General features: G+C 57.5%; 55 protein-coding genes, 2 pseudogenes and 1 riboswitch (2 of these 58 only partly in view). Of the genes and pseudogenes, 27 read left to right on the forward strand and 30 right to left on the reverse strand.

The genetic code is table 11. The features are described from left to right. The 11 genes from AC2FID_RS01050 to secG form a co-directional block, all read right to left on the reverse strand. Positions 1 to 377, reverse strand: the 5' end (the start) of a protein-coding gene (locus AC2FID_RS01050; RefSeq protein ID WP_282118774.1) for an ABC transporter permease. 430 nt of this gene lie to the left of the window's left edge; only the first 377 of its 807 coding nucleotides appear in the window; the start codon lies at positions 375 to 377; its stop codon lies beyond the left edge, outside the window. After that, complete coding sequence (locus tag AC2FID_RS01055) at positions 374 to 1,261, reverse strand: ABC transporter permease (RefSeq protein WP_108858966.1); 888 nt, start codon at positions 1,259 to 1,261, stop codon at positions 374 to 376. Before AC2FID_RS01055 ends, AC2FID_RS01050 begins: the two co-directional genes overlap by 4 nt. A gap of 70 nt (positions 1,262 to 1,331) precedes the next feature. After that, the gene (locus AC2FID_RS01060; RefSeq protein ID WP_058276110.1) at positions 1,332 to 2,045 is read right to left on the reverse strand and encodes a transporter substrate-binding domain-containing protein; all 714 of its coding nucleotides are present in this window, start codon (positions 2,043 to 2,045) and stop codon (positions 1,332 to 1,334) included. Positions 2,046 to 2,076: 31 nt separating this feature from the next. Further along, complete coding sequence (locus AC2FID_RS01065) at positions 2,077 to 2,853, reverse strand: ABC transporter ATP-binding protein (RefSeq protein ID WP_496753578.1); 777 nt, start codon at positions 2,851 to 2,853, stop codon at positions 2,077 to 2,079. A 125-nt stretch (positions 2,854 to 2,978) separates the two neighbouring features. After that, entirely contained in the window at positions 2,979 to 3,731 is a 753-nt protein-coding gene (locus AC2FID_RS01070) for a phosphate/phosphite/phosphonate ABC transporter substrate-binding protein (protein WP_496835009.1), read from the reverse strand. Further along, positions 3,728 to 4,165: a tellurite resistance TerB family protein gene (locus AC2FID_RS01075; protein ID WP_496835010.1), complete on the reverse strand. Its 438-nt coding sequence runs from the start codon at positions 4,163 to 4,165 to the stop codon at positions 3,728 to 3,730. The genes AC2FID_RS01070 and AC2FID_RS01075 overlap by 4 nt, the downstream gene beginning before the upstream one ends. A 20-nt stretch (positions 4,166 to 4,185) precedes the next feature. Further along, a complete protein-coding gene (locus AC2FID_RS01080) occupies positions 4,186 to 4,635 on the reverse strand; it encodes a tellurite resistance TerB family protein (RefSeq protein ID WP_058276107.1) in 450 nt (149 codons plus the stop codon). A 110-nt stretch (positions 4,636 to 4,745) separates the two neighbouring features. Beyond that, the gene (locus AC2FID_RS01085; protein ID WP_282168588.1) at positions 4,746 to 5,522 is read right to left on the reverse strand and encodes an isocitrate lyase/PEP mutase family protein; all 777 of its coding nucleotides are present in this window, start codon (positions 5,520 to 5,522) and stop codon (positions 4,746 to 4,748) included. Positions 5,523 to 5,682: 160 nt separating this feature from the next. Beyond that, complete coding sequence (locus AC2FID_RS01090) at positions 5,683 to 6,165, reverse strand: bacterioferritin (protein WP_496835012.1); 483 nt, start codon at positions 6,163 to 6,165, stop codon at positions 5,683 to 5,685. Between the two features lie 122 nt (positions 6,166 to 6,287). Beyond that, positions 6,288 to 7,931, reverse strand: coding sequence for a CTP synthase (gene pyrG, locus AC2FID_RS01095; RefSeq protein WP_058276105.1), 1,644 nt, complete (start codon positions 7,929 to 7,931; stop codon positions 6,288 to 6,290). Positions 7,932 to 8,089: 158 nt separating this feature from the next. After that, positions 8,090 to 8,455: a preprotein translocase subunit SecG gene (gene secG, locus AC2FID_RS01100; RefSeq protein ID WP_058276104.1), complete on the reverse strand. Its 366-nt coding sequence runs from the start codon at positions 8,453 to 8,455 to the stop codon at positions 8,090 to 8,092. A 150-nt stretch (positions 8,456 to 8,605) separates the two neighbouring features. On the opposite strand from secG, the gene nthA reads away from it, so the two are divergent. From nthA to AC2FID_RS01125, 5 genes are all read left to right on the forward strand, one after another. After that, the gene (nthA, locus tag AC2FID_RS01105) at positions 8,606 to 9,220 is read left to right on the forward strand and encodes a nitrile hydratase subunit alpha (RefSeq protein WP_058276103.1); all 615 of its coding nucleotides are present in this window, start codon (positions 8,606 to 8,608) and stop codon (positions 9,218 to 9,220) included. Further along, entirely contained in the window at positions 9,217 to 9,894 is a 678-nt protein-coding gene (gene nthB, locus AC2FID_RS01110; protein ID WP_496834943.1) for a nitrile hydratase subunit beta, read from the forward strand. The genes nthA and nthB overlap by 4 nt, the downstream gene beginning before the upstream one ends. Next, positions 9,891 to 10,226 carry a nitrile hydratase accessory protein gene (locus tag AC2FID_RS01115; RefSeq protein ID WP_496834945.1) on the forward strand — a complete coding sequence of 112 codons (336 nt, stop codon included), beginning with the start codon at positions 9,891 to 9,893 and terminating at the stop codon, positions 10,224 to 10,226. The genes nthB and AC2FID_RS01115 overlap by 4 nt, the downstream gene beginning before the upstream one ends. A gap of 99 nt (positions 10,227 to 10,325) precedes the next feature. After that, on the forward strand, positions 10,326 to 11,618 hold the full coding sequence (locus AC2FID_RS01120; protein WP_058276100.1) for an adenylosuccinate synthase: 1,293 nt from the start codon (positions 10,326 to 10,328) through the stop codon (positions 11,616 to 11,618). Then, entirely contained in the window at positions 11,618 to 11,860 is a 243-nt protein-coding gene (locus AC2FID_RS01125) for a DUF2842 domain-containing protein (protein ID WP_282118769.1), read from the forward strand. Before AC2FID_RS01120 ends, AC2FID_RS01125 begins: the two co-directional genes overlap by 1 nt. Before the next feature lie 74 nt (positions 11,861 to 11,934). On the opposite strand, the gene AC2FID_RS01130 is transcribed toward AC2FID_RS01125, so the two are convergent. Then, on the reverse strand, positions 11,935 to 13,566 hold the full coding sequence (locus AC2FID_RS01130) for a hypothetical protein (protein ID WP_496835014.1): 1,632 nt from the start codon (positions 13,564 to 13,566) through the stop codon (positions 11,935 to 11,937). A 121-nt stretch (positions 13,567 to 13,687) separates the two neighbouring features. Between AC2FID_RS01130 and AC2FID_RS01135 the strand changes: the two genes are divergently transcribed. Continuing rightward, complete coding sequence (locus AC2FID_RS01135; RefSeq protein WP_109311722.1) at positions 13,688 to 14,395, forward strand: thiamine diphosphokinase; 708 nt, start codon at positions 13,688 to 13,690, stop codon at positions 14,393 to 14,395. Here the strand turns inward: AC2FID_RS01135 and AC2FID_RS01140 are convergent. From AC2FID_RS01140 to AC2FID_RS01155, 4 genes are read right to left on the reverse strand one after another with little or no spacing between them, the layout of a single operon-like run. After that, positions 14,340 to 15,254 carry a DMT family transporter gene (locus AC2FID_RS01140; RefSeq protein WP_109311723.1) on the reverse strand — a complete coding sequence of 305 codons (915 nt, stop codon included), beginning with the start codon at positions 15,252 to 15,254 and terminating at the stop codon, positions 14,340 to 14,342. The two genes, AC2FID_RS01135 and AC2FID_RS01140, sit on opposite strands and share 56 nt — an antisense overlap. A gap of 39 nt (positions 15,255 to 15,293) precedes the next feature. Next, positions 15,294 to 15,704 carry a GFA family protein gene (locus AC2FID_RS01145; protein WP_496835017.1) on the reverse strand — a complete coding sequence of 137 codons (411 nt, stop codon included), beginning with the start codon at positions 15,702 to 15,704 and terminating at the stop codon, positions 15,294 to 15,296. Positions 15,705 to 15,728: 24 nt separating this feature from the next. Continuing rightward, positions 15,729 to 17,102: an L-serine ammonia-lyase gene (locus AC2FID_RS01150; RefSeq protein WP_496835019.1), complete on the reverse strand. Its 1,374-nt coding sequence runs from the start codon at positions 17,100 to 17,102 to the stop codon at positions 15,729 to 15,731. 1 nt (position 17,103) lies between these two features. Further along, positions 17,104 to 17,805, reverse strand: a complete 702-nt coding sequence (locus AC2FID_RS01155; RefSeq protein WP_496834953.1) for a glutathione S-transferase family protein — start codon at positions 17,803 to 17,805, stop codon at positions 17,104 to 17,106. 167 nt (positions 17,806 to 17,972) lie between these two features. On the opposite strand from AC2FID_RS01155, the gene rpiA reads away from it, so the two are divergent. The 6 genes from rpiA (at position 17,973) to AC2FID_RS01185 (ending at position 24,370) form a co-directional block, all read left to right on the forward strand. Beyond that, complete coding sequence (rpiA, locus tag AC2FID_RS01160; protein ID WP_496753592.1) at positions 17,973 to 18,758, forward strand: ribose-5-phosphate isomerase RpiA; 786 nt, start codon at positions 17,973 to 17,975, stop codon at positions 18,756 to 18,758. A 323-nt stretch (positions 18,759 to 19,081) separates the two neighbouring features. Next, a complete protein-coding gene (gor, locus tag AC2FID_RS01165; RefSeq protein ID WP_496835022.1) occupies positions 19,082 to 20,440 on the forward strand; it encodes a glutathione-disulfide reductase in 1,359 nt (452 codons plus the stop codon). Positions 20,441 to 20,512: 72 nt separating this feature from the next. After that, the gene (hflK, locus tag AC2FID_RS01170; protein ID WP_108858948.1) at positions 20,513 to 21,658 is read left to right on the forward strand and encodes an FtsH protease activity modulator HflK; all 1,146 of its coding nucleotides are present in this window, start codon (positions 20,513 to 20,515) and stop codon (positions 21,656 to 21,658) included. Continuing rightward, complete coding sequence (gene hflC / locus AC2FID_RS01175; RefSeq protein WP_108858947.1) at positions 21,658 to 22,554, forward strand: protease modulator HflC; 897 nt, start codon at positions 21,658 to 21,660, stop codon at positions 22,552 to 22,554. The genes hflK and hflC overlap by 1 nt, the downstream gene beginning before the upstream one ends. Further along, on the forward strand, positions 22,554 to 22,748 hold the full coding sequence (locus tag AC2FID_RS01180) for a DUF2065 domain-containing protein (protein WP_496704414.1): 195 nt from the start codon (positions 22,554 to 22,556) through the stop codon (positions 22,746 to 22,748). Before hflC ends, AC2FID_RS01180 begins: the two co-directional genes overlap by 1 nt. Before the next feature lie 185 nt (positions 22,749 to 22,933). Further along, positions 22,934 to 24,370 carry a Do family serine endopeptidase gene (locus AC2FID_RS01185; protein WP_496754752.1) on the forward strand — a complete coding sequence of 479 codons (1,437 nt, stop codon included), beginning with the start codon at positions 22,934 to 22,936 and terminating at the stop codon, positions 24,368 to 24,370. Positions 24,371 to 24,590: 220 nt separating this feature from the next. On the opposite strand, the gene AC2FID_RS01190 is transcribed toward AC2FID_RS01185, so the two are convergent. The 5 genes from AC2FID_RS01190 to AC2FID_RS01210 form a co-directional block, all read right to left on the reverse strand. Then, positions 24,591 to 25,259, reverse strand: a complete 669-nt coding sequence (locus tag AC2FID_RS01190) for a Crp/Fnr family transcriptional regulator (RefSeq protein WP_058274845.1) — start codon at positions 25,257 to 25,259, stop codon at positions 24,591 to 24,593. Between the two features lie 160 nt (positions 25,260 to 25,419). After that, entirely contained in the window at positions 25,420 to 26,025 is a 606-nt protein-coding gene (locus tag AC2FID_RS01195; protein WP_058274883.1) for an inner membrane-spanning protein YciB, read from the reverse strand. A gap of 16 nt (positions 26,026 to 26,041) precedes the next feature. Further along, positions 26,042 to 26,944 carry a DMT family transporter gene (locus AC2FID_RS01200; protein ID WP_496835026.1) on the reverse strand — a complete coding sequence of 301 codons (903 nt, stop codon included), beginning with the start codon at positions 26,942 to 26,944 and terminating at the stop codon, positions 26,042 to 26,044. An 86-nt stretch (positions 26,945 to 27,030) separates the two neighbouring features. Next, the gene (gene ftsY / locus AC2FID_RS01205) at positions 27,031 to 28,194 is read right to left on the reverse strand and encodes a signal recognition particle-docking protein FtsY (RefSeq protein ID WP_496835028.1); all 1,164 of its coding nucleotides are present in this window, start codon (positions 28,192 to 28,194) and stop codon (positions 27,031 to 27,033) included. 58 nt (positions 28,195 to 28,252) lie between these two features. Then, positions 28,253 to 28,891 carry a lysoplasmalogenase family protein gene (locus tag AC2FID_RS01210; protein WP_496835030.1) on the reverse strand — a complete coding sequence of 213 codons (639 nt, stop codon included), beginning with the start codon at positions 28,889 to 28,891 and terminating at the stop codon, positions 28,253 to 28,255. A 104-nt stretch (positions 28,892 to 28,995) separates the two neighbouring features. Here AC2FID_RS01210 and AC2FID_RS01215 point away from each other — a divergent pair, with 104 nt between their 5' ends. Then, positions 28,996 to 29,421, forward strand: coding sequence for a hypothetical protein (locus AC2FID_RS01215; protein ID WP_282118867.1), 426 nt, complete (start codon positions 28,996 to 28,998; stop codon positions 29,419 to 29,421). A gap of 12 nt (positions 29,422 to 29,433) precedes the next feature. Here AC2FID_RS01215 and xseA read toward each other — a convergent pair whose 3' ends face one another. Then, positions 29,434 to 30,927, reverse strand: coding sequence for an exodeoxyribonuclease VII large subunit (xseA, locus tag AC2FID_RS01220; RefSeq protein ID WP_496835032.1), 1,494 nt, complete (start codon positions 30,925 to 30,927; stop codon positions 29,434 to 29,436). 74 nt (positions 30,928 to 31,001) lie between these two features. On the opposite strand from xseA, the gene purD reads away from it, so the two are divergent. After that, positions 31,002 to 32,264, forward strand: coding sequence for a phosphoribosylamine--glycine ligase (gene purD, locus AC2FID_RS01225; protein ID WP_496835034.1), 1,263 nt, complete (start codon positions 31,002 to 31,004; stop codon positions 32,262 to 32,264). An 81-nt stretch (positions 32,265 to 32,345) separates the two neighbouring features. Here the strand turns inward: purD and AC2FID_RS01230 are convergent, their stop codons facing one another. Then, entirely contained in the window at positions 32,346 to 33,068 is a 723-nt protein-coding gene (locus AC2FID_RS01230; RefSeq protein WP_472723506.1) for an FG-GAP repeat domain-containing protein, read from the reverse strand. Continuing rightward, positions 33,068 to 33,391, reverse strand: coding sequence for a 2Fe-2S iron-sulfur cluster-binding protein (locus AC2FID_RS01235; protein WP_058273927.1), 324 nt, complete (start codon positions 33,389 to 33,391; stop codon positions 33,068 to 33,070). The genes AC2FID_RS01230 and AC2FID_RS01235 overlap by 1 nt, the downstream gene beginning before the upstream one ends. A gap of 127 nt (positions 33,392 to 33,518) precedes the next feature. On the opposite strand from AC2FID_RS01235, the gene AC2FID_RS01240 reads away from it, so the two are divergent. Next, positions 33,519 to 33,890, forward strand: a complete 372-nt coding sequence (locus AC2FID_RS01240; protein WP_496835037.1) for an OB-fold nucleic acid binding domain-containing protein — start codon at positions 33,519 to 33,521, stop codon at positions 33,888 to 33,890. Positions 33,891 to 33,953: 63 nt separating this feature from the next. Here the strand turns inward: AC2FID_RS01240 and AC2FID_RS01245 are convergent, their stop codons facing one another. Further along, positions 33,954 to 34,349, reverse strand: a complete 396-nt coding sequence (locus tag AC2FID_RS01245) for a RidA family protein (RefSeq protein WP_282168572.1) — start codon at positions 34,347 to 34,349, stop codon at positions 33,954 to 33,956. An 87-nt stretch (positions 34,350 to 34,436) separates the two neighbouring features. Between AC2FID_RS01245 and AC2FID_RS01250 the strand changes: the two genes are divergently transcribed. Both AC2FID_RS01250 and AC2FID_RS01255 read left to right on the forward strand, forming a co-directional pair. After that, positions 34,437 to 35,192: a helix-turn-helix transcriptional regulator gene (locus AC2FID_RS01250; protein WP_496835039.1), complete on the forward strand. Its 756-nt coding sequence runs from the start codon at positions 34,437 to 34,439 to the stop codon at positions 35,190 to 35,192. Between the two features lie 51 nt (positions 35,193 to 35,243). Continuing rightward, a complete protein-coding gene (locus AC2FID_RS01255; protein WP_496835041.1) occupies positions 35,244 to 35,438 on the forward strand; it encodes a hypothetical protein in 195 nt (64 codons plus the stop codon). A gap of 927 nt (positions 35,439 to 36,365) precedes the next feature. On the opposite strand, the pseudogene AC2FID_RS01260 reads toward AC2FID_RS01255, so the two are convergent. Both AC2FID_RS01260 and AC2FID_RS01265 read right to left on the reverse strand, forming a co-directional pair. Then, positions 36,366 to 37,079: pseudogene (locus AC2FID_RS01260) on the reverse strand (TRAP transporter large permease subunit); the annotation flags it as partial. A 446-nt stretch (positions 37,080 to 37,525) separates the two neighbouring features. Further along, complete coding sequence (locus AC2FID_RS01265; RefSeq protein ID WP_496753605.1) at positions 37,526 to 39,100, reverse strand: arylsulfatase; 1,575 nt, start codon at positions 39,098 to 39,100, stop codon at positions 37,526 to 37,528. Positions 39,101 to 39,257: 157 nt separating this feature from the next. Here AC2FID_RS01265 and AC2FID_RS01270 point away from each other — a divergent pair, with 157 nt between their 5' ends. From AC2FID_RS01270 to AC2FID_RS01285, 4 genes and pseudogenes are all read left to right on the forward strand, one after another. Further along, a complete protein-coding gene (locus AC2FID_RS01270) occupies positions 39,258 to 40,157 on the forward strand; it encodes a LysR family transcriptional regulator (protein ID WP_496695024.1) in 900 nt (299 codons plus the stop codon). 481 nt (positions 40,158 to 40,638) lie between these two features. Beyond that, positions 40,639 to 41,421, forward strand: coding sequence for a lysophospholipid acyltransferase family protein (locus AC2FID_RS01275; RefSeq protein ID WP_496835043.1), 783 nt, complete (start codon positions 40,639 to 40,641; stop codon positions 41,419 to 41,421). 201 nt (positions 41,422 to 41,622) lie between these two features. Then, positions 41,623 to 42,318, forward strand: a pseudogene (locus AC2FID_RS01280) (tyrosine-type recombinase/integrase). Between the two features lie 84 nt (positions 42,319 to 42,402). Continuing rightward, complete coding sequence (locus AC2FID_RS01285; RefSeq protein WP_496835045.1) at positions 42,403 to 44,430, forward strand: oxidoreductase; 2,028 nt, start codon at positions 42,403 to 42,405, stop codon at positions 44,428 to 44,430. 308 nt (positions 44,431 to 44,738) lie between these two features. On the opposite strand, the gene trhA is transcribed toward AC2FID_RS01285, so the two are convergent. Continuing rightward, positions 44,739 to 45,386 (reverse strand): PAQR family membrane homeostasis protein TrhA, encoded by a 648-nt coding sequence (trhA, locus tag AC2FID_RS01290; RefSeq protein WP_496834978.1) that lies wholly within the window; start codon positions 45,384 to 45,386, stop codon positions 44,739 to 44,741. 235 nt (positions 45,387 to 45,621) lie between these two features. Beyond that, the gene (locus tag AC2FID_RS01295; protein ID WP_496695032.1) at positions 45,622 to 46,311 is read right to left on the reverse strand and encodes a glutathione S-transferase N-terminal domain-containing protein; all 690 of its coding nucleotides are present in this window, start codon (positions 46,309 to 46,311) and stop codon (positions 45,622 to 45,624) included. 121 nt (positions 46,312 to 46,432) lie between these two features. Then, a riboswitch (SAM riboswitch) is annotated at positions 46,433 to 46,510 on the forward strand. A 65-nt stretch (positions 46,511 to 46,575) separates the two neighbouring features. Between AC2FID_RS01295 and metZ the strand changes: the two genes are divergently transcribed. The 5 genes from metZ to AC2FID_RS01320 all read left to right on the forward strand — a co-directional run bounded on the left by metZ (position 46,576) and on the right by AC2FID_RS01320 (position 53,119). Continuing rightward, a complete protein-coding gene (gene metZ, locus AC2FID_RS01300) occupies positions 46,576 to 47,766 on the forward strand; it encodes an O-succinylhomoserine sulfhydrylase (RefSeq protein WP_496835047.1) in 1,191 nt (396 codons plus the stop codon). Between the two features lie 169 nt (positions 47,767 to 47,935). After that, a complete protein-coding gene (folE2, locus tag AC2FID_RS01305; protein WP_496695036.1) occupies positions 47,936 to 49,039 on the forward strand; it encodes a GTP cyclohydrolase FolE2 in 1,104 nt (367 codons plus the stop codon). 280 nt (positions 49,040 to 49,319) lie between these two features. Then, on the forward strand, positions 49,320 to 50,045 hold the full coding sequence (locus tag AC2FID_RS01310; RefSeq protein WP_496835049.1) for a hypothetical protein: 726 nt from the start codon (positions 49,320 to 49,322) through the stop codon (positions 50,043 to 50,045). A 51-nt stretch (positions 50,046 to 50,096) separates the two neighbouring features. Continuing rightward, entirely contained in the window at positions 50,097 to 51,545 is a 1,449-nt protein-coding gene (locus tag AC2FID_RS01315) for a TrkH family potassium uptake protein (protein ID WP_282168562.1), read from the forward strand. Then, a complete protein-coding gene (locus AC2FID_RS01320; RefSeq protein ID WP_496760619.1) occupies positions 51,545 to 53,119 on the forward strand; it encodes a thiamine pyrophosphate-binding protein in 1,575 nt (524 codons plus the stop codon). The genes AC2FID_RS01315 and AC2FID_RS01320 overlap by 1 nt, the downstream gene beginning before the upstream one ends. A 55-nt stretch (positions 53,120 to 53,174) precedes the next feature. Here the strand turns inward: AC2FID_RS01320 and AC2FID_RS01325 are convergent, their stop codons facing one another. Next, a complete protein-coding gene (locus AC2FID_RS01325; RefSeq protein WP_496835051.1) occupies positions 53,175 to 54,908 on the reverse strand; it encodes a serine protease in 1,734 nt (577 codons plus the stop codon). Between the two features lie 205 nt (positions 54,909 to 55,113). Here AC2FID_RS01325 and AC2FID_RS01330 point away from each other — a divergent pair, with 205 nt between their 5' ends. Then, on the forward strand, positions 55,114 to 55,864 hold the 5' portion of the coding sequence (locus tag AC2FID_RS01330) for a glycine--tRNA ligase subunit alpha (RefSeq protein WP_058274256.1). 179 nt of this gene lie beyond the right edge of the window; 751 of the gene's 930 nt are visible here — the first part of the coding sequence; it begins with the start codon at positions 55,114 to 55,116; the stop codon falls past the right edge of the window.

The following is a 55,864-nucleotide window of genomic DNA, read 5'->3' on the forward strand; positions in this document are numbered from 1 at the left end:
TTCAGGAACAGAACGATCAACGCCCCCAGCCATGCCGATGTCAGGGCGTCGAACATCGGGTAAGATTTCTTCAGCGACAGGAAGAAGAAGTAGGCAAAGAAGAACTGGATGAACAGCGGCGAGCCGCGGAAGATAAAGATGAACCACTCGGACGGCTTGCGCAGCCATTTGTTGGTGGATGCTTTGCCCATTGCCACGGCGGTTGCCAGAAAGAACCCGGTGACCAGTGCCATGATGCCGAAATAGATATTCCAGATCATGCCTGAACCAATCAGGGTGAATTGCTCGCACAGGGTAAAGTCGTTGCGCGGCAGTAGCCGCTCACCAAGGCCCAGGGAACGCAGGCCATAATCCTGAATTGTCTGGATGCAGCTCATGCGGTGGTCTCCTTGCGCAGAAGCTCTCCACCTGATGTGGCCTGTCCATGGGACAGGCGGCGCATCAGCTTTTCAAGCCCGATTTCCGAGACGCGGGTCATGCCGAGGTAGAAGATCAGCAGAGCCAGGAAGTACCACATGCGCCAGTCGCCATGGGGGTATTGGGTGAATTTCGTGGTTTTCGTGCCGCCCAATTCGCGGGCCCAATAGACGATGTCTTCGATGCCCAGCAGGAACAGCAGTGGCGTGGCTTTGATCAGCACCATCCACAGGTTCGACAGACCGGGCAGGGCGTAAACCCACATTTGCGGCACGAGGATGCGCCAGAATGTCTGGCTGGGGGACAGGCCATATGCGGCTGCTGTTTCCAGCTGGGCATGGGGAACCGCCCGCATGCCGCCGAACAACACGTTGGCCGCAAAAGCGCCGAAAACGATCGAGAATGTGATGACTGCGAGGAAGAAACCATAGGTCTCATGCACAAATTCCGGCGCGGTGCTGAGCGGAAGTTTTGCCGACTGGCAAACGATGAAGTCGTTGCCCTGGCGGATCGGGTCCGGCCAATCGGGGCAAAGGATCTTATGGCGCGTCCATTCAAAAGCCTGATCCAGGGCGATCACGAAGAACATGAAGAAGGCGATGTCCGGCACACCCCGTACAATCGCGATATAGCCCTTGCCCAGCCAGCTGACGGGAGGGATATGCGAGCGGGCGGCCATGGCACCAACGAACCCGAAACTCAACGCTACGGGCGCTGTGACGGCCAGCAACAGCAGAACCTTCAGGAACGACAGGTAGAACGACCAGTGCACGCCGTTGGTCAGATAGCAGGAAAACCAGCGGAACGTGCCCAGCGTATCGGGATCAGTGCAAAACGAGAAAATGGCGGGCCTCTTGAGGTGCTAAGGCTCAGGGGCGGCGCGCCCCGTATTGGGGCGCGCAACCTGATTCAGATCAGAAGGTCGAGGACACTTCCCATTTGGTGATCAGCTCGTTCAGGCTGCCGTCGTCCTTCATGGACTGGATGGCCGTGTTGAGCTTTTCTTTCAGATCACCGTCCGACTCGCGCACACCGATGCCGACGCCACCGCCCAGCGGCACATCTTCGGCGACAAAGCGCAGGTCCGCGTCTTCATCTGCAATCGGTGCAAGGAAAGACTTATCGGCCAGAACGGCGTCAGCTTCACCATTGCGCACGGCTGCGATGGTTTCTTCGGGGCTGGCGAACTCGACCAGAGTTGCGCCGGATTCGGCAATATAACCGGCCTGAATGGTGCCGGTCTGTGCCGCAACAACGCCGTTGGCAACATCAACATCATCAGAGGTTGCAACATAAGCCGACGGATCTGGCGGCGTGTAGTTCTGAGTAAAATCAATCACTTCGTCGCGCTCGTCAGTGATCGACATGCCCGCGATGATGACGTCATAGTTGCCCGACACCAGGTTGGGAATGATCGAATCCCAGTCGTTCTTGACCCATTCGCATTCCAGGTTTGCGCGCTTGCACAGCTCGTCGCCCAGCTCACGCTCGAAACCGTCGATCTCGCCGGCGTCATTGATGAAGTTCCACGGAGGGTAGGCGCCCTCGGTGCCCATGCGGACCGTATCGGCCATGGCCATACCGGCGCTCAGCGCCAGTGCTGCTGTGGTCAGAATCAGGTTTTTCATTGTTACTCCCCTTTTTGGTTCTGTCCTGAATTTATGCCGCCATGGTGGCGGAGAGAAAACCCTGAAGTCGCGTGGATTCAGGGGTCGTAAAGATGTCTTCCGGCAGGCCTTCTTCTTCGATGAGGCCTTGATGCAGGAACACCACATGGCTTGAGATATCGGCAGCCATTTTCATATCGTGTGTCACGATTATCATGGTGCGGCCTTCTGCGGCCAGATCCTTGATCACTTTGATCACTTCCTGTTCCAGTTCGGGGTCCAGCGCCGAAGTTGGTTCGTCGAACAGCAGGGCCTGAGGCTCCATGCACAGGCCGCGCGCAATCGCGGCGCGTTGCTGCTGACCGCCTGACAGTTGCGCGGGATATGCGTCGCATTTGTCGCCGATGCCGACCTTTTCCAGATACCTACGGGCGCTGTCTTCAGTCTCGGCCTTGTCGCGGCCCATGACTGTCACGGGGGCCTCCATCACGTTTTGCAGGATGGTCATATGGGCCCACAGATTGAACTGCTGAAACACCATCGACAGGTTTGTGCGAATGCGTAGGACCTGTTTGGGATCGGCCGGACGGCGGTTATGTGCGTTGCCAGTCCAGCGGACAGGTTCGCCCTTGAACAGAATTTCGCCCTCTTGGCTGTCTTCCAACAGGTTGCAGCAGCGCAGAAGCGTCGATTTGCCAGAACCGGACGAACCGATAAGTGAGACGACATCACCGCGTCTGGCGGTGATATCCACCCCTTTCAATACCTCAAGATTGCCAAAGCTCTTGTGTAGGTTTTTGATCTCGATGACCGGAGTGGAATCTGTCACGGGTGGTCCAGCTGCTATTGGTGTTGGTGCGGTACTAGGGCTGAAATTTCAGAGCAATGCAATGCGCAAATGACACGGAACGGGCCACAAACTGTCAAAATGACCAGACGTTCTGACCAAAGTGGTCACGGATCGATCAATTTGGCAGCCTCAGGGGACGGGTCGGGAACGGCAAGGTAATGCTCGGCTGGAATGTCGATCAGACCACGCAAGTGCAGCATCTTTTGGTCGGTGGGGGAAAGATCGTTGATGGCTGCACGAACCGCCTTTGCAATCTGGGGCGCATCCTGACCATTGGCCGTGATGTAGGGCAGGGCGGGCGAAGGTTCGGTTGCTGCGACCTCGCGAAGCTCAGCCCCCAAATTCGAGTGTTCCTTGAGTAATTCCCACGTAAGCGCATCCAGCGCGGCATAATCCGCGCGGCCTTCCGCAACAGCGGCTGCCGAAAGGGCATGACCGCCAGTTTCCAACACTGAACTTGGAAGGCGGCTGTGACGTGACAGATGAACCATGGGCGCAGCCCAACCGGACTGAGAAAGCGCTTCATTGTAAGCAAAGGTGCCGTCGGCAAGCTGGTCCAGATCGCGGGTATCGTCTTTTCGGGCCACGATAACAGACCGGTAGTACCCTGGCGGACAGCCTGCCAAACCGTAGTCCGGAGTACCAACAAGCTGAACTTTGCCGTGCAATCTGGTGCGGTAAGGCATGCCGCACGTTTGAGAAAAAACTAGGTCGGGGCTATGCCAGACATCCCAAACGTCGGCGCCACGTGTCAGATGTGAGGGACCAAAACCAAGATGCGCCCGAATCAATGGCCAGAAACGATCATTGGCTGGTCGCAGCGCGGGCATGTCGTACATGCCCAGCATTGCAATCACGATTTGGCCGCCTTTTGCCGGGCCAGGGCGGAATCGACGTCGCTGACACCCAGCAGGCTGACGACCAAACGCAACAGCGAATCTTCTTCGCCGGTCCGATGCCCATCGGCCAGTGCGACCGACCACATCGCCTGAACAACGGCCAATCGGTCATCGTAAGCGACGGCCTCTTTGATCGCGCGGGTAAAGCGGACGGTATCGGGGGCTTCGGCTTCTAGATCCTCGGCGCTGGCGCGAAGGGCTGCGGCCTCAAAAGGGGACAGGTCATAGCGTTCCGCCGATATCCGGTCGATTCGTGCCATTTCCGTGTCGGCATAGTCGTTGTCGGATCTGGCGATGCGCACCAGAAGGGCCGTTAGGGCCAAACGGGCGTCGTTATCGGCAAGTGGGTCGGGCTGCGGCTGCGTGAGCCGGGACAGAAAATCGCTGAACATGAATTGGTTATAGAAGCGGACTACTTCTGTTCCAAGCGCGTTTGTACCCGTTCATGCGCTTCTTGGCTGTCTTTAAAGCTCAGGCCCATGGCGATGCGGGCTTCTTCGACGATCTTCATTTCGCCTTCGTCCGAATTGCCATCGGCCAGAACGACCTCCCACAAAGCGTCCAGCGCGGCCAGACGTTCCTGCAGGTCGGTTGTTTCGCGGATCAACTTGCCGAATGTATCGGTGTCTGGTGCGGCGGCGTGCAATTTTTCGCAGGTGGCGCGGACTTTGGCGGCCTCGATCGCGTTGTGCTGATAGAGCCGCGCAAGAATACGGTCGATCAGGCTGATTTCTTCCAGCTTGTAATCCCGATCAGCCTGCGCCACGCGCACCATCAAAGCACCCAAGGCCAGTTCGGCGTCAGGATCGGGCAAATGGTCGTGCTGTGGCGGGCGAAACGCCTGAAGGAATTTTTTCAACATGTCGCGAGGTTATTCCATATTTTGTGGCCCGCCAAGCGCTGACTACCCGTCATAGCCGTGAATGGTCACAACTTTGCCGGTATCCGCTTGTATCGGTATCTACCCGCTGGCTAGGCGCCTGACTGCAGCGCCTGTTTCGCTTGTTCCTGCAGCCAGCCCAGCATCTTCCGGTACGGCACAGGCCCATAACTGATCCGGGCGACGCCCAGTGACGCAAGCGTCGCGGTATCCGGCGTCCCGGGCAGGGCAATGATATTCACAGGTAGATCAGTCGATTCGCAAAGCCGGGCGATCATGTCCTCATCCTTGAGGCCGGGTGCAAAGAATCCGTTGGCACCCGCGTCGGCATAGGCTTTGGCGCGGGCCATCGCATCGTCGAGCATCGCCTCGTCATGCGTTTCCGGCGCAGCCTTCAGGAAGATGTCCGTTCTGGCGTTGATAAAAACAGGGATGCCAGCGACGTCGCACCCTTCGCGCATCGCACCAACGCGAGCCGCCTGGGTTTCGATGTCGTACAGGTCTTTGGTGCCGACAATCTGGTCTTCGAAATTGAAGCCGACGACACCTGTTTCAAGTGCACTTTGGACATTGGCGATGATTCCCACAGCGTCCTCGGCATAGGCCCCCTCGAAATCCAAAGAAACAGGAAGGTCTACGGCGCTGACGATTCGGCCGGCGTTGTCCAAAGCGACATCCAGCGGGATGTTCTGGCCGTCGCCAAACCCCTGCGCCATTGCAACGGGTGCGCTGCCGGTCGCCAATGCCATGGCGCCTGCATCCCGCACGGCACCGGCGCTGCCAGCGTCCCAGATGTTAAAAAGGATGACCGGATCGCCCTTTTTGTGCAGGGCCGCAAAGGTTTCTGCGTTTTGGATTTGATCGGTCATTTGGGCCTCTCCTGTCATCATTTGCCCAACAGTAACCACGTGGAACTGTGCGCGAGTAGTATTTTTTGGCCCCACGCCGTCACTTTGCGGTGACGAAAGAAAATGGGCCAACATTTGTTGGCCCGAATTCTGCGACATGGTGAGATTAGTTGAAGAGGATTTAGTCTTGGCCAGCAGTGCCAGATACGTATCTGGCACTGAACGCCGACTCGCCTAGCCGCTTGAGAAGTGACAACTCGGTCTCCAGCCATGCCTTGTGGCCTTCTTCCTCCAGCAAAATTCGTTCAAACAATGTTCGGGTTCCAACGTCGCCAGCCTCGGCCGCCTGTGCTGCGGCTTGGGTGTAGAAATCGATGGCTTCCATTTCATCCTTCAGGTCTGCGGTAAACATCTCTTCCAAGCCGTCCGCCGCCTTTGGGTTTTTCTGAAGCTCAAGCTCTGGCTTTGCGCCCAGGAAAAGAATGCGTTCGATATAGGCATCAGAGTGCCCAAGTTCTTCCTGCATTTCGCCGCGCATTTTTTCGGCCAGGATGTCCAAGCCCCAGTCATTCAGCACATGCGCATGCAACTGGTACTGATGCGCTGCTGTCATTTCCATGTGAAGCGCTTGTTGGAGGTTTGTGATCGTTGTCGAATTGCTCATCGGAATACTCCTGAATCTGTGAACTGCATCAAATTACGCGGCACGCGGGCCTGCTTGTTCAAATAGTTAGGAGGTTACACCCCACAAAACAATGCGGGGTGACAGTCCGACACAGATAGCTCTTAAACGAGGCGAGAGGTGTCTTTCGCTGCGCGCACAAAATCGCGGAACAATGGATGCGGTTCAAATGGTTTGGATTTCAGTTCCGGATGGTACTGGACGCCGATGAACCAAGGGTGGTCCGACCATTCGACGATTTCAGGCAGACGGCCATCGGGCGACATGCCCGAGAAGTTCAGACCAGCCTTTTCCAGCTTGTCGCGATACTTGATATCCACCTCATAGCGGTGGCGGTGGCGTTCTTCGATATTGGTGCCGCCGTACACCTCTGCCACTTTCGAGCCATCGGCTAGTACCGCGTCATAGGCGCCCAAACGCATGGTACCGCCTTTATCGTCACCGACCTTGCGTTCGACCTTGTGGTTGCCCTGCACCCATTCTTTCAGGTGGTAAACAACAGGCTCAAAACGTTTTTTTCCCGCTTCGTGGTCGAACTCTTCCGAACCCGCTTCGGTGATTCCAGCGGCATTACGGGCTGCTTCGATCACAGCCATCTGCATACCAAGGCAGATTCCCAGATAGGGCACTTTGTGTTCGCGTGCGTATTGTGCGGCTTTGATCTTGCCTTCAGTGCCGCGTTCGCCAAATCCACCGGGAACGAGGATCGCGTGGAAGCCTTCCAGATGCGGGGCTGCGTCTTCGGTATCAAATACCTCGGCATCGACCCATTCGACCTTGACGCGGACCCGGTTGGCCATACCGCCATGGGTCAGGGCCTCGGCAATCGACTTATAGGCATCTTCGAGCTGCGTGTATTTGCCGACGATGGCGACTTTGACTTCGCCTTCGGCATTGTGGATGCGGTCGCTGACATCTTCCCATTTTGTGAGATCAGGCTTGGGGGCAGGGCTGATCTGGAACGCATCCAGAACCGCCTGATCCAGACCTTCGCGGTGATAGGCCAGCGGGGCGTCATAAATGGTCGACAGATCCTGTGCCGCGATCACGCTGTCGGGGCGCACGTTACAGAACAACGCCAACTTTTCGCGTTCTTTGACAGGGATGGGGCCCTCGGAGCGACAGACCAGAATGTCAGGGGCCAGACCGATCGAGCGCAGCTCTTTCACCGAGTGCTGGGTCGGCTTGGTTTTCAATTCGCCCGAGGCTTTGATGTAGGGCAGCAGGGTCAGGTGCATGAACAGGCATTGGCCGCGCGGCTTGTCCTGGCTGAACTGACGGATAGCTTCAAAGAAGGGCAGGCCTTCGATATCGCCAACGGTGCCGCCAATCTCGCACAGCATAAAATCGACCTCATCCTCACCGATCGAGATAAAGTCTTTGATCTCGTTGGTGACGTGCGGAATCACCTGAATGGTCTTGCCCAGATAGTCACCGCGGCGCTCTTTCTCGAGCACGTTGGAATAAATCCGACCTGAACTAACCGAGTCGGTCTTGCGGGCCGCCACACCGGTGAATCGTTCGTAGTGACCAAGATCCAGGTCGGTTTCGGCCCCGTCATCGGTCACGAACACTTCGCCATGCTCGAACGGCGACATCGTGCCGGGGTCAACGTTCAGATAGGGGTCCAGCTTGCGCAGACGCACCGAATACCCTCGGGCCTGCAACAGCGCGCCCAAAGCCGCCGAAGCCAGTCCTTTGCCCAAAGACGAAACCACACCACCAGTGATGAAAATAAAACGCGCCATGTTTTCGGCTGCTCCCGTGAGACGTCAAAATCAGCTGCCCGACGGTTCCGAAAAACCGCTGCACCACGGGACTTCACATATAAAGGATTCGCGCCAATAGCGCAAGAGAACCGCAAGATGCTGTTGCAGTTCTCTTTCAGGTTTCTAGGTTTTGTGGATCAGTTGGCTTGTGGGATCAGCGGCGCGTTGTCGCCATCTGCCGGAGGCAGCAGATCGTCAGCCGACGGAACCGCAGGTGTGCTTTCCTCGGTTGGTGCCGGGGCCGGAACGCCCAAACGGTCGATCACCGAACTGCCCGAGGATTTCTGTGCGGCCAGAATGGTCAGCGTGATTGAAGTCACGATGAAACAAGCAGCCAGGATCCACGTCACCTTACCCAAAGCAGTCGCAGCGGCGCGTCCGGTCATGGCGCCGCCACCCCCGCCGCCCATGCCAAGGCCACCGCCTTCGGACCGCTGCATCAGAACGACGGCGATCAGGCCCAGAGCCAAGAGGAGGTGGATAATGAGAACGACGTTTTCCATGGTGTTCCTGTACAGCGTGGCGTGTATCGCGTGGTACTTATGCAAGTTTTCCAGCGGGGGCAAGGGAGGAGTTGGGATCAAGAACGGTGATGTTTCAGATCACGGCAAAGGGACTGGACAGCATGGCCGCACCTCGCGCAGGCTGCGGCCATGCCACATGATGATCACGACCACCCGCACACCCTTTTGCCACCTGATCCTGCGCTGCGGGTAAAGGCGCTGGAAACGATTCTGACTCGCAAGGGCCTGATCGATCCGGCGGCGCTGGATGAAATTATTGATACCTATCAGAACAAGATCGGCCCGCAGAACGGCGCGCGGGTCGTCGCCAAAGCCTGGACTGACCCGGACTTCAAAGCCGCGTTGCTGAAAGATGCCACATCGGTTGTCGCCGATCTGGGTTACTACGGGCGTCAGGGCGAACACATGGTTGTCGTCGCAAACACACCTGAACAGCACAACATGGTCGTGTGCACCCTGTGCAGTTGTTACCCGTGGCCGCTGCTTGGTATTCCGCCGGGTTGGTACAAATCCGATGCCTATCGGGCGCGGGCTGTGCGTGAGCCGCGCAAGGTTTTGGCTGAGTTCGGGGTGACCCTGCCCGAGACGTCCTCGGTTCGCGTTTGGGATTCGACGGCCGAGGTGCGGTACCTTGTGCTTCCGATGCGGCCAGAAGACACGGATGGCTTAACCGAAGACGAGTTGGCGGCACTTGTCACACGCGACAGCATGATCGGAACCGGCCTGCCAAAGGTGCCGTCATGACCAGAGTTCACGATATGGGGGGGCGGTTCGGCGATGGACCTGTGCACCCCGAACCCGATGATGCCCCGGTTTTTGCTGAAGACTGGCATGCGCGGGCATTGGCAGTCACGCTGGCTGCTGGATCGCTGGGCCAATGGAATATTGATATCTCACGTCACGCCCGCGAGAGGCTCTCACCCAAGGATTACACGAGATTTTCTTATTATGAGAAATGGATTTCAGCCCTGACGGACCTGCTGGTCGAAAGCGGCGTGCTGACCGAAGAAGACCTACGTGGCGAGGCAGACAAAGAAGAACACCCGCTGGCGGGCCGCAAGATGAAGGCCGAAGCGGTTGCTGGTGTGCTGGCCAGCGGCGGTCCTGCGGATCGGCCCTCGAGCGTGCCGGCGGAATATGCGGTAGGGCAGGAGGTCGTAACAACACGTCCAACTGCCAACCGCTTGGTCGACGGCGGTCATACTCGGTTGCCCCACTATGCCGCCGGAGCGAAGGGGCGCATTCTAATGATGCACGGGACGCACGTGCTGCCGGATTCCAGCGCTCACAGATTGGGAGACGCGCCTGAGCCACTATATGCTGTTGTATTCCCGGCATCCGAACTTTGGACCAACCCGGAACATCCCAATGACGAGGTGGTTTTGGATCTTTGGCAAAGCTATCTGGGCCCGGCATGAGCAATTGCGTTGCCCATTCCGCCCCTGAGCCTGTTTTTGCTGAACCCTGGCATGCGCAGGTGTTTGCCGTGACGGTCGCACTGAATGAGACGGGCCGGTTTGATTGGCCCGATTGGGCTGCGCGGTTCTCGGACACCCTGAAGCGCCATGGGCTGGATCGGGAACTGAACGGCGGGAACGACTACTTTTTCGCGTGGCTGGAAACGCTTGAGGCATTGTTGACCGAGCAAGGCACAGCCATGCCCGACGACGTAAACCGGCTGCGCGACGCCTGGGAAGACGCGTATCTGACAACCCCACACGGCGATCCGGTGCAGCTAACGGACAAGTAGTCCCCGGAACTGCTCAACTGCGTCGAATTACCGGTTTCCCTGTCGCGTTACCCTCGTTATACGAGCCGAGTTTGATATCTCAGCGCAAAAGGACCGGATATGGCCAATGTGGTTGTTGTCGGCGCCCAGTGGGGTGACGAAGGAAAAGGCAAGATCGTCGACTGGCTCAGCGAGCGTGCAGACGTAATTGCACGCTTTCAGGGCGGACATAACGCCGGTCACACGCTGGTCATCGATGGTGAAGTCTACAAGCTGCATGCGCTTCCGTCCGGTGTTGTTCGCGGCGGAAAACTGAGTGTCATCGGAAACGGTGTTGTGCTGGATCCTTGGCACCTGATCAAAGAGATCGGAACCATTCAGGCTCAGGGCGTCGAAATCACCCCTGAAAATCTAATGATTGCTGAAAATACACCGCTGATCCTGCCGTTCCATGGTGAACTGGATCGGGCGCGTGAAAGTCAAAACTCGGTTGCGAAAATCGGGACAACCGGCCGCGGCATTGGTCCTTGCTACGAAGACAAGGTTGGCCGACGTGTGATCCGAGTGGCTGATCTTGCAGACGATGCAACGCTGGCATTGCGGGTTGATCGCGCCCTGGTTCACCACAACGCGCTGCGAAACGGCCTTGGGCTGGAGCCGATTGATCGTAATGCTCTGATCGCTCAGCTTAAAGAGATCGCGCCGCAAATTCTGCCGTTTGCCGCACCCGTCTGGAAAGTGTTGAACGAAAAGCGCAAGGCCGGCAAGCGTATCCTGTTCGAAGGCGCGCAAGGTGCGTTGCTGGATATCGATTTCGGAACTTACCCGTTTGTGACGTCGTCCAATGTTATTGCCGGTCAAGCTTCCACAGGCGTAGGAATCGGTCCGGGTTCTATCGATTTCGTTCTGGGCATCGTCAAAGCCTACACAACCCGTGTAGGCGAGGGGCCGTTCCCAACCGAGCTGGACGACGACGATGGTCAGCGGCTTGGTGAGCGTGGGCACGAGTTCGGGACGACCACAGGCCGCAAACGTCGTTGTGGTTGGTTCGATGCCTGCCTGGTGCGCCAGACCTGCGCGACCAGCGGTGTGAACGGTATCTCACTGACCAAGCTGGACGTTCTGGACGGATTCGAAACCCTGAAGATCTGCGTTGGCTATGAGCTGGACGGAGAACGTCTGGATTATCTTCCGACCGCCGCCGACCAACAGGCGCGCTGCAAGCCGATTTATGAAGAGATGCCGGGTTGGAGCGAATCCACCGAAGGGGCGCGCAGCTGGGCGGATCTGCCGGCCAATGCCATCAAATATGTGCGCCGGGTCGAAGAGCTGATCGATTGTCCCGTCGCCCTTTTGTCCACCAGCCCGGAGCGGGATGACACCATTCTGGTGACAGACCCGTTTGCAGACTGATGGCAGAGGAACAGAAACTAGGCCTCAGCTATAAGGCGCGCCGCCGCTGGTCTCTGGCGCTTTTGCTGATTGGATTGCCGCTTTACATCGTGGCTGTGGTGACGGTTGTGAACTGGCTTGATCGCCCGCCGATCTGGCTTGAACTGCTGGTCTATGTCGGTCTGGGCATCGTGTGGGCCTTGCCCTTCAAGTTCGTGTTCAAAGGCGTTGGGCAAGCAGACCCGGATCAGTCGGAAGATTGAGAGAGCACTTCTTTTACCTTACAAAAAAGGGGCCGATGATTGCATCGGCCCCTTTTTCTTTTGATTATTTAAGTTCAGCCTGCGGCGCGCTCATCGTCAGGACGGAACCCGATCTGCGTTGAGGCGGCAAAACGACCACCACCGGCTTTTTCGATCTTGCCGTCCCGAAGCAATTGACCGAACGAGCGCAGGCTTTCTTCACGGTTGAAGTCATCCTGCTTGAGCGAGCGGATCTTATTCATCAGCTGTGGGCGCGAGAATTGTTCCTGACCTTCGATGAACGATAGGTAAGCGGCGGCAGCCTCCAACAGGTCGGGCAGCGATTGTGCGCCTTGTTCCTGTGCAAACAGGGCAAAACCACCTTCTTCGTTGGAATCGCCAGCTTCGTCTTCTGATTTGGACGTAACGCGGCGCGGGGTCACCGGACCAGAGTCCTGTTCCCTTGCGTCGACACGCTGTTCCGCAACCAGTTTCAGTGGCGACGAGGTGTCCGACTGAGGGCGCATGCTGGTGACTTGAATCTCGGGGCGGCGCGGGCTGACGACCGAGGTCAGATCGCCGCGATATCCGCTTTCCTCGGACTCTTCTTGCTGGGGCCGGTCCTCGCGCTCAGCTTCGGTTGCGGCGACGGCCGTGCGCAGATGCGAATAGGTTTCGCGCTGCGTGCTGGTCGCCGGGTCATCCATCTGGCTGTCGGCCTTGTCCATCAGGCGGGACAAATCCTGATCCAGGGCATTTTCGTTCGATGATTGACCGTCCATTGCGGCCTCGACCTTCGAAATCTCGCTTAGAACATTGGCCTCATCCTCGGCGGTCAGATAACCCTCTTGGGTCTCTGCGACCTCTTCGATCTGATCCTCTTCGGTCTCTTCACTCAGGATATTGCCGGGCTCATCGGTTTCGGCCGTTTCTTCAAGATCGGTGAACAGTGCCGATGGCGTGGGCGCCTCTTCCTCGTCTTCGTAGTCGGCGTCCTGCTGCATAGAGAACGGCTGTACGGATTCTACCGGTTCTTCCGTTGTTTCGGCTTCTGCCATTGGCTCTGCCACGGCAGGGGTGTCCTCGATTTCTTCTGCCTCAAAAGCTGGTGCCATAGGTTCAGCGGCTGCTTCGGGCTTGTCCGATTCCGAAAGGTCCGACGCCTCGAGCGAACCCGCCTCAAACGCGGCGGCGACCGCATCCTTCGGGGCAGCTGGCTGATTACCCAGGCTTGTGTCTTCGTCTTCCGTATAAATCACCGAGTTTTCTTCGGAATGCGAAACGACGGCACGGATGCGCTGCAGTTTTGCGGCAATGCTGTCGGCAGCTGGGGCAGGCGAGCTTTCAACCGGCTCGGCATCAGCAAAGAACGACTCGGCCCCTTGTGCAGGGGGGGTGGCACTGGGGCTCATTACTTGGGGGTCTGCTTGCGCCGCGGTTGGAACCACAGCTGGGGCTGGCTTTGCAGCCTGCTGGGTCGCGCGCAGCAACAGGCCGGAATCGCTCTGGCTGGCTTCTACATGTTTTGCGGCGTCACGCTGTGCGATCCGGGTCAGCATTTCTGCGTCAGGCTGTGGGGGTTCAGAACCAAAATACCGATCGTCGGCAGAAAGATCACGGAAGTATTCTGCGATTGCCCTCATCGTTTCGAATGAATCGTCGAATCCTTCCAAAGTGCAGGAGAAGGTTCCATAAGAAACGGTCAATACCTTGTTGTTCTGTACCATCAGACGCACGTCCTCTACAAACTACGAGAGCCAACCACCTTATGCAGGCACACCTATTGGCTCGGAACTCTCTGCATGAACCTATCATTTTGTGGTCTCAATGTGTCCAAATCCGGGAAAAATGATCAATCTAAGTAAAAAACGCCCAATTGTACGGTCATTTGAGCCAATTGCACTGGTCGGAGGTGGGGAAATCGGCCCTGACGACCTGGAGGTGATGCTGATTCGCGCCAATACGGTCGTGGCGGCCGATGGTGGAGCCGCCCCATTGGTAGAATCGGGTCGCCTCCCTGATGCCGTGATTGGTGATTTCGATTCGCTGGACAGCCGACACAAAGACCAAATTCCAGTGGACCGGTTGTATCCCATACGGGAACAAAACAGCACGGATTTTGACAAGGCCCTGCGCAGCATCGACGCGCCTGTTGTGTTGGGGGCAGGGTTCTTGGGCGGGAGGTTGGACCATCAGCTTGCTGTTCTTAACACGTTGGTTCAGAGACAGGATCGCCCCTGTGTCCTGTTGGGCGAGACCGAGGTCGTCTTCCACGCGCCTCCACAGATTTCCCTGTGTATCACCCCTGGCGATGTCGTTTCATTTTTTCCGTTTCAGCGGGTAACCGGTACCAGCAGAGGGCTGGAGTGGCCCATCGACGATTTGGTGATGGAACCAGGCGGGCAGGTAGGCACATCCAACCGCGCGCTGGCGGATGTTGAACTGACGGTGGATGCGCCGGGATTGCTGGTGATGGTGCCGCGATACGCTCTGGATCAGGTTATGCAGGCGTTTCTGTCGGGGCAGACCGGGCGCTGGCCCGCTCGCGCAGAATGACATACAGGCCTGCGGCGACGGTGATACCAATGCCGACAGCGGCCATGCCATCCGGAAGGTCATGGAAGATCAACCAGCCAAAGAACGTCGCCACCGGGATCTCAAGATACTGCATGGGGGCCAGCGTGGCGGACGGCGCATAGCGCAACGACCACGTCATGAATAGATGCGCGACAGTGCCCAGGACACCGATTCCGATCAGCAGCAGGTGACTTTCACGCTCGGGAACAATGAAAGACAGCTCCCAAACATTGCCGAGTGTTCCCAGCGCCAGAACCGGCAGCAGCAGAACCGTCGCCATCACTCCGGATACGGCCTGCAAGGATATTGGGTCGGTTTCCTTGGCAATCTGTCGTGTCACCAACATGAAAAGGGAAAAGACAATCGCAACGACCAAGGGTAACAGAGCGGCGGCACCGACCTGAACAAAGCTGGGCTGGATGACCAGCAGAGTGCCCACGAACCCGACAACACAGGCGATCAGGCGGCGCATACCGACCTCTTCACCCAGCACGTACTTGCCCAGCAACAACATTATGAAGGGCATGACAAAGGCGATGGCGACTGCATCCGCCAGCGGCAAGTATTGCAGTGCGCTGAACATTGCCGCGATAGCGACGATATGCAGAACCGTTCGGATGAACGCCAGCCACACAAGACGTCCACGCATGCGCCAGTGCCGCCTGGTCAGGGCCACCAAAGGTATCAGGATCAACGCCTGAACGGCAAAGCGAATAAACACCAGAACGCCGACCGGTGTCGTCTCACCCAGCAGCTTGGCGATGGAATCGCCCATCGGTGCAAGCACGCAAAAACACAGCATCAAGAAGATGCCAAAGACGGGACGATCCTGGGTCATGCGGCGACGCTACGGGTTTTGGCACCCGGTTGAAAGCTTCTATGAAATCGGCTGCACCTTCGTGTAGTCGGGTCCGATGCAGACGGGCAGGTCGTCGTCCAGTTTCAGCCAATCCAGCCGTTCTTCATGGGCCACGTGCAGCGTGGGCTGCAATTGGTTGGGATCCTCTAATGTGGCGACATACAGATGCAGCACGTCCGACATGGCTTGGGATCGAAACGAGATCGGCGTGCCGCAATTGGGACAAAAGCTGCGCTCGACACCGGGCGAGGAGTTAAAGGTTTTCGGAGACTCGCCAGTCCAGCGCCATTGCCCGTCGCGCACGCCAAAATAGGTCGTCATCGGGGCCGCACATTGCCTGCGGCAACTATCGCAATGGCAGCTCACGCAGGACAGGACCGGAGGAACAACCTCGTACCGAATCGTTCCGCACAGGCAATGTCCTTGCATCGTTGACCTCCATTGCTGTCACTGTCAGCAGTTTGGCACGTTTACGGCCAACCCGCCCAGAGACGTTTCCTTGTACTTCTCGTGCATATCATGCCCGGTTTGGCGCATGGTTTCGATCACTGAATCCAGCGGCACGAAGTGTTTCCCATCGCCACGCAGCGCAAGTGAAGCAGCCGAGACGGCTTTGATGGCCGCCAACCCGTTGCGTTCGATGCAAGGAACTTGCACCAGACCAGCGACCGGGTCGCAGGTCATGCCTAGATGATGCTCCAATGCAATTTCGGCGGCGTTTTCGACCTGCTCGGGCGTACCACCCATCACGGCGCAGAGGCCCGCTGCAGCCATTGCCGAGGCGCTTCCAACTTCAGCCTGACAACCGGCTTCTGCACCCGAGATCGAGGCGTTGTATTTGACCAGCCCGCCAATGGCCGCTGCCGTAAGGAGGAAGTCCTCGATATGGCTTTCCGAGGCACCGGGAACGTGGTCGAGGTAATAGCGCAGTACGGCAGGCATCGTACCAGCTGCCCCGTTAGTGGGCGCAGTGACGACTTGCCCGCCAGCCGCGTTTTCCTCGTTTATCGCCATCGCATAGACGCTCATCCAGTCATTTATGGTGTGCGGTGCGTTTAGGTTCATGCCTCGCTCGGCCAGCAGTGCGTCGTAAATGCCCTTGGCGCGGCGGCGCACTTTCAGGCCGCCGGGTAGAATGCCATCCGTCTTCAGTCCACGTTCGATACAGTTGTTCATGACTTCCCAAAGGCGCGCGGTGCCTTTGGCGAAACTGTCCGCACAGCCCCGCGCGATTTCGTTCTCGCGCTTCATCTGGGCGATGCTTTTGCCGCTAGCGTTTGCCATCTCCAGCATTTCGGCCGCCGAGTGAAACGGGAAAGGCACGGCGGGGCCGTCATTGGTGGCTTTGCCTTCGGCCAGTTCTTCCTCGGTCAGGACAAAACCGCCGCCTACGGAATAATAGACCTGCCGCAGGATCACGTCGCCCTGTGCGTCGGTAGCCATCAGGATCATACCGTTGGCGTGACCCGGCAGGTTGTGATCGTAGTCAAAGATCAGATCGGCCTTTGGATCGAATTGCAGGGTCGGCAACCCCTCGGGCGTGACTGAGTGCGTTTGAGCAATAGCAGCCAACGCGGCCTCGGCCTTGTCGTTGTCATAGGTGTCAGGAACAAACCCGGCCAGTCCAAGGATCGTAGCCCGGTCTGTTGCATGACCTACGCCAGTAAAAGCCAGCGATCCGTGCAGCGATCCGCGAAGACCGGCGAATTCAAACGGCGAGGCGCGCATCAGGTCCAGAAACCGTGCGGCGGCAACCATCGGCCCCATTGTGTGTGACGAGGACGGGCCGATGCCCACTTTGAACATATCAAAAACAGACAAGAACATATCAGGTAGCAGAGCCTTCTGGAGGGTGAGCATAAGATGGACTGGTGAAGGGGGTAACCCCCAACCCCTCGGCCGCGATGGCAGCCCGGGTTGCGGGACGGCTTTCCAGGCGCATCAGAATGGATTGTAGGTAAGGCGTATCCGCCAATTGATACCAACTGCGATCAGCGCGCTCCGGGTAAAGGGACATCCACCGCATCTGGCAGGCAAGGTAGTATGTAAGGACCGAGGGTTGATCGGCGTGCAACCAGCTGGGCGCAGTTTTAGCAACGTCATCCAGAACCCGAAGATGTTGGCGTAGGCGCGGGCGGATACCGTTGCGCAAGGTTTCGGCCTGTGCCGCGTCGGTGTATTTTTCGGCATAGAACAGGATGCGCAGATCGGCATGTAAAGTGTTCGATGCGAAAAAGAGCCATTTCAGGAACGCAGCCCGATCCGGGTTGTCAGAGGCGGGAGCCAGTTGCGCATGTGTATCTGCCAGCCACAAAAGGATGGCGGCTGTTTCAAAGATCGGACCTTGTGGCGTTTCAAGAACCGGGATCAGGCCGTTCGGATTCAACCCTCTGTAAGCCGCGCCATCCTGTGCGTTTTGCCGTCGATCCACCAAAGCCGTCTCATAAGGCAGGCCCATCTCTTCCAGCACCAGTCTGATCACCAGAGAGGCATTGTCGGGGGCAAAGTGCAATCTATAGGGCGCGTTCATAGGCTGTATTTATACACCAGCAGGGATGTCGAACGTCTCGATTGCGACGTTTCCAATAGGAAACGCGTAGTTTCGCGACAAGTTGGCCTGTTGGATCGGCCAATTGGCGCTCGCAGTTGCGTCGGACATTCCGTATAAATTCCGCAATACCAAGGGGGAATGCAACAATGACCGGAGATTTGTCACCCATAGACAAAGCCAAATATGCCGCGGCGCTTCGGGCCGCTGACATGGTTCAGGACGGGATGCGCGTTGGGCTGGGCACCGGATCAACGGCCGCCTGGATGGTCCGCCGTCTGGGGGAGCGGGTGCAGGAGGAAGGTTTGCGGATCAAGGCTGTTCCGACCTCAACCCGCACCGCGCAACTGGCCCGTGAGTTGGGGATCGAGGTCGTCTCGCTGGATCAGGCGGGTTGGCTGGATCTGACCATCGACGGCGCGGATGAATTTGACGGCGATCTGAACCTAATCAAAGGCGGCGGCGGCGCGCATCTGCAGGAAAAGATCGTGGCCACGGCAAGCGATCAGATGATCGTCATTGCAGATGCCGGTAAAGAGGTCGAAACGCTAGGCGCGTTCCCGTTACCGGTCGAGGTTATCCCTTTTGGCTGGCAGACAACGCGAACGCTGATCCAAGAGGCGCTGGATACGATGGACGTTCTGGGCACTTCTGCCGCGCTGCGCATGAACGGAGAGGCGCCGTTTGTCACGGATGAGGGCAATCACATTCTGGACCTCCACCTTCAGCGCATCGGAAATGCCAGGCAACTGGCGCTGGTGCTTAATCAGGTCCCGGGTGTGGTCGAGAATGGTTTGTTCATCGACATCTGTGACAAAGTTGTGATCGGCCACGGCGATGGTCGGGTCGAGCTGCGCGATATCAACGATGGAACGATCGAACTTGATCAGGCGGTGGAGGCAGGCGAGAACTTGTTCTCGGATCTGGCGGATTAAGCGGAGCAGACACAGATCGCTTTTCTTCACTCGTTTTATTCGGACGCTACATTGCTTTGAGTGAAGTCGTGACCGCGAACGATTTGGGACACGTACAATTTGGCACTTGGTTTGACCAATCCAAGACGCGGAGGCCGCCGTTGAATAAAACAAATGCAACCATATCTGGGCGTTTGTTCACAACGCTGCAGCGGTTCCCTGCGCAAGTTCGAGCAACCGAAGAGGCCGGAGCCCCGGCGATCACTCTGGACAGCAGCGCGAGATAGAGTACACCCCATGCAAGGCCTGCGGGCGCTTGCGGAAATTTGGAAGAGGCAGGACAAATGAGCTTTGACTATGATCTGTTCGTTATCGGCGGAGGCTCAGGTGGGGTCCGGGCCGCACGTGTGGCAGCTGGTGAGAACGGTGCCAAAGTGGGGCTGGCCGAAGAAGACCGCTACGGCGGCACCTGTGTCATCCGAGGCTGTGTGCCCAAGAAGCTGATGGTCTTCGCCAGCGAATTCTCGGGTATGGTCGGTGATGCGCAAGCCTATGGCTGGGACATTCAGGCCGGTGCTTTGAACTGGGATACTTTTCACGGCAAGCTGGTGACTGAACTGGACCGGCTTGAAGGCATCTACCGCAATATCCTGAAAAACAACGGCGTCGAAAGCTTTGATCAACGTGCAACCGTAGTCGATCCACATACGGTCGAATTGGCGGATGGGACACGCAAGACAGCCAAACACATCCTGATCGCCACAGGCGGTCGTCCGGTCGTGCCCGAGTTTCCGGGATCGGACTTGGCGATCACGTCGAACGAGATCTTCCACCTTGAGAAGCTGCCAGAAAGCATTCTGATTGTCGGTGGCGGCTACATCGCCAGCGAGTTTGCCGGAATCATGAACGGGATGGGTGTCAAGACCACTCAATTCTATCGCGGTGCGCAAATTCTGCGAGGTTTCGACGAAGAAGCACGTGGCCTGATCTGCGAAGAGATGCGCCAGAACGGCATCGATGTTCGTTTGGGCACCAATGTGCTGGAAATGACCAAAGAAGGCGACAAGATCCGCGTCAAGGCCACCGATGGCACCGAGGATCAGTTCGACGTGGTCATGTACGCTACCGGGCGTGCCCCGAATGCGGATAATTTGGGCCTCGAGGCGCTGGGCGTGGAACGTGGCCGCAAAGGTGAGATCGTGGTGGATGAGTACAGCCAGACTGGCGTACCCTCGATCTATGCCATCGGCGACGTGACCGACCGCGTGAACCTGACACCCGTCGCGATCCGCGAGGGGATGGCCTTTGTCGAAACCGTGTTCAAAGGCAACCCGACTCCAGTGGATCATGAACTGATCCCGACTGCGATCTTTACCCAACCGGAATTCGGAACGGTAGGCCTAAGCGAAGAAGAAGGCGCGGCACAGGAACCGATTGAGGTTTACGCGACATCGTTCAAGCCAATGCAAAAAGCTTTTGCTGGTGGAACACAACGGGTGCTGATGAAGCTGATCGTCAGTCAGGCGACCCGTAAGGTTCTGGGCTGCCACATCGTCGCGCCGGGCGCGGGTGAGATGATCCAGCTGGCTGGCATTGCCGTAAAAATGGGCGCAACCAAGGAAGATTTCGACCGCACGGTTGCCGTTCATCCGGTGATGGCAGAGGAATTGGTAACAATGCGGCAACCTGTGCGCACTGCTTGATTTGCAACCGCGCGCACACAAGTTACAAGGGAACCCGTGATCACACGGTCCAACACAAGGGAATAGATACATATGGCGGGCAATAGCGGCGGCCCCTGGGGGGGCGGAGGCTCCTCGGGCGGCGGAGGAAATCGGGGTGACAACGGTGATGGGCGCAAGCCCCCCGAAGGCGATGGTCCGCAGATCCCCGAGATTGATGAGCTGATGAAGAAAGGCCAGGAACAGCTGCGCGTCCTTATGGGCGGCCGCGGCGGTTCAGGCCGAGGTGGCAACGGTCAGGGCTCTGGCGGCGGTGGCCCCATCTTCACAAAAGGTACGGTTCTTATTGGTGTCGTCGTCGCGGCGGTATTGTGGGGGGCGGCCAGTTTTTACACGGTCAAGCCCGAAGAACAGTCGGTTGAGTTGTTCCTCGGCGAATTCTCGGCCGTCGGAAATCCGGGTCTAAACTTTGCGCCGTGGCCTTTCGTTACAGCCGAAGTCATCCCGGTCACCCGCGAACAGAACGAAGATATGGGCGGTGCCCGCGGCAGTGATGATGGTTTGATGCTGACCGGCGACGAAAACGTGGTCGATATCGACTATCAAGTCGTCTGGAACATCAACGACCCTGCGAAGTTCCTGTTCAACTTGCGTGATCCGCGCCAAACGATCCGGGCGGTGTCGGAATCAGCGATGCGCGAGATCATCGCTCAAAGCGAGCTTGCACCGATCCTGAACCGGGATCGTGGTGTTATCGCGGATCGCTTGCAGGAATTGATCCAGTCCACAATGGACAGTTATGATTCAGGGATCAACATTGTCCGCGTCAACTTTGACAAAGCCGACCCGCCTCAGGATGTGATCGCCGCCTTCCGCGACGTTCAAGCTGCTGCGCAGGAACGGGACCGGTTGCAGAACGTAGCCGATGCCTATGCGAACAAGGTGTTGGCAGAAGCGCGCGGCGAAGCTGCGCAGGTTCTGGAAGAGGCAGAAGGATATCGTGCCCAACAGATCAACAGTGCGCGGGGTGAAGCCAGCCGCTTTAGCGCAGTTCTGGAAGAATACTCCAAAGCACCCGATGTGACGCGTAAGCGTCTGTATCTGGAGCGAATGGAGCAGATTCTGGGTGACGTTGACAAAATCATTCTGGACCAGAACTCATCCGGGCAAGGGCAGGGTGTTGTGCCCTATCTGCCGCTGAACGAGCTGCGTCGTAGCCCAGCCGGGGAGAGCAACTGATGCGTAAATCACCCATTATCCTCATTCTTGTCGTGATCCTTGGCGTCGTTGGCCTGTCTTCGATCTTCATCGTGGATGAACGTGAACGCGCGCTGGTCCTGCAATTTGGTCGTGTCGTCGCGGTCAAGGAAGACCCCGGTTTGGCGTTCAAAATCCCGGTGATTCAAGAAGTTGTCCGCTATGACGACCGTATCCTGTCTATTGACGTACAGCCCCTTGAGGTGACGCCTCTGGACGATCGGCGTCTGGTTGTCGATGCATTCGCACGTTACCGGATTTCAGATTTGAACCAGTTCCGCCAGGCCGTTGGTGTCGGTGGTATCCCGGTTGCCGAGGATCGTCTGGATCGTATTTTGCGGGCCGAAACCCGCGAAGTTCTGGGCTCGGTTTCGTCCCGTGACATCCTGAGCTCGGACCGTGCGGCACTGATGCTGCGCATCCGAAACAGCGCGATTGCCGAAGCACAGGCGCTGGGCGTGACTGTAATCGACGTGCGTTTGAAGGCGACCGACTTGCCACAGGCCAACCTTGAGGCGACCTTCGATCGCATGAAGGCCGAGCGGGAACGTGAAGCAACAGACGAACGTGCCCGTGGTAACGAGGCGGCGCAGCGTGTGCGTGCGCAAGCTGACCGGACCGTGGTGGAACTGGTGTCAGATGCCCGTCGTGAAGCCGAAATCACCCGTGGTGTAGCGGACGCCGAACGTAACGCGATCTTTGCGGAAGCCTATGGCGCGGACCCGGAGTTCTTTGAATTCTACCGTTCGCTGACCGCGTATGAGAACGCGTTGCAGGGCGGCAATAGCTCGTTGGTTCTGAGCCCGGATTCCGAGTTCTTCAACTACCTCGCTTCGCCGACCGGACGACCAGCTCCGGCTGCTGCGGCCTCCGAATAATGGGGCTGATCCTTCTGGCTTTCGGGCTGGTATTGATTGTAGAGGGGCTGGCCTATGCGCTGGCCCCTTCGCTTATTGAGCGCATGTTAGAGGCATTGCGGTCATTGCCCGAGCAGGCGCGGCGGCTGGTCGGTCTGCTGAGCGTAGTTAGTGGGTTTGTCCTGCTATGGGGGGCTTATCAGGTTGGGTTTTGATGCGGTGACCTCACTTGCAGGTGATTTCCCCGCGATCCCGAGTTGCGGGCAAGGACAAACCGACTACATTGGTTCCTGAGAAGATTTGCCCGAGGGCAGTTTTACAAGACTTGTTGACAAGGAGTTCCCAAGTGCAGGCACAAGCACGCAGTATTTCAGTCCGGCAGGACGAGGGTGTTGGTTTCATGCGGCTGATGTGGCTGGCCATTGCGGGGATGATTCTTGTTCTGGCCCAAGCCGTCGCAGCACAGGCGCGGAGCGAAAGCCTGGCGCCGCTGGCAGAAAAGATCAGCCCGGCCGTGGTCAACATTACCACCTCAACGTTGATTGAAGGCCAGACCGGCCCGCAGGGCATAGTGCCCGAGGGATCACCGTTCGAAGATTTCTTTCGCGATTTTCAGGACCGGAACGGTGATGATGAAAATCGCCCGCGCCGCAGCAACGCGCTGGGTTCGGGGTTCGTGATTTCCGAGGACGGCTACATCGTCACCAACAATCACGTGATCGCCGAGGCCGATGAAATCCTGGTGGAGTTCTTCCCCGGTGATGGACAGCCGCCTGAAGAACTGCCTGCCAAGGTGATAGGCACGGACGAGAAAACCGATATTGCGCTGCTGAAGGTCGAGGCCCCGGGCCCGCTGCAATACGTGCAGTTTGGCGACAGTGACGTCGCCCGTGTCGGTGATTGGGTTATTGCCATGGGCAACCCGTTGGGGCAGGGCTTCTCGGTTTCGGCCGGGATCGTTTCGGCCCGCAACAGGGCGCTGAGCGGTTCGTATGACGACTACATCCAGACCGACGCGGCCATCAACCGGGGCAACTCGGGCGGTCCGCTGTTCAACATGAATGGCGAAGTGATTGGTGTGAATACAGCGATTTTGTCGCCCAACGGCGGCTCGATCGGAATCGGCTTTTCAATGGCGTCCAACGTCGTGGTCAAGGTGGTCGACCAACTGCGTGAATTCGGCGAAACCCGCCGTGGTTGGCTGGGCGTTCGCATTCAGGACGTAACCGAGGACATGGCCGAGGCAATGGGGTTGGCCAAACCGGGCGGTGCGCTGATCAGCGATGTTCCGGATGGGCCGGCGAAAGATGCTGGTCTGCTGGCTGGTGACGTGATCCTCAGCTTTGATGGGGTCGAGGTCGAAGATACACGCGGCCTTGTGCGTCAGGTCGGCGAGACAACCGTGGGCAAAGCCGTGCGTGTTGTCGTGCATCGCGATGGCGGAACACAGACCGTCCTGGTTACTCTGGGGCGTCGTGAGGATGCCGAACGGGCCGATCAGGGCGAGGAGGAAACGTCTGAGGCTCCAACGGAAGAGAATGCTGACATTCTTGGTCTGACCATTTCGCCGCTGACGGACACGCTACGCACGGATCTTGGTCTGGAAGAAGACGCCGATGGGCTGGTTGTGACCGAAGTGGATGAAGCCTCTGAGGCGTTTTCCAAAGGGTTGCGCGCCGGCGATCTGATCACCGAGGCTGGACAGCAAAAGGTGACGTCGATTGAAGATCTGGAAGCACGCATGGAAGAAGCGCGTGAGGCCGGGCGTAAATCGCTGTTGTTGCTTGTACGACGCGGTGGCGACCCCCGCTTTGTGGCGCTGAGTTTGGGCGAGTAACGCACCACATCAAACGTTGTGACAAGGCCGGGGCAATGCCTCGGCCTTTTCCGTTCCACGTGGCGCTGAAAGTAAGTGAGCCACACGCCGGGGAGGCGCATGGCTCTGGTACAGGGAGAGGCCAGTGGACAGATATCGGGGATGATTCTCTGGCCCCCTACGGTAACAACTAAGACATTAGCTATTTTGGCATGCGCCGTATGTGAAGGAGGTCACAAGGTCAGATTAAGTCGGATTCGGCCAGTTCTTTTAGGGCGTTAAAGTCCTGGATCATCAACCCGCCTCGGGATGCCTCGACAACATTGTCGCGTTTCCAAGTGGAAATCGTCTTGGATACAGCCTCGCGCGTGGCACCGACGAACTCGGCCAATTCGCTTTGGGACAGGGTGATGCGCATGGCGGGGTCGTCCTGAAGGGCAGACAGATGCAGCAATTTGCGCGCCAGACGAATGGGCATCGGCAAGAACACTTGTTCGTTTAGCTGTGACCCCATCCAGCGCATGCGCAGGCCCGCCAGACGGATCATGTCGACGGCAAGATCGGGGTGCTGGCGGATCTGGTCCATCACGTCGCTGCGGCGCACGCGCAGCACGCTAGATGGCTCGGCCGCTGCTATTGTGGCGGTCCGCGGCCCGCTGTCGAACAACGCAATTTCGCCAAACACTTCGCCCGGCTTCATAAGGGTCAAAGACAGCTTGCGCCCGCTCATCGCAAGGAATGAAACCTCGAGCGTACCTTCAGAAATCACATACAGCGCATCGCCTTCGTCCCCCTGCTCAAACAGCACCTGGCCTTGATCCAAGGAAATCTCGGTCGCGAGTGCCGAAAGCATAGCCCTGAGTCGGTCTGATGCCTCGGACAGGAATCCGCTGTTTGGGAGTGCCTTCATGTGGTTGAGGGGTCTCCGGCTGCTGGTGTTGAGTGGTGCCCCAATGTTCCACAGCCGGGCTATTATTCCAAGGTTTTTATTGGTTTGCCTGATTGTGCGCTGTGTGACGGCTCAATATGAAAGCAAACGCTTAAGCTGCGCGCCGATTATCAGTGTTCGCCTATTGGTGGTCTGGATCATCCATGTAGCGTTGCAACAGACTGAACTGAAGCATCAGGAACGCCATCAGCGCGATCGGAAAGGCGAAAGTTTCAATTTTGACCCACAGGTCCGTCGACATGGTTCGCCAGACAAATTCATTGGCAACGGCCAGAACCGCAAAGCAGCCGCACAACCGGCGGGTCAGGATCATCCAGCCCTCATGGCGCATCGGCAGCATATCTTCGAGGACATAGGCCAGGTAGGATTTCCCTTGCAGAAGGCCAATTCCAAGGATGACCGAGAAAAAACCGTAAACCAGCGTGGTTTTCATCTTGAAGAACCGCTCATCATTGAACCAAGCGGTCAGGCCCCCAAAGAAGATGACCATGAAGGCGGTGAATATCTGCATCCGGCTCAGTTTGCCGGTCAGGACCCAGAGGATGCCCATGGCGGCCAGCATCAGCGGGACGAAGATGATCGTCGCAATGATAAAGCCTGAATATTCAATGCCTCCGATCAGGAAACTGTCGTCACGCAGACGTAGGTAGATGAAGAAAAAGGCCAGTGGCGGCCCAAGCTCTAACGCTTGTTTCAGAAATGGATTGATTTCTTTTTTGCCTGGCATGTCGGTTTCCTGATTTTTACCCGCCCATTTCAACTATTACGGCGCCCAATGCAATCAATGCCATCAGCGCGACCCGTCTTGGCCCCACAGTTTCTTTTAGCACCAGCCACCCGATTAGGGCCGCAAAGACCGTCGAGGTTTCACGTAGGACGGCGGCTTCGCCGACCTTGTCCAGGCGGGTGGCCAGCATGATTGCTCCGAAGGACATAGGGGCGATGATGCCTCCGGCCAAGCCCCGCAACATCAATGGTCCAACGGCAGGGCGGTTGATCATGGCGCGCCATCTGAGGAATGCGTAAATCGGCATCGCAAAACCGTCGATCATGAAAAACCACGCCAGAAAGGTGAACGGGTCGGCGGTGGCCCGGATACCATAGGCGTCATAAGTGGTGTAGAGCGCGACAAATAGGCCGGTTGCGAAGGCCAGTATAAGCGCGATGCCCAGCGTTTCCCGGTTGGTTTCCAGAAAACGCAAATTATAGGCGGCCAGTCCGAAGATACCGGCCAGCAGGACCAAAACGCCAAACCATTGAATCCCGGTAAAGGTCTCGCCGAAGAGAAGATAGGCGCCGATGACCGTGAATAGGGGGCCAGTGCCGCGTACGACCGGGTAGACGACAGTGTATGAACCCTTTGTATAGGCCATGGCCTGAAGGACCTTGTAGGCGATGTGGATCACCCAGACCACGGCGAAGATGGACCACATGTAGGGTTCAGGCCACGGCACCACGAAAAAGGCAAAAGGGGCGGCCATCAGGCAATAGCAGGCGTCGATTGCCCCACGGGACAGCCAGGGATCGTGGCGGCCCTTCTGCAGCGCGCCAAATACAGCATGCAGGAAGGCGGCCATCAGAGCGAGGCCAAGAGCCAGCTGATGGCCCGCTTCGGTGCCTTCGAGAGAAATCAGCCAGTCGCTCAAATGTCAGTCTTTTCGCTGGGTGGAGAGGCCGGGGGTTTTCCACCCTCAGACCCCCGGAGGATATTTAGGGCCAGATGAAAGGGGGATCAGGTTCGGTCCAGGCCAGTGAGGGCGGCGGCGAACTCTTCAGGGTCGAAGGGGGCGAGGTCGTCGATCTGTTCTCCGACGCCTATGGCATGGATTGGCAGGCCGAACTTGTCGGCCAGTGCCACCAATACGCCACCTTTGGCGGTGCCGTCGAGTTTGGTCATCACCAGGCCCGACACGTCAGCGAGATCGCGGAATGTCCGGACCTGGCTCAGCGCGTTCTGGCCCGTGGTGGCATCCAGCACCAGCAGCGTGTTGTGCGGGGCGGTCTCGTCGATTTTGCGGATCACGCGGACGATCTTGGCCAGTTCCTCCATCAGATCCGATCGGTTTTGCAGGCGCCCGGCCGTGTCGATCATCAGCAGGTCTGCACCGTCTTGCTGCGCGCGGGTCAGGGCGTCGAAAGCCAATGAGGCCGGGTCTGACCCTTCGGGTGCGGTCAGCACTGGCACACCGGCGCGGTCGCCCCAGACTTGTAGCTGCTCGACGGCGGCTGCGCGGAATGTGTCCCCGGCGGCGATGACGACCTTTTTGCCCGCGGCTTTGAACTGGCTGGCGAGCTTGCCGATGGTCGTGGTTTTGCCGGACCCGTTGACGCCAACGACCAGCACGACCTGCGGGCGCTTGGGGTAGATGGGCAGAGGCTTGGCAACCGGTTCCATCACACGGGCGACTTCCTGGGCGAGCAATTGCTTGATCTCTTGCGTGGAGAGTTTCCGGCCCAATCGCCCCTCGGCCATGTTGGATGTGACCCGCAAAGCGGTGTCGACGCCCATATCCGAGGCGATCAGCAGTTCCTCTAGCTGCTCAAGCATATCGTCGTCCAACGTACGACGGATGACGGCCTTGGCTTCGTTCCGGCCAAACAGGCGTCCCAACACCCCTTTGGATGGCGCGGCCTCAGGCGGGGGCGGAGCAGGGGTTGGGTCGACCGGCGCGGGTTCAGGTGTTTCGACCGGCTGTGGCACAGGGGCGGGTTCAGGTGTCTCTGGCACGGGCTGCGGAATTTCGGGAACCGGTTCCGGCTGCGGCTCAGGCTCGGGGATAACTGGATCGGGGGCGGTCGTTTCCTCGCCACCGTCTTCGACGATGGCATCCAGCCCCTGTTCGAGGCGGGACGAGGATTTGAACAGCTTGTCCTTGAGCTTTGAGAAAAACGCCATTTTTAGTCTCCGCAGGTGTTCCTCTCACCTAATGCGGATTTGCGGCAGTTGCAAAGGGTCACAAAAACGCAATCAACAGCCCCGCTTGCGCGCCCCAGTATAGGATCCAGATCATACAGGGCGTGATGCGTAGCGCCGGATGGCCGTTAGGTAGCAGAAACTTTTCAGTCGCCAGTATCAGGTCCGACGCGATGAAGGCCAGTGCGGCGGGCAGGGCCCAGCGTAACGCGCCCGCCTCGGGCAAGGCGAGGACCGTAATGCCCATGCCAAGGATGATCGGGATATAGCCCAGAACCGGTATCTTGAGGTCACCGGCGCGGGGGGCGAGCAGGGTTGCAGCAACGATCCCGAGGATGATCAGCGACCAAAAGATGCCGGGCTTGTCGAAGATCAGAGCGGTGTCGCTGGATGGGTGGCTGAGGAACAGAGCGATATAGGCCAGGTGGCCTGCTGCAAATGCACCAATCCCTGCCATGAAGGTCGAGTCCGTCTCGCGTGATAACAGCGCGTCACCCAAGGCGCACAGGACTAGCGCAAGGGTCAGTAGCATGGGGGCGCCACTTAAGACAGCAACCAGCGCCAGTAGCGCGACAGAGGCCGTCTTGAAGAGGGATCGCAGGGGGCTGGCCGGGCGCGGTGACATCGGCAAATAGGCCAGCGCGCTCGCGGCAGCGATCCAGAAAAAAGCGGTTGTCATCAAATGTCCCCCATTTGGCTTTTTTTGGCAGCATCACCGGGATCGCCATTACAACTCAAGCGGTGACGTTAAGGCAGCCGGTTTTAGGGGATTGTCTGTTGGCGATGCTGACCGGCATCTGTCAGAATGTTCCCATGCTCAGGCGTATTGCGATTCTTCTGACACTTTCTGCGCAGACGGCAGCGGCTCAGTCAGCTTTGTCTGGGGCTGAATTCGACAGTTATACGCGCGGAAAAACCATGTTCTATGGGTTTCAGGGAACGGTTTACGGCGTCGAACGCTATTTGCCCAATCGCCGCGTGATCTGGTCTTTTCTGGACGGCAATTGCAAAGAGGGTGTCTGGTACGAACAAGCGGGCCAGATCTGCTTTGTCTACGAAGACCGGATTGACCCGCAATGCTGGGTCTTTACCAAGTCTGACGGGGGCCTGATCGCCTTGTTCGAGGGCAACTCGGACGCCACCGAGCTGTACGAGGCCGAGGACATCAATGAAGAAATGGTTTGTCTCGGCCCTGAAGTCGGGGTCTGAAGGCGCATTCGGCTAGAACAGCGAGCCCTGGTCCGGTGCATCTTTCTTTGCTGACTTCTTAGGGGCCGCCGGTGAAGTCGTGGGCTGGCCCGTATTCAGCAGACCATCTGCGAATTCGATCTCGAATGCGCTGTGTTTTGACGCCTGTTTCTTGGTTGTCAGAACCTCGCCCTCAGCTCGGACCACAGCGTAGCCACGCTGTAACGTCGCCTTGTAGCTAAGTGTTTCACGCAAGCGATCAGCGGCGTCCAGCTGTTGCCGCATCCGATCCAGGCGCGTGGCCTGTGCCGCGTTCATACGGTCGGCTAACCTGTTGATATTCTGCTTTTGTTGTTCGATCTCTCTGTGGATTGGGCGCAGAGACAGACGGGATGACAGGTTGCGTAAGGCCTCGTTTCTGGTCGAAACGAGATTGCGCAACGTCGACGGGCGCAGATGTGCGGACAGCTCGACGACCTGCAGACGTCGGTTCTGGACGCCGCGATTCAGTGCGGGCGCCAGCCGATCTGCAATCAAATCAAGTCGTTGGCGTGGAGTGTTCAACAAACTATCCGGGCGAGGCAACGCGCGGGACAGATCACGAAGCCGTTGAGACCGCCTTTGAACCGCATCCGTAGCGGCACGAGACAGACGCGCGCCTTGCTCACCTGTCCAGGCCAGTATTTCCATTCGAACCGGCACGGCAAGCTCGGCCGCGGCGGTCGGTGTTGGCGCGCGGCGGTCTGATACAAAGTCGATCAGCGTCGTATCTGTTTCGTGACCAACGGCTGAAATCAGAGGAATGTCCGAAGCGGCCGTCGCACGCGCGACAATTTCTTCGTTAAAGCCCCAAAGATCCTCGATCGACCCGCCCCCCCGGGCGACAATGATCAGGTCGGGGCGGGGCAGTGAACCGCCAGGTGTCAGCTTGTTGAACCCTTCGATGGCCCGCGCAACCTCGGGCGCGCAGTTGGAGCCCTGTACAGCGACGGGCCAGATCAGCACCTTGCGCGGGAAGCGATCTCGCAGGCGGTGCAGGATGTCCCGGATCACAGCACCAGATGGTGAGGTCACCACGCCAATGATCTGCGGCAGGTACGGCAGAGGCTTTTTCCGTTCGGGCGCAAACAGACCTTCAGCCTCGAGCTGTTTCTTGCGCTTTTCCAGCAAGGCCATAAGTGCGCCTTGCCCGGCGACCGCGACCTCATCGACGTTCAGGTTGTATTTCGATTGCGCGCCAAAGGCCGTCAGACGACCGGTGACGACAACCTCAAGACCTTCTTCCGGCACCACGGATAGGCCCGAAACCTGACCTTTCCAGGTGGTGCAGGCCAAAACGTTCCGGTCGTCCTTGATGTCATAGTACAGATGCCCCGAACGCGCCGTAAACACGCGTCCGACTTCACCGCGCACACGGATTCGCCCAAACGTGCCTTCGAGCGTGCGTTTCACCTCACCCGAGATGTCCGAAACGGTATATTCTGGTGTGTTTTGGCCCGGGATCGGGTCATCAAGCAGGTCGGACATTTCAGCGCCTTGTGTCAAATGCCCGGCCAGCTTAGAACGCCCGGAAGGCGAGGCCAAGCAGATCGGAGACCTTAATGAACATCCTTATTCTCGGCAGCGGCGGGCGGGAACACAGCCTCGCCTGGGCGGTGATGCAAAATCCCAAATGTGACCGACTGATCGTGGCGCCGGGAAATGCAGGGATTGCACAAATTGCCGAGTGCGCGGCACTGGATGTCGAAAACGGCGGTGCGGTTGTCAGCTTTGCCGAAGAGAATGCAATTGATTTCGTGATTGTCGGCCCCGAAGCGCCCCTGGCCGCTGGCGTCGCGGATCGTCTGCGTGAAGCGGGTGTGCTGGTCTTTGGCCCGTCCGCCGATGCTGCGCAGTTGGAAGCATCGAAGAGTTTCACCAAGGAAATCTGTGACGCGTCGAACGCTCCGACCGCAGCCTATGCAAGGTTCACCGAGGCCGAGCCTGCCAAGGCTTACGTCCGCGAACAGGGCACGCCGATCGTGGTCAAAGCCGATGGTTTGGCGGCAGGCAAGGGTGTGATCGTCGCCATGGACGAACAGACCGCGCTGGAGGGCATCGACGACATGTTCGGCGGCGCTTTTGGTGGCGCAGGGGCCGAGGTGGTGATTGAGGAGTTCATGGAGGGCGAAGAGGCATCTCTCTTCGTCTTGTGTGATGGCGAGGACATTCTGTCCATCGGCACCGCGCAGGATCACAAGCGCGTGGGAGAAGGCGACACGGGCCCAAACACAGGCGGTATGGGGGCGTATTCCCCAGCCCCGGTCCTGAGTGCCGAGATCGAGGCGCGCGCGATGGAAGAGATCGTGCGCCCGACCATGGCCGAGATGAAGCGCCGGGGCATGCCATTTCAAGGCGTTTTGTATGCGGGGTTGATGATCAAGGATGCCCAACCGAGGTTGGTCGAATACAACGTCCGCTTTGGTGACCCGGAATGCCAGGTTCTGATGATGCGGCTTGGTGCCCAGGTTCTGGACCTGCTTCATGCCGCGGCCGAGGGCCGTTTGAGCGAGACACAGGTAAACTGGGCCGACGATCATGCGATCACTGTTGTGATGGCGGCACAGGGGTATCCGGGTTCCTACGTAAAAGGATCTGCGATCAAGGGCTTGGATGCGCTTCCTGAGGACAGCGGCAACATGGTCTTTCACGCTGGCACTAAGGCCGTTGATGGGCAGGTTCAAGCCGCAGGCGGGCGCGTGCTGAATGTGACCTCGCGCGGGAATACTCTGCAAGAGGCGCGCGATCGGGCATATGCGATGATTGAAGGTGTGGATTGGCCCGAAGGCTTTTACCGCCGCGATATCGGCTGGCGGGCTCTTTGAACAGTCGGTAGGTCAGGGGGCTTTGCCCCTTCGGCCTATCGCCTCACTCACAGGAAATTTTTAGCCAGATGAAGAGGCGGATCAGCACTTGAGCGCGTTGTTCAGGCTTTTGGGGCCGGTAAACGCGCCGAGGTCGCGGGTGGTCCAGTCGTTTTCGTAAGTGACGCTGATGACGCGGGTCCAGTTGCCGTTGGCGAGGATCAGTTCCGGAGTGCCGCCGCAATCGCGCAGACCGCCGGAGATGAAATCTTCTCCAATACGGTGATTGGTGAGATTGGGCAGCGATGCGATTTCGGTCAGCTCGCCGTCTGCAAATCGCCATATGCGCAGGGTTTTGGCCAAGTGAGGGCGATCGACATAGGCGATCTCGACGTTGCCGTCGCCATCCATGTCGGCCGCTCCGACCGGAGCGAGCCAGCGAAAGCGGGTTCCGATGTAGGGCGTAGCGGCAATCAGGCCGCCGCCATTGTAGATTGCAAGCCGTGCACCTTTGTCACGATGGCTTTCAACCACCAGAGCTTCGCGACGGCCATCGTTGTCAATATCAATCAGGCGCGGTCGGATATCTTCGAAAACGCGCTCTTTTGGCAGCCGGATAGTGTATTTCGCCCATTCCGGCGCATATTGCAGGATCAGGGTGCCGTATTCAATCTGATCACCGAGTACCCCGTGCGGGTATCGCGCAGTGGGTTCGGAGTACTCTGCCGAACCCAGCGGCTCATACTGCCATGGCTGCTGAGATCTTGTCTGGCTCGGAAAGATTCCAATTGCGATCGCGGCTGCCGCGATCGCTTTGAAAAGCATCAGATCTGCTTTTCGGGCATTTGAACAACCAGCCCGTCCAATTCGTCAGTGACCTTGATCTGGCAGGTCAGGCGCGAGCGGGCCGGGTCGGGTTCAAAGGCGAAATCCAGCATGTCCTCTTCCATGTCGTCCTTGGCCGGAACCTTCTCGACCCAGTCGGGGTGGATATAGACATGGCAGGTCGAACAGGCGCAGGCGCCGCCGCAATCGGCCTCGATGCCGGGGATATTGTTGTCACGGGCCCCTTCCATGACGGTCAGGCCGCTGGCGACTTCGACTGTATGTTCGGTACCGCCGTGCTCGACATAGGTAATCTTTGCCATTGCGTGCGTCTTCCTCTTTCGCTTGTCGAATTCTTCCATAGTGAAGGCATTTAGGTCTTTCCAGCCTCATTTGCGACTCGTCACGCCGCCTATGGACTTTCCTTGCGTTTGTTCTATTTTTGTTCTCATGAATGCGTTACCTACCTGCCCTGTGTCTTCGGACCGGAACTGGCCGCGCCCGCCCGCGTGTCTGCCCGCCAACCGGTTGAACGACCCGCCCGAGGGCGCGCTGGTGGCGGTCGCGGGGCTGGTGATCCTGCGGCAGAGGCCCGGGACGGCCAAGGGGGTGATCTTTGTCACGCTCGAGGATGAGACCGGTATCGTGAACGTGGTGGTCTGGCGCAAAATTTACGAAACCTTCCGCCGGGCGGTGATCTCGGGGCGGCTGCTGCGGGTCACGGGCCGGATGCAGCGGGCGCATTCGGTGACCCATGTGATCGCGGAAGAGGTTGAGGATATCTCGGGCATGCTGGATGTGCTGGTGCGGGGGGAGGGATAGGTCCGCTATGCGGGACATGGCAGCCACTTGGTTTTCGAAATCAAATGGCCGCTATGATCTCACCTATGCAGCTGCGGTTGCTTCTATCTCAAACAGCAATCCGGGGATAGCGAGGCGTGTGACACCCAGCAAGGTCATGGGCGGGGCGACCCGATGCGGGCCAAAGCGCATCCCCAGCAGATCGAAGTTCTTCAATGCCTCATCCACATCAGTGGCATAGACGCCCAGCTTGATGACATTACTCAGATCCATGCCAGCTTCTTTGATTAAGGCTTCCAGATTGTCCAGGGCCAAATTGATCTGCGCACGCATATCGCTAGGGTGCTGGGGCGCGCCGTTCTCGTCCACCGCTGTCTGCCCTGCGCAAATGACCAGACGTGTCGTGCCTTTGATCACCTCGGCCTGATTGTAGCCAAGTTTGAGCGACCACTCCCAGGGATTCACTGCTGTCCGTTCCATGTCGAATTCTCCATTTTTTGCTTTTCTGGAAACGGTTTAAATCAAAACAGTGACAAAAGTTGTCACCGTTTGTGCTATCGTGTCAGAATGAATGTTCGACTCAGACATGAAAAGATTGTGCGGACCCTCCGCCGAAACGGTACATCCACTATTGATGCCCTTGCTGATGAGGTGGGCGTGTCCCGCCGCACTGTCCTTCGTGATATCAGCGCGCTTCGGGATGAAGGCTATGTGATCCATTCCGACGTGGGGCGGGGTGGCGGCTTGCAGCTTGATCCGCAATCCATGCAGACAACTGCCAAGTTATCGGTGCCAGAGGTCTTTGCACTGCTCATCAGCGTGGCAGCCATGCGGGCGGCGGGAAACCTTCCTTTCTCGGAGCTGGCAGATGCCGGACTAGCCAAGATCGAAAAGGCCCTGCCCGCAGACAAAGTGCGCGACCTGCGCGCTTTCTTGGACTGCTTACACATTGGTCAATTGTCCCCGCTGCAAGACCTTTCGGATTTGGATAAAATGGATGCTGAGTTGCTTCCCGCCGTTGAAGCGGCATTCTTTGGACGCAGGCTCATCTCGTTTAAGTATCGCGATGCAAAAGGACGGCGGACCCGCCGCAAAGTGGAGCCACAGGCAATGCTGATCCTGCCCCCTTTATGGTACCTCGTGGGCTGGGACCCGGTAAGGGAGGATTTTCGGCATTTCAGGATGGATAGGATCAGTCTTCCAGCAGCCGTGGAAGGTACTAGCTTTCGCCGCCGCTATGTTCCATTTGAAGAAGACGTCTGCCCTTACAGTGAGCTGCAAAATGACCGGCAAAGCAGTCATCCATCGAACGCGCAGTATTGATTAAAATGGGCTCGGACCAAACGTTCTAAGTCAACAATAAGGAGAATTGACTTGTTTGTTGAAGTGTTGAAATGGGCCGTGGTGATATTCGGCGGATTCTCAGCCTTCAACTGGTATACCGCCTCTTACCATCTACCTAAGCATGTGACGAACCGTGAAGAGGTGATCAGTGGCCGGGGTAAGCTTGCAGCGGCATTTGCGTTCTTAGCAGTTGGGTCACAAGCCCTCCTGAATTTTTTGAGCTAGTTCACAATGTGGAGGCGTAGGGCTTTGAAATGGTTGGCTTTGGTTTTTGTTCTTTCATATCTGGGACTCGTATTTTTCGGTAACTTTTTTGAAAAGACGGATGAGCTATCGGCAATAACTTGGGTGTTTATCTGTGCCCAGACAATATCGTTATTTTTGCTGGTTGTGGGAACGCTCCTCCACGTGGTCCATTGGTTTAGTTCACAATAAGGAGGGTGGAAGCGTTATGATTAATCAAAAGGTCGCCCTGAAGGTTTGCTATATTCTCAGCGCAGTAGCTTACCTAGTAGCGGTCAGGTACACGTTACCAATAGAGTTCTTCGGCATTGAAATCCCCGACGTCGACTTCCTCCCAAAGCCATACGCCTCCCACGAGAAACTAGTTTTTTACGTGGCCTTGATCCTGGTTGCTGCCTTCTTACTGATGCGTAACAAGCTTTTAGCCGACATCAAGAACTCAAAAACTGGGTAGGAGTGCTGATGAAACGGTTGTTTGTCGGATATTTGGTTACAAGTGACGTGCACGTTGGACTACTGACGCTCCTTTTCTTAAATGTCAGCGTTGCGGAGTCGGTGGGGATACTTAAGGCAACGAAGTTCACAATAAGGAGCAGTCATGAATAGGCGATCGATCGAGTTCGCGGTTTTGTGCGTGATGGTTGCGGCCATGGTTGTAGTCAGGTTGGCAACTGGTGCTTCTTATCTCGGTGTCGACTTAGCTTTTTCATTGGTGTTCATAGCTTTGGCTTACCTCTACTACTTCAGAACAAATGGTGGGAAGTAGAGAGCGATAGAAACCCATGGACAGTTTACAATAAGGAGCGCCGATGTTTGCTGTGCGGACTAAGCGGACCTTGGTCGGTTTAACATCAACACCCCCTGGGTTCGCTTCACAACACCCCTAAGACTTGACCAGCGCCTTCCGCGTCACTGGGTTATGATTTCCGGTCCCATGAACGAATTGGGCAGGAATGTAGATAGGAACGGAACATAGGTAACGATGATCAGGAACACGAACAGCACGGCCAGGAACGGCAGGGCTGCTTTGACCACGCTCATCATCGGCATTCCGGCAACGCCCGAGGTGACGAAGAGGTTCAGGCCGACCGGCGGGGTGATCATGCCGATCTCCATGTTGACCACCATGATGATACCCAGATGGATCGGGTCGATGCCTAACTCGATGGCAATCGGTAACACCAGAGGCGCCACGATGACCAAGAGGCCCGAGGGTTCCATGAACTGACCACCGATAAGCAGGACGATGTTTACGACGACCAGGAACATCACAGGCCCAAAGCCCGCCGACAGCATCGCATTGGCGACCTGTTGCGGGATTTGCTCATCCATCAACACGTGTTTCAGGATCAGCGCGTTGGCGATCACAAACAGCGGTGTGATCGTCAGTTTGCCGGCATCAAACAAGGTCTTTTGAGTGTCGGGATGCACAATCGCGGTGAAAACTGCCCAAGGCTTGCTCTTCAGGGGAATGCGTGGGCCAGCAGGCGCGTCTTCGATCACAGCGGCGGCGAACAGGCTACGGGTTTTGGGGGCGGCGAGCGGCCCCATTTCTTTGTAGACAAAGGTGGCGATGAAGAAGGCATAGATTGCGGCCACGGCGGCGGCTTCGGTGGGGTGAAACGTGTTTACCAGAAACTCATGTGGTGAAGCGAATTTGCTTATTGCGACCTGGCGAGTTTGGGTCGTTCGTCAAGTTTGGTTTGGATTTCCCATCCGGTCACGAATAACAGTAATCCGGGGACTTTTGCCTTTCGTGCGCACTGCAGTCTAAAGAAAAAGGGGTCAAAACGGCCCGATGCCGCACAGACGAAAAAGAACCGTTCCGGATTGGCTAACGGCGGAGTGAGCGCGCGCCGTAAGAACCGTTCCAAACCTGATCCAGGTGGGGCAGTCGAAATGATGCCGCGACTGCTCCCACATCAGCATCGAGCCCAGACTTTTTGATGCTGCGGCATACGCGAGTGGCCGGGCAAGGTATCAAAGCGGACCCACGTGCGCAGATATTTTCCCGTACTCGATTGCGAAGATCGGGAGGCACCATTGGATGCCTCCCGACTATTGTTTTTTTACTGTGACATCCCGCCTTCGGTCGAGATTTGTTCTTCCACGTGAGTTTGATTGGTTATGTCCGATCCCCGCGGAGGATAGTCCTTGAACGTAGACAGGTGGTTCTGAACGATCTTAGCTGCAGGACCGAAGGCCCACATTTTGTTGCCCATCCACCGGGTATACATCCCCGACTCCTCGGCCGCCTTTTCATAAGGATCACGGCGCAAGTTGAATAGAAGCGGAGCATTCAGTTCCTCTTTGGGTCCAGCCCACCCTTCGGTTTGAATTGTGAAATGCGCTTTCCAGTCACCGTGACGTACGGCCTGCAGGTCTGGCCCCTCGTAGTAGACGATTTCTTCGCGACTGCTGTCGCTTGCGCCGGTCAAGAACGACAACTGATTGTAACCATCAAGATGCACCTGATAGCCTTCGTGACCCTGTAACAAAGCATCCGGCAAGTCATCCGGTCCACCAGCAGCCGCGACCAGGGTTGGCATCCAGTCGAGCCCGGCAAAGATGCCATTACTCACGGTTCCGGCGGGAACTTTCCCGGGCCAGCGAATAATGGCAGGCACGCGGAAACCGCCTTCCCAGGTCGTGCCCTTTTCACCGTGGAACGGCGTTGTTCCCCCGTCGGGCCAAGTCATGGTTTCGGGGCCGTTGTCGGACGTGAATACAACAATCGTATTGTCGGAAACGCCCAGTTCTTCCAGCCGAGCCATGACTTTTCCTACGTTGTCGTCAAGTTCCTTCATCACCACATCTTGCAACCCACGCCCATCGCCGAGCATGTCTTCGTATTCAGGGCTCAGGTGTGTCCAGACATGCGCACGCGCTGGTGCCATCCAGACAAAGAACGGAGTGTTACTTTCAACCGCGCGGTTGATGAAGCCCAGTGTATGGGCCGTCACTTCGTCATCCAGCGTCTTTTGCCGTTCAGGCGGAGCGGGGCCATCGTCGATGATGCGTTGCTTGCCGACCAGACCCCAGCGCGGGTCTACCGTTTCATCAACCGTATCTGTCGCATAGGCGTGGATGATATTCCGAGGACCAAAAGTGTCGTTGAATTTCTGATCTTTGGGCCAGTCCGGGTCGGACGTGTATTCCATCGCGTTCAAGTGATAGAGCCAACCCCAATATTCATCAAAGCCTTTCACTGTTGGCAGAAACTTGTTCATATCGCCCAAATGGTTCTTACCGAATTGGCCGGTCGTGTAACCCAAGGATTTCAGCATGTTGGCCAAGGTGGGATCGTCATCACTCAGACCCTTTTCGGGGTCTCCGGGTAGGCCGACGGTATGCATCCCGGTACGAACCGGCAACTGCCCGGTGATAAAAGCCGAACGCCCCGCCGTGCAGCTTGGCTGAGCATAATAATCCGTCAGGCGCATGCCATCCGCTGCCAGTTGATCGAGATTGGGGGTTTTGATGCTTTTAACCCCCTGATGATAGCTGCCAAGACTGGCCCAACCCACGTCGTCGGCCATGATGACAAGGATATTGGGTTGGTCGGTTTCGGCTAAAACAGGCGTAGCACAGACCGAAGCTGTGGCCACCGTTGCCGAAAACGCAATGGATCGAAGGTTGAACATTTTGACCTCTGTGGAAGTGGAAGGCGATACCGATGCTGGGAATATCGGAAGGTTCATCAGGGATAACGGTCGAAACTTTAATGCTGCAACATAGCTTTACTAGGATTTCACATTATGAAAGTTAAAAACCGATAACTGAGATGATATTGACCGCACGATGAATGAAAACGCATTAACTGCCTTTCTTACTTTGGCTGAAACTGGCAGCTTCCAACACGCGGCCCGCGTGATGGGTGTCTCCAACGCGTCGTTTTCCCGCTATATCGGGCAAGCCGAGGACCATGCAGGGCTCGTGCTGTTTCATCGAAGGCGCAACAGCAGTACGCTGACGCGGGCGGGGCAGGAGTTTTTGCCTATCGCTAAGGCTCTGCGGCAAGACCTGGATCGCTATGCGACGCGTGTCGCCAGTTTGCGTGACGCCGGACCTGGCACTTTTCTGATCGGTTGCGGGCCTTTGACCACAAGATCTCTGATCGTGCCCGTCCTGCGATCTGTGCGGCAGGTAATGCCCGACCTTCGATTCAGAATACTGGTGAGCGCTTACGCGCGTCCGCTCGACTTGTTGCAAGCGGGGCAGTTCGATGTGTTTCTGGGCGATCTGACCTACACACCGGATGCCGACAATGTCGAAATCATGGTGATGGAAAAACGGCAAATTCAGTTTGTTGCGCACCCCGATCATGAAATTCACCAACGCGGCCCACAAACAATGGCAGGTGTTTTCGACTTTCCCTTTGCATCACCGCATCTTCATAAACACTGGAGAGCGACCCTGATAAAGTCACTTGGCGGCAACACCGAGGCGGTCAATAAGGTCAATGCCCAGCCGAATATTGAATGCGACGACTACAACTTTCTGACCGGATTATTGGCAGAGCCAGACTATATCGTAGGAGGGATGCCAGACACTTTTTCAGAACTGATCAGCACAAAGAAAGTCAAACCTGTTTCGATGAAGCAGAGCCTTTCATGGAACATCTGCGCGGCGCGCAAGTCCCAAAACACGTCGGCTGCTCTTGAATTGTGTTGGAGTGAACTGGCCAAACACCGGGCGTGACCAGTGATGTGAAGAACAATAAAAGACGCCCAACTGGGACGTATCGTGGTTCGACTAAGACGTTTTCGCGAGCTCAGCTAGCTTGCCAAAGTTTCGCATTACACCGCAGAGCGGCTTTTGATTGAAAATGGCCAATGGCGGCAATGCTGCGTACTGCGCGAATTCGCAGTCCTACAATCGCTGCAGGCCGACCGAACGGCTGACTTCTCCGCCGCATGGCGGGACCAGGAACTACACAGTTGCAGAATATTTGATGCTGCCTGCGCTCACAGCATAAAATCGAATGAACACATTGATCTCAAACCAGCCATTGAAGCCAATCGCCAATATCTGACTTTCTATTGATTGGACCCGCCCATTGCCCCATAGAGGTGGGGCGCAGGGTGCTTGTCGGGCCACGCGCTCAAAGGGCAGGCAGCGAAAGCCAAGCGAAGGGTCCTAGTGAACTTCCCCCGGCAGACAGCATGCGCAACGGGGACCCATGTCACTCCAACCTCCGAACTTACGGGCCGCTCCAGCGACCACAGACCAGGCAGGCCTGCGCGCCATAAAGCGCGCCGCGTTGTTCCTGATGGGTCCCTTCTATTTCTTCTTCATCGCCTTTGTTCCCCTGCTTTGCGGTAAACGGCGAGGCTTTCGCGGTTGGTACTGGCGGCAAGTCAAACGCGCATGTTCGCGACTCTTATGGCTGTTGAGCATCCGGACAGACATTACAGAGGCCGACAGGGCCACGCTGGCCGTCGACACCGGCAGCATCATCGTGATCAATCACCGCAGCCACCTAGATGGCTTTGTTCTGATGGACGTGGTGCCCGACGCCAAGTGGATCACCTTCGCTGCCAAAAAGGAACTGTGCGACGCAGCCCTCCTGCGCCGAGGATTTAAAGGCGCGGGCCTGGTGGAGATTGACCGCAAAAGCGGCACGGTGGCGCTCGAAACACTCACGGCTGCCGTGCACGCAATGCCCGCGCGCTGCTCAGTCGTGCTTTTCCCTGAGGGCACGCGCACTAAGTCTGAAAGTCTTGGGGCGTTTAAGGCGGGTGCGGTGATGGCTGCGCGCGCTACTGGCCGTACAATACGGCCCATCGTCATCCACGCCTCGGACCGCCTGCTGCCCCGCGGCAAACACTTACCCAAAAGCGGAACGATCCGCGTCGAGGTCTTGCCCTCATTCGAATGCGATCTTTCCGCATCAGTGGACGAGGATGTCGCACGCCTGAGAAGCGACATGATGGCAGTTTTTGATGATTGGGTAGGTCGGTAGTTCTTGAACGCTCATTTTGCGCAGCGCCAGACGAAGGACTGGAATGATACTGCTCATTGTCAGCTTTGCGCGCATACTAGTCACCCTGACGCATTGTAGCATTTGGAAAAACGGGCTCTGAGAGGACCTCGGAGCAATCGCGGCATCCTGTGATATTGGACCGCGTCAAAGTCGGGTTGTCGTTGTGGTTGGGCATGGCGGATCGGAGGATCAGTCACGGGAACACCAATCTTACCTGTCATTCGGGCACTTCACCCAGCCTGGAACGAAGGCCGTATCGTTGGTCAAAAGCACCCGCTCAAACCAAAACACGCCTGGGCAATCCGAATTCGCCTCGAGCTTGTCGGCAACAATCGCGATCTTGCACTCTTCAACATGGCAATCGACAGCAAGATTCGCGGCAGTGATCTGGTGAAGATGGTCGATGTTATGTCATCGGGGCAGATCAAGGCACGCACTTTCGTACTGCAAAGCAAGACGCAGAAACCTGTGCGCTTTGAGATGCCGAGGGCACCCGTGCCTCTGTCCAGAAATGGATGGAAGATGAACTCATGGCCGATTCAGAATACCTTTGGCCTGGCGGATTCCACGAAAGATTACACATCTCGACGCGTCAAATATGCGCGGATTGTTCGAGGAAAGTTTACATCGATCGGCCTGGAAGCAAGCGCAAACGGAACCCATTCAATGAGGCGCAAGAAAGTCACCCAAATCTACAAGAAAACCGGCAACCTAAAAGCGGCCCAGCTCTTGCTAGGCCATACCAAGATGAACGGTACAGTCCGGTCTCCCTTGTCCGAAGAAGTTACTGCAATTGCATTTCTTAGTCTGGTCGTCATTTTGTGGATCAGTGTCGGAATTAGTGAACTCTCTCCCCGTACTTCCCAAGTAGCATAACTTTGACAGCAAACGTCGTCAGTCACAGAAGGCGGCAAACGGGCCCAACCCGGGGCTATGTGTGGTTACCGAAGGGAGTTGATCATGGCGAAACTACTTGATCCGTTTCAGCTCAAGCACCTGACGCTGCGCAACCGCATCGTCAGTACATCTCATGCACCCAACTATGTCGAAGACGGTCACCCTCGAGACCGATACAGGCTGTATCACGAAGAGAAGGCTAAGGGGGGTGTAGCCCTGACCATGATCGGCGGGTCAACCAATATTGCCCCCGACAGCCCTTCGGTTTTTGGCCAGCTCTATGCTGGCAATGACAGTATCATTCCGTGGTTCCGGAAGCTTACGGATGGCGTTCACACGCACGGGGCCGCGGTCATGTGCCAGATCACCCATATGGGGCGTCGAACCGCTTGGGATGACGGTCATTGGCTGCCGGTTTTGGCGCCATCCGGCGTGCGCGAGCGCGCGCACCGTGCCTTTCCCAAAGCAATGGAACAAGAGGACATTGAACGAGTGGTCTGCGATTTTGCCGCTGCGGCGCGACGTTGTCAGCAGGGCGGGTTCGACGGAATCGAGCTTCTGTCCCATTCGCATTTGCTGGGCCAGTTTCTTTCTCCGCTTACCAACCAACGCGACGATGCCTTTGGTGGAACGTTGAAAAACCGCATGCGCCTGACCATGCAGGTTTTGGATGCGGTGCGCGCAGAGGTTGGTCCAAAGTTCATACTGTCCATGCGTATCACCGGCGATGAGTTGATAGAGGGCGGGCTTAGCGCCGAGGATTGTGTTGCCGCCGCCCGGATGCTGGAAGACAGTGGCCATGTCGACCTGCTCAACATCCTGGTCGGGGCGCCCTACGATGACCTTGGTCTTGCTGAATGGGTGCGCCCGATGGGTCTGCCAGCTGCCCCGCATATAACTGTGGCCGGGCGCATCCGCGAAGCCGTCAACTTGCCGATCCTGCATGCAGGCGGCATCGCGGACATTGCAACGGCCCGACACGCGGTTACCGGCGGTCATGTCGATCTTGTCGGCATGACGCGCGCCCAAATGGCTGATCCTTATTTGGTCGCAAAACTGGCACGCGGGGAAGAGAAACGTATCCGCACCTGTGTTGGCCTCGGGTATTGCGTAGACCGCGTCAATCAGGGCAAGCCTGCCGTGTGCGGACACAATGCCGCCACCGGGCGGGAGCAAACTTTACCCCATGTTATTCCTGCCAGCCGCACCCGAAAGAAGGTGGTTGTCGTCGGTGGCGGGCCTGGCGGGCTGGAGGCGGCGCGGGTCAGTGCCTTGCGCGGTCACGATGTGGTTTTGTTCGAGGCATCAGATCGACTGGGCGGGCAGCTTGTTTTGGCAGCCAAGGGGGGGACACGTAGGCAGGTATGGGGTGTTGCCGATTGGTTGATTTCCGAGGTGACCGCACTCGATGTTGATCTCCGCATGAATACCTATGTCGAGGCCGGTGACGTGCTAAGAGAACTCCCGGAGTTGGTCATAGTTGCTACCGGCGGATGGCCCGAGCCATTATCCATACCGGGCGGCGATCTGGCGCTCTCCAGCTGGGAGGTTCTGTCCGGAGAGGCACGTGTCTCGGGCGAAGTTCTATTATTCGACGAGGTCGGAGACCATCCCGCGGCAGTCACGGCCGACACGTTGGCAGGCGCCGGCCACAGCGTCGAACTTGTGACCCCCGACCGTGCGCTTCTGCATGACCTTGGCCCAACGACCTCTGCCGTTACTTTGCGCGATCTGGCAGCAAACGGGGTGACCTTTACCTGCCTCCACGAACTCGGTGCTCTAAGCCAAGAGGGAAACCGGGTGTGCGCCAGCATACGCAATACCTTGACCGGTGATATCACCAAGCGTCTTGTCGACCACGTTGTCGTCGAGCATGGTCTGACCCCGATGGACGAGCTCTATCACGATCTAAAGCCAGGTTCGCGAAACCTTGGGCAGGTCGATCACAAGGCACTGATCAATGGTTCATTCCCGTTCAGGGACGAAGAGCCGGATGGCCAGTTCTATCTGGCCCGAATTGGTGACGCGATCGCAGGCCGCAATATGCACGCCGCGATCCTAGACGCTTTGCGTATTTGCTGTTTAGCCTGAACTGCGCTCGGAGTATCTTTCATCAGTTGCGGCGAAAGCGGACGTTCAGACGGAACGCAGCGAATTTCCGCTCTCGGCTGGTGGTGTTTTTTCAGCGGCTGCGAAAAGCATATAGTTGACCTAAGTGCCAGAAGATCGAAGGGCGGATTCATCCGCATAGCGGACTTTGCATCGCTCCTTAAGGGCTCAACGCAGCCGTTCTCTGCGGTGAGACATAACAGGTCCTATAAGCCCAAAGCAGACCTATTATTCCGCGGCATTATCCAACATACCGGTTGCGAAACTGTTAGTCCCTGCCTCTACAAAATCTACCATTGAGTGGATAGGGCGATCCATATGCCCGCAAACATCAGCGCTCCGCCAATATTCACCCATGTGTGCCAAACAGCATACCGATAAGGCATAGTTTTTTGGGCGTAAAACACCGTTCCAATGACGTAGGCGGAGGACCCAGCCAAAATGCACCACAATGTTGTGATGGGTACATTCGTGAGGTCTGGAAGGGCGCTCAACCCAATTGCGCCCAGTCCAAGGTAGGATGCAGTTGACCATCGTGACTTGACCGCTTCGTTCGTGATCTTGTTCCAGATGGCCACGGCTGTCAGCCCCCAACAAATCCACAGCAAGGCCATCGTCCATGTCGTGCCTGCCAAGACGAAAAACGGTGTGAAGGTGCCCGAGATGCTGGGGTAGATCGCTGCGTGATCAATGCGCCGCATCAGCTTGCGCCCGTGGTGCCACGTGGAAAAGTGATAGGCGACGGATGCTAAGTTGGATGACAGCGCACAAAGAACGTAAACCACGACCGCGAGAACCAGTTTAGGTTCGAGGCCGAGGATTGATTTTGAAAGAAGTACTCCCCCGGCCGTCAGGATCGCTACCAGCCCGAACGCATGGACGGCAATGTCGGCATGGCGGTGCGATCGGATAGGGCTAGGATATGTCGTTTCCGTCATTTTGGTTCCGGGCAAAGGTTTGTCTCGCGTTACATCCAGACGCGTGGAGTGTCTATGCTTCCGGCGCGTCAGGTCTCGGCGCTACGACAGATGACTGCCCCGTCCGCTATCTCGCCTTTGTTCTTCAATATGCCCAACGTCCAGTTTGTGTTGTTCGCGAGTGCTGCACAAACCAAGTAAAAAACATCGGTCAAGGTCGGCGCTGGGCTCATAGAGGACATTGGATCAACGTGCCTTAACGGTTGAACAACACTCCCTGCGCCTGCTTGTCCCTGTGATCGCCGCGCAGCTCGGCGTGTAACGCGCGCCCGGATTGAACGCCCGGACGGGCACTTACTGTCTCAAGCCACCGGGCAAAGTGCGGTTTGTCCTCCAACACCTGTTGTTGCCCTTCCCACAGGCTTGCCCAGCCCCAGATCGACATATCCGCGATGGAATAGAAATCGCCCGCGACGTATTCATTTTCGGCCAACCGCCGGTCCAATACTCCGTACAGCCGCCCGACTTCGGCGCGGTAGCGGTCCTTGGCATAGGGCAGGTCCTGCGGTGGCTCGAGGTTTGGCGCGTATTTCAGGAAGTGATGCGCCTGACCGGCCATTGGGCCGACGCCGCCCATTTGCCACATCAGCCATTCCTCGACGGCGATCCGGTCACGTTCGGTTTTGCCATAAAAGCGCCCGGTCTTGCGGGCGAGATACATCAGGATCGCGCCGCTTTCGAACACCGAGATAGGTGCGCCATCCGGGCCGTCCGGGTCAACGATGGCAGGCATCCGGTTGTTGGGCGCAATTTTCAGGAACTCGGGGTCGAACTGATCACCCTTGCCGATATTGATCAGGTGGGTCGTGTAGGGAAGGTCCATCTCTTCCAAAGCGATGGACGCCTTCCAGCCATTCGGCGTGGGCCAGAAATACAGATCGATCATTGTGCCTCCTCAGGTTGAGGCGATCATGCGGTATTCTGCGCAATCGGCAAGAGGCGGTTACGAAGGCGTGACACAGGGCAACCGGGCTTGACGGCCAAGTACACGCGGCGTATTTGCATCGCAGAAGCTACGTGGCGATTTGTTACCGGATTGCGGGCCACGCTAAACAACACCGCTAAAAGGTCAGGATGAAAGGCCCCTTTCGCTTGACCGCGTCTGGGGTTTTTTTGATGCCCTTGCCAGACAAGGGTCGAGAGGAATGAGATGAGCGAGAGCTGGAACAAACGCACCCAAGCCGTCCATGGCGGCATCCGTCGCAGCCAATACAACGAAGTCAGCGAAGCAATTTTTCTGACACAGGGCTTTGTCTATGAGACAGCCGAACAAGCCGAGGCGCGGTTCATCGAATCCGGCCCGGATGAGTTCATTTATGCCCGCTATGGCAACCCGACCGTTTCGATGTTCGAACAGCGCATCGCGGCGCTGGAAGGTGGCGAGGACGCGTTTGCCACAGCATCCGGCATGGCTGCGGTGAACGCGGCGCTGACCTCGATGTTGCAGGCTGGCGACCATGTGGTGTCGGCCAAGGCATTGTTCGGGTCCTGTCTGTATATCCTCGAAAACATCCTTTCCCGTTATGGTGTGGACGTCACTTTTGTTGATGGCACCGATCTGGACGCCTGGAAGGCGGCGATCCGCCCTGAGACCAAGGCGGTTTTCTTTGAATCGATGTCAAACCCGACGCTTGAGGTCATTGATATCGAGGCGGTTACCAAACTGGCCCATGCGGTTGGCGCGCTTGTCATCGTGGACAATGTGTTTTCCACACCGGTTTTTTCGCGCGCGATCGAACAGGGGGCGGATGTCGTGGTCTATTCCGCGACCAAACATATCGACGGGCAGGGGCGTGCTTTGGGCGGTGTCATCATTGGTACCAAGGATTTCATCCGGGGAACGGTTGAGCCCTATCTGAAACATACCGGTGGAGCGCTGAGCCCGTTTAACGCCTGGGTCATGCTGAAAGGTCTGGAAACGATGGCACTGCGCGTGAACGCTCAGGCAGATACGGCACAGACCATTGCCGAAGCGCTTGAGGGGCATCCGGCGCTGGAACGGACGCTTTATCCGGGTCTGAAAACCCATGCGCAAAACGCGTTGGTGCAAACCCAATTGGGCGGTAAAGGCGGAACGGTCCTGTCGCTGGATATCAAGGGCGGCAAGGACGCGGCGTTTGCGTTCCTGAACGCGCTGACGATCCCTGTCATCTCGAACAATCTGGGCGATGCCAAGTCAATCGCAACACACCCCGCAACGACGACGCACCAGCGTTTGAGCGACGATCAGAAGGACGAATTGGGCATTACACCGGGCCTGATCCGCTTTTCCGTAGGATTGGAGGATGCGGGCGATCTGCTTGCAGACATCAAGCATGCGCTGGACGTGTCGCAACGTTAACTAACGGCAGCGGTTTACTGACAACCGGGTCGAAACTAGGTGAAAATGACGTAAGTCATGCGATTTTCGCCGAATTTCGATCCGGGCTGTGTTTTTCAGCGTATAAAGCTACACTGGAAAGCAAGCCGAATACAAACAAGGTTCGGCGACCAACCGAGGAACCCGATCGATGAACGTGCACCCCCGCGACATTGAGGACACGCCCGACAATGATGAAGCCGCAGCCGCTCTGAAGACGCTGCGCAAATGGGCCGAGTCCGCAACCGAGGCCGAGATCAGCCAGCTCGACCCGGCGATTGCGCGCCTTGTGCCTGGTCTGGTGCCCGTGAATTATCCGTCCCTGTCGCGCGAATACCCTGATGGGTTCACGGTCGACAGCGCGTATCGTGCGACCTTGCCGGACCTGCAGAATGGCCCGTCCAGCTTGATCCGGGGCGCAAAGCAACAAATCCAGCATGTTGGTATCTCGAACTTCCGCCTACCGATCCGGTTTCATCGAAAGCGCGGCGATGACCTGACGCTAGAGACCTCGGTGACCGGGACTGTTAGCCTGGATGCCGAAAAGAAAGGCATCAACATGTCCCGGATCATGCGTTCGTTCTACAAACACGCCGAGCGTACGTTCAGCTTTGAGGTCATGGAGGCCGCGCTGGATGATTATATGACCGATCTGGATAGCTTTGACGCCCGTATCCAGATGCGCTTTTCTTATCCTGACCGTGTGCAAAGCCTGCGGTCCGGATTGGAAGGGTACCAGTATTACGACATAGCACTTGAGCTGGTTGAACAGGGCGGAGTGCGCCAGAAGATCATGCATCTGGACTACGTATATTCCTCAACATGTCCCTGTTCGCTGGAACTCAGCGAGCACGCACGCGCAACACGTGGACAGCTGGCCACACCGCATTCGCAACGCTCAGTGGCGCGGATTTCTGTTGTGGTCGATTGCGACGCGGATTGCCTTTGGTTCGAGGATCTGATTGCCATGTGCCGCCGTGCCGTTCCGACAGAAACGCAGGTGATGGTCAAACGCGAGGATGAACAGGCATTTGCCGAGCTTAACGCGGCCAATCCGATCTTTGTCGAAGACGCCGCCCGGCTGTTCTGTGCCGAATTGCTGGCCGATCACCATATTGGCGATTTCCGCGTGGTCGCAAGCCATCAGGAAAGCCTGCACAGCCACGATGCGGTGTCGGTTCTGACCGAAGGTCCGACCTTTGTGTCACCCAGCTTGGACCCGCGGCTGTTCACCACCCTATTCCACGTCGGGTAGACGGGGCGGGGTGGATCAATAAAGTATCAATTTTAGACTAAGAGCGGTTTTCCGCCGCAGCGCGGCAATTCGTGCTGCATTTGCACGGTCCTTCAAGTAACACTGGTGTGGAATGCAGCCGTGGCAGGCGAATTTCTGTTCGTGCGTCTGCCACTCTGAAAGGAAGCTGAGACGTGCGACGCTCAGGACTTCGTGACTGCTTGATCCGCCCGAAAAATCGGGACGGGCAGCTCAATTCACTCTTTTGCAGGCTGCATCGCTTTCAGAGGAGAACTAAAGTATGAATCCAATTTCCCAACCGCTGGAATTTCAGGCTGCGGCCATCCGAATGGCCGGCTATGCGGTTAGCAACCAAATGAAAATTATGCAGATTTTGACCCGTTCGGCGATGGAGCTGCCGTTTGTGTCGGTTAGTGCCTTGCACGCGTCGGCTGCTGCTCCGGCCCCGGCTGCACCCTCGGCAAAACCCGCGCCCAAGGCCAAATCGGTTGCCAAGGCAAAACCTGCGGTGGTGGCCAAGCCCAAGCCTGTAGCCCGCAAGAAAACCGCCGCAAAACCTAAGGTCGAATCACCCAAGCCCACCGCGCCCAAAACGGTGGCTGCAGTAACCAAACCCACCCCGGTGGCAGCCAAATCGGCCGAAGTTGCAGAAAAGCCTACCGCCAATCCTGCCGTCGCCAAAGGGCAGCCAGCGGCCAAACCCGCAGCGGCAGCCAAACCAAAGCCTGCCGTTGCTAGAAAAACACCTGCGCCAAAACCGGCAGCGGTTGCCAAGCCGAAACCTGTGGCAGCAAACACCACTGCGCCGAAGACCCCGGCCAAACCGGCCGCACCCAAGCCGGTCGCGGCGAAACCAGCACCCGGCAAGCCGGTCGCGGCGCAGCCTGCGCCTGCAAAAGCCGTTGCCACAAAGCTCGAGGGGGCACAGGCAACTCCGGCGCGTCGCCCGCGCGCCCCGTCTAATCCGCCCGCGATGCCAACAACGGCACGCAAAACGGACGGGTAAAACCCGACACCGGCTTGACACAGTCGTGCAGGCGCGCCAACGCTGCGCCTCATGACGGATATGCGCCCGGTTGGATATGTGATTGGCCTATTGGTCGCCATTCTTGGGGCGACCATGCTGCTGCCTATGCTTGCGGACTTCATCGAAGGCCGGGGCGAATGGCACGTTTTTCTGGAAAGCGGCGTCATCACGATTCTGACCGGCGTCATTCTGGCGATGAGCTGCTCGAACGGGGTGGGCGAAGGTCTGACGATCCGTCAGACCTTTTTGCTGACCACAGGGGTCTGGGTCGCACTGCCGTTTTTTGGCGCCATCCCGTTTCTGTTCGGCGAGACCGAACTGCGCTTTGTCGATGCGTATTTCGAGGCGATGTCGGGCCTGACGACGACAGGCTCGACTGTGATTTCCGGCCTCGATAACCTGCCACAGGGGTTGCTGCTTTGGCGTGGCCTGCTGCAATGGCTGGGCGGCATCGGCATCATCGTCGTGGCCATGGTGTTCCTGCCCGAGCTTCGCGTCGGGGGGATGCAAATCTTCCGCTCGGAAGGATTTGAAACCATGGGGAAAATTCTTCCACGGGCGCAAGAGATCGCGGGCCAGATTTCCCTGATCTATGTCTTTCTGACGATTGTTTGCGCGTTGGTCTATGCAGGTCTGGGGATGGGCTTTTTTGATGCCGTGGTGCACGCCCTGACGACGATCTCAACGGGCGGGTTTTCAAATTATGACGCGTCCTTTGGCACGTTTTCCGGCCCGGCAGAATATGCGGCCGCAGTCTTCATGATCCTCGCGGCACTGCCGTTTGTTCGTTACGTCCAATTCGCCAATGGCAATACGAGGTCCATTTTCCGCGACAGCCAGATACGGACCTTTCTGGCGACCATTCTTGTGCTGGTGGTCATTATGGCGGTCTTTCTGACCTCCGTTTTCCCGCATCATTGGGAACAGGCTGTTCGGGAATCACTGTTCAACATCACCTCGATCATTTCGGGTACCGGGTATGCCAGCGTAGATTACATGGGCTGGGGCAGTTTCCCGATCATGATGTTCTTTCTGATCGGTCTGATTGGCGGCTGCGCGGGTTCAACCGCCTGTTCTATCAAGATCTTCCGGTATCAACTGCTGTTTGCTTCGATTAAGACCCAGATCCGCCGCATCCGCTCACCTCATGGTGTTTTTAAGCCGCAATATGATGGCCGTTCGATTGGTCCGGACGTTCTGACCTCAGTCATGAGCTTCTTCATGTTTTTTGTGCTCTCGTTGGGCGTGCTGGCCTGGGCGCTGGCACTGACGGGATTGGATTTCATAACTGCCGTCTCCGGTGCAGCCACAGCGCTGGCCAATGTAGGGCCGGGGCTGGGGGATCAAATCGGACCGGCCGGCAACTTTGCAGGGCTCAGCGACACCGCGAAATGGCTGCTGTCAATCGGTATGCTGGTAGGGCGGCTTGAGCTTTTGGCCGTTTATGCACTCTTCACTGTCCAGTTCTGGAGGAATTGATGAAAAGACCCCTTGGTGCGCAGATTTCGCATATGCTGCGGGATCGCGGAGTGGATGTGATCTTTGGTATTCCCGGCGTGCATAATCAGGAAATGTATCGCGGGATCGAAGAGGCCGGAATCACCCATGTGCTGGCCCGGCACGAGCAGGGGGCAGGGTTCATGGCCGACGGCTATGCCCGTGCGACCGGCAAGCCGGGTGTTGCATATGTCATCACGGGACCGGGGTTGTGCAATATCATGACACCGATGGGGCAGGCCTATACGGATTCTGTCCCGATGCTGGTGATGTCCTCGTGCCTTGATGAAACGCAAGGCGTGCACGGGCAGTTGCACCAGATGAAAGACCAACGCGCTGCGGCTGAAACCGTGACTGACTGGTCGCATCAGGCGAATACCGCTCAGGCTGCTTATGGTCTGGTCGAGCGGGCTTTTGAAGAGTTTGAACTCAGCCGTCCACGTCCAAAACACATCCAAGTGCCGATTGCACAGCTTGAGGCCGATGCTGATCCCGCACCGTTTCCCAACCAACCTGGTTTGCGCTCAAAAGTTCTGCCGCCGGACTTGGCTCCGGTAATGTCCATGCTGAACATCGCACGGCGCCCGTTGTTTATTCTGGGTGGTGGTGCGCGGTCGAATCTGTGGCGGCAAATCCTGACGCAGTTGGGTGCGGCCTGTTTTACCACGTATGCCGGGCGCGGAATGGCGGGGTTGGGCTATGCCTTGGACTACGGAGCCATGTTGCCACGACCGGGCAGCGCTGATGTTATCGCTTCCGCCGACCTTGTGGTCGTCGTGGGCGCGGAATTGGGCGAGGTCGACCTGTGGCGAAATGCATTGGGCCACACGGGCAATCTGGTGCGTATAGATGTGGACCCGAAGGTTCTGTCCGATCACCATCGCGCCGCAGTGAAATTACAGGCTGACGGGGAAAGCTTTGCCCATGCACTTTGGGCGGCTATCGACCATGTTAAACCTTCGACGGGCTGGACAGCGGAGGAAGTCGCTGACACGCGCCGCCGTTGGCGGGCCGAAGTGGATGCGGAACGACCGGGTATCGTCCCGGTGCTGGATGCCCTTCGCGCGGCGATGCCCGGCGACACCATGATCTATTCTGACATGACCCAGTTCGCTTATGTCGCCAAAGAGGTTTGGGATATGGGCTATCCCTATCACTGGCACCATCCGACCGGATTCGGCACGCTTGGCTATGCGCTGCCGGCCGGAATTGGCGGGGCTGTGGCGCGCCGAGGTAAGCCTACAGCGGTGATCGCCGGGGACTACGGTTTTCACTATACGATGCAAGAGCTTGGTGCAGCAGTCGAACTGGGCCTGTCTCTGCCGATTATCCTTTGGGACAACGGAAAGCTCAAAGAGATTGAGGACAGCATGGTCCGAGGTCAGATCGCCCCAAATGCGGTTGTCGCGCGGAACCCGGATTTCTGCAAACTCGCCCAGGCCTTTGGCGCGTTGTCCTCTGCGCCCTCCAGTTTGCCCGAGATGCAAGAGGCGGTCCGAGCCGCCTTTACGGCCCCGGTCCCGACACTGATCCGTGTCACGCCGGATATCCTTTAGCCAACAAAAAAGCGCCGCTCGGACGAGCGGCGCTTTGTGCGATTTGGCGCAGAGATCAATCCCAGCAATGAACCAATACGGTCATTCCGGTCGCCCGGCGGCTGAGTTCATTGGGCGAGATTTGCGCCGTCGGCTGACCCGATTGACCGGACACACCCGCCTTGGCCAGAACTTCGTTCAGACTGTTGGCCGTTGCAGCAAGGCTGACGGACGCGGGCAGGGTGCGTCCTTCGGTCGGGGTTGGCAGCAGCATGCCAACAACCTGGCCATTGCCGTTAAATACCGGTCCGCCCGCATCGCCGGGCTGGGCCGCCAATGCCAGACGTTTCACGCCGTTTTCTCCGTTCAGGCCGCGCACATCAGCGATCTGACCAAAGGTGAGTGTCGGTGCGCCCAAGGCGCCTTCATACGAGAAGCCCGACACCGCGATCTCAGATTGAATACGCGGCGCATCGGCGCTGAATTCTGCCACGTTGACCGGAACAAGATTGCGGCTGGGGCGCAGAACCGCCACACCCAGATCGGCATCAGACGAGGCTAGCTGAAGCTCTTGATCGTCATCCAACGTAATGCGTGTGCAGCTGTCAGCGGCCTCAAAAACGGTCAGAACCGTGCCGCTTGTATCAGCGAAGAAACCCGAACGGGACAGACGCGGTGTGCGCACCTGCAGCCCGGACACCAGATCAATCCGCTGCTCGGCATTGGCACCCGCTGCGGCGTCCAGCACGGTGCCAGTTGCGGTAAAGCTGGCCGTCATTGCGGCCAGCACTCTGGCGCGCCGGGCATCGTCACCCTCGGGCCAAACCAGTGCAAAGCCTTTGATCTGGCCATCGTCCAGCCGTGCTTCGCTATAGGTCACGATCCCATTACCGCGCCCTTCCAGCGTAAAGCTGTCGCCGCGCAGCTGCCGTGGGCCATCGAGCGGAACGATTTCCAGCGATTGCAGCACCTCATAAAGGGCGCGCAGCGTGGCTTTGTCGCCTTTCTGACTGATCAACAGGGCCTTGGCGTCCAGATCGGTTGTGCTTTTGAAGTGAACAAACGGGGCCTCATAACGGTCGAATGCGATGACACCCAGCGGCAGATCCACATCGATACCGGCCTGCGGGTCGGAGTAACGCTCCATCCCGACGCTCAGAAGGGGGGCGTTAAAGTCGTCAATCAACGCCTTGCGCTGCGCAGTCGTCAGAACGCCGGTAGCCTCAAAGCCATTGAACCGTTGCCAGTCGCCCATGGAGCGCCGCGTGCCTTGGCCAAATGCGCCATCGATCGTTGAATTGTAAAAACCCGCGGCCTGCAGGGCGGTTTGCAAATTCATGCGTTCCTGCGTGCTTAGAAGACGTTCGCTTTGCAACGCTTGTGAGCGTGTCTCGTCCGAGGCCTGCGGTGTTATGCCAACAACCGGCTGTTCCGGCTGAGGTTCAACTGGTGGCGTCACGACGCCCCGATCCAGAATGTTCTCTCCGACCGGCCAGAATTGCTGACCCAGTGCACTAGAAAACGCGATATAGCTGTCCGCAGGGATTTGCCCCTCGGCGCGGTAAACGCTTAGAACCTGTTCCGCATCGGTGCGCAAATATGGCCCGATAACAATGGCATACCAGCCAGAGTTCAATCGAAACCCGTTTACGTCCGGCAAGGTACCGGCATAGGCCCGCGCACGTTCCTGCGCTTCGCGCAGCGAGGGCTGCGCTTCGACCTGCACCCAGACACCTGCGTCCTGCTGTGCAAAAACAGCGCGCGCGCCGATGAGAAAAAGAAACAAAATTGCCGTAAATATGCGAGTCATTGTCTGCCCGTGTCTGCAGTGTTTTATCTTTGCCGGACCCTACGCGAAACAACGTACCGAAAGCCATGCCCGGAATACGGGGAATTTCCAGTGTGGCTGCGCAGTGACAGCATAGGCTTTGCCGCCCGTTGACGCCCAACGGCCCCTTGCATAGGAAGGACAAAACCCAACGGAACCGGGCGCAGTGGCGTCCAAAGGGAATGTCATGACCGACCAGTCCAGCGCACCACGTTCTTTTCAAGAGATTATCTTGCGGCTTCAGACCTATTGGGCCTCAAAAGGCTGCGCCATTCTGCAGCCCTATGACATGGAGGTTGGTGCAGGTACGTTCCACCCGGCGACCACCTTGCGCGCGCTGGGGTCGAAAACCTGGGCCGCAGCGTATGTGCAGCCTTCGCGCCGTCCGACGGACGGACGCTACGGCGAGAACCCCAACAGGTTGCAGCACTATTATCAGTATCAGGTGCTGATCAAACCCAGCCCGCCGGATTTGCAGGACCTGTATCTCGGCAGCCTCGAAGCCATCGGCATCGACATGAACCTGCATGACATCCGGTTTGTCGAAGACGACTGGGAAAGCCCCACTCTGGGCGCTTGGGGTCTGGGTTGGGAAGTTTGGTGCGATGGCATGGAAGTCAGCCAGTTCACTTATTTCCAGCAGGTCGGCGGCCATGATTGCGCACCGGTCTCGGGCGAGCTGACCTATGGTCTGGAGCGTCTGGCGATGTATGTACTTGGCATTGATCACGTGATGGACATGCCGTTCAACGATCCGCAGTCACCAAGCCCGCTTTCCTATGGCGACATCTTCAAGCAGACCGAAGAAGAATACGCCCGCTGGAACTTTGACGTGGCCAACACCGAAGTGTTGTTGCGCCACTTCGAAGAAGCCGAAGCTGAGTGCGCCGCCATTCTGGCACAAGAGCATGACGACCCAAAAACTGGCAAGCGCATCA

Source organism: Ruegeria sp. CDSC068 (assembly GCF_059610545.1).

Bases quoted from the DNA above. Each gene is read 5' to 3' on its own strand.
- AC2FID_RS01060 (WP_058276110.1), bottom strand. From the start codon at position 2,045: ATGAAAAACCTGATTCTGACCACAGCAGCACTGGCGCTGAGCGCCGGT.
- AC2FID_RS01075 (WP_496835010.1), bottom strand. From the start codon at position 4,165: ATGTTCAGCGATTTTCTGTCCCGGCTCACGCAGCCGCAGCCCGACCCA.
- AC2FID_RS01080 (WP_058276107.1), bottom strand. From the start codon at position 4,635: ATGTTGAAAAAATTCCTTCAGGCGTTTCGCCCGCCACAGCACGACCAT.
- AC2FID_RS01085 (WP_282168588.1), bottom strand. From the start codon at position 5,522: ATGACCGATCAAATCCAAAACGCAGAAACCTTTGCGGCCCTGCACAAA.
- AC2FID_RS01090 (WP_496835012.1), bottom strand. From the start codon at position 6,165: ATGAGCAATTCGACAACGATCACAAACCTCCAACAAGCGCTTCACATG.
- pyrG (WP_058276105.1), bottom strand. From the start codon at position 7,931: ATGGCGCGTTTTATTTTCATCACTGGTGGTGTGGTTTCGTCTTTGGGC.
- secG (WP_058276104.1), bottom strand. From the start codon at position 8,455: ATGGAAAACGTCGTTCTCATTATCCACCTCCTCTTGGCTCTGGGCCTG.
- nthA (WP_058276103.1), top strand. From the start codon at position 8,606: ATGCCACATGATGATCACGACCACCCGCACACCCTTTTGCCACCTGAT.
- nthB (WP_496834943.1), top strand. From the start codon at position 9,217: ATGACCAGAGTTCACGATATGGGGGGGCGGTTCGGCGATGGACCTGTG.
- AC2FID_RS01115 (WP_496834945.1), top strand. From the start codon at position 9,891: ATGAGCAATTGCGTTGCCCATTCCGCCCCTGAGCCTGTTTTTGCTGAA.
- AC2FID_RS01120 (WP_058276100.1), top strand. From the start codon at position 10,326: ATGGCCAATGTGGTTGTTGTCGGCGCCCAGTGGGGTGACGAAGGAAAA.
- AC2FID_RS01125 (WP_282118769.1), top strand. From the start codon at position 11,618: ATGGCAGAGGAACAGAAACTAGGCCTCAGCTATAAGGCGCGCCGCCGC.
- AC2FID_RS01130 (WP_496835014.1), bottom strand. From the start codon at position 13,566: ATGGTACAGAACAACAAGGTATTGACCGTTTCTTATGGAACCTTCTCC.
- AC2FID_RS01135 (WP_109311722.1), top strand. From the start codon at position 13,688: ATGATCAATCTAAGTAAAAAACGCCCAATTGTACGGTCATTTGAGCCA.
- AC2FID_RS01140 (WP_109311723.1), bottom strand. From the start codon at position 15,254: ATGACCCAGGATCGTCCCGTCTTTGGCATCTTCTTGATGCTGTGTTTT.
- AC2FID_RS01145 (WP_496835017.1), bottom strand. From the start codon at position 15,704: ATGCAAGGACATTGCCTGTGCGGAACGATTCGGTACGAGGTTGTTCCT.
- AC2FID_RS01150 (WP_496835019.1), bottom strand. From the start codon at position 17,102: ATGTTCTTGTCTGTTTTTGATATGTTCAAAGTGGGCATCGGCCCGTCC.
- AC2FID_RS01155 (WP_496834953.1), bottom strand. From the start codon at position 17,805: ATGAACGCGCCCTATAGATTGCACTTTGCCCCCGACAATGCCTCTCTG.
- rpiA (WP_496753592.1), top strand. From the start codon at position 17,973: ATGACCGGAGATTTGTCACCCATAGACAAAGCCAAATATGCCGCGGCG.
- gor (WP_496835022.1), top strand. From the start codon at position 19,082: ATGAGCTTTGACTATGATCTGTTCGTTATCGGCGGAGGCTCAGGTGGG.
- hflK (WP_108858948.1), top strand. From the start codon at position 20,513: ATGGCGGGCAATAGCGGCGGCCCCTGGGGGGGCGGAGGCTCCTCGGGC.
- hflC (WP_108858947.1), top strand. From the start codon at position 21,658: ATGCGTAAATCACCCATTATCCTCATTCTTGTCGTGATCCTTGGCGTC.
- AC2FID_RS01180 (WP_496704414.1), top strand. From the start codon at position 22,554: ATGGGGCTGATCCTTCTGGCTTTCGGGCTGGTATTGATTGTAGAGGGG.
- AC2FID_RS01185 (WP_496754752.1), top strand. From the start codon at position 22,934: ATGCGGCTGATGTGGCTGGCCATTGCGGGGATGATTCTTGTTCTGGCC.
- AC2FID_RS01190 (WP_058274845.1), bottom strand. From the start codon at position 25,259: ATGAAGGCACTCCCAAACAGCGGATTCCTGTCCGAGGCATCAGACCGA.
- AC2FID_RS01195 (WP_058274883.1), bottom strand. From the start codon at position 26,025: ATGCCAGGCAAAAAAGAAATCAATCCATTTCTGAAACAAGCGTTAGAG.
- ftsY (WP_496835028.1), bottom strand. From the start codon at position 28,194: ATGGCGTTTTTCTCAAAGCTCAAGGACAAGCTGTTCAAATCCTCGTCC.
- AC2FID_RS01210 (WP_496835030.1), bottom strand. From the start codon at position 28,891: ATGACAACCGCTTTTTTCTGGATCGCTGCCGCGAGCGCGCTGGCCTAT.
- AC2FID_RS01215 (WP_282118867.1), top strand. From the start codon at position 28,996: ATGCTGACCGGCATCTGTCAGAATGTTCCCATGCTCAGGCGTATTGCG.
- xseA (WP_496835032.1), bottom strand. From the start codon at position 30,927: ATGTCCGACCTGCTTGATGACCCGATCCCGGGCCAAAACACACCAGAA.
- purD (WP_496835034.1), top strand. From the start codon at position 31,002: ATGAACATCCTTATTCTCGGCAGCGGCGGGCGGGAACACAGCCTCGCC.
- AC2FID_RS01230 (WP_472723506.1), bottom strand. From the start codon at position 33,068: ATGCTTTTCAAAGCGATCGCGGCAGCCGCGATCGCAATTGGAATCTTT.
- AC2FID_RS01235 (WP_058273927.1), bottom strand. From the start codon at position 33,391: ATGGCAAAGATTACCTATGTCGAGCACGGCGGTACCGAACATACAGTC.
- AC2FID_RS01240 (WP_496835037.1), top strand. From the start codon at position 33,519: ATGAATGCGTTACCTACCTGCCCTGTGTCTTCGGACCGGAACTGGCCG.
- AC2FID_RS01245 (WP_282168572.1), bottom strand. From the start codon at position 34,349: ATGGAACGGACAGCAGTGAATCCCTGGGAGTGGTCGCTCAAACTTGGC.
- AC2FID_RS01250 (WP_496835039.1), top strand. From the start codon at position 34,437: ATGAATGTTCGACTCAGACATGAAAAGATTGTGCGGACCCTCCGCCGA.
- AC2FID_RS01265 (WP_496753605.1), bottom strand. From the start codon at position 39,100: ATGTTCAACCTTCGATCCATTGCGTTTTCGGCAACGGTGGCCACAGCT.
- AC2FID_RS01270 (WP_496695024.1), top strand. From the start codon at position 39,258: ATGAATGAAAACGCATTAACTGCCTTTCTTACTTTGGCTGAAACTGGC.
- AC2FID_RS01275 (WP_496835043.1), top strand. From the start codon at position 40,639: ATGTCACTCCAACCTCCGAACTTACGGGCCGCTCCAGCGACCACAGAC.
- AC2FID_RS01285 (WP_496835045.1), top strand. From the start codon at position 42,403: ATGGCGAAACTACTTGATCCGTTTCAGCTCAAGCACCTGACGCTGCGC.
- trhA (WP_496834978.1), bottom strand. From the start codon at position 45,386: ATGACGGAAACGACATATCCTAGCCCTATCCGATCGCACCGCCATGCC.
- AC2FID_RS01295 (WP_496695032.1), bottom strand. From the start codon at position 46,311: ATGATCGATCTGTATTTCTGGCCCACGCCGAATGGCTGGAAGGCGTCC.
- metZ (WP_496835047.1), top strand. From the start codon at position 46,576: ATGAGCGAGAGCTGGAACAAACGCACCCAAGCCGTCCATGGCGGCATC.
- folE2 (WP_496695036.1), top strand. From the start codon at position 47,936: ATGAACGTGCACCCCCGCGACATTGAGGACACGCCCGACAATGATGAA.
- AC2FID_RS01310 (WP_496835049.1), top strand. From the start codon at position 49,320: ATGAATCCAATTTCCCAACCGCTGGAATTTCAGGCTGCGGCCATCCGA.
- AC2FID_RS01315 (WP_282168562.1), top strand. From the start codon at position 50,097: ATGACGGATATGCGCCCGGTTGGATATGTGATTGGCCTATTGGTCGCC.
- AC2FID_RS01320 (WP_496760619.1), top strand. From the start codon at position 51,545: ATGAAAAGACCCCTTGGTGCGCAGATTTCGCATATGCTGCGGGATCGC.
- AC2FID_RS01325 (WP_496835051.1), bottom strand. From the start codon at position 54,908: ATGACTCGCATATTTACGGCAATTTTGTTTCTTTTTCTCATCGGCGCG.